Genomic DNA, 57,671 nt, shown 5'->3' with positions numbered 1-57,671 from the left:
AAACGCTATATGGATGCGATTGTCTATAGCGTAGCAGGCTGGTCGTTTATTCAGCTTAATGTGGCACTGGTATTGGTTGCGTTTGAATTTTTGGCAATGCCCTTTATCCCTGATGCTTACCAGATGGCGACACGCATAGGTATTGCCGCGATCATTTGGTTATTTTGGTCATTTATGGTGGCGCGTTGGACGGATGCGTATTATTACCGCATGGCGCGACGTGAGATTGCGGATGCTATCGATGATTATCCGCGTGATGAAGCAGCGCAAAAGGCGCATCTGCGCCGAGAAGGCGGGGTCAGTCTATTTGGGCTAGGATTGGGGTTTGGTATTTTTGCCTTTGCTTTAATGGTCATTAAGATACAGTTTCTGCCAATTATTGCCAAGCCAAAAGCCAATGAAGTACTGTTCGATGCGTATGATACAGCCAAAACGGCACAAAATCGTGTGGCACTGATTTATCAACAGACAGGGCAATGTCCAATGAATTTACCTATTGATACAGGCACTCAGCAGATACGAATTGATATCGATAAAGAGGCCGCTGGCGTAGTCGAAACGGATTGTGCAGTCATTGCGACCATACAAAATGTTCAGTTCCCTATCCGCTATCTAAATCAGCAGACACTGGTTTTTTACCATGTGCCAGACAGCGATAGTTGGAACTGTACAAGTTCACTAAATAAGAAACTGGCACCAGCAAGCTGTATGCCCGATTAGGGCATGTTTGATGATTTAACCATGACACTGACTATTTGTGAATCATCAAACACGCTTTAAAATATATAAATATTTAGGTGTTAGAGTCAGTTGCAACGTCGTCCTTTTTATCAACAGGTGTTGCTTTACTTTTTAGCGCGTCATAAAAATCCGTTAAGTCCATTTTTCGGGCTTTATCAATGTCTTCATCAAACAAGCTTTCTAGCTCTGCCATCGCTGATTGTGCGGATTCAATCATGCTGGCTTCATCATCATAGATCGCTTGCTGACGTTCAATTAAGTCATCGTCGTAATCGCGGAAAGTTTGCACCGTCTCGCGCGCTTTTTCTGGTGAGATGCCAAGCAGTTGTAGCGACTCACGCGACATATCCAAGGATGATAAGTAGGTCTCACGCCAAATATGACGCACACCGACCTCACGCAATCGATAATAATGCTGACGGTCACGTGCCCGTGCCAAGACAATCAAGTCTGGATAGTTTTTACGTAAGTATTGAGCCGTGGTGATAGAGCGCTCTAAATCATCGATGGCTAAAATAAACACACGGGCTTTTTTAATACCAGCCGCGCGCAATATCTCAGGGTTTTTTGGGTCGCCGTAATAGACTTGGTTACCAAATTTACGCACGAAATCGACGCGATTCGCTGAGCGTTCAATGGCGGTAAATTCGATGTTATGCATGCGTAGTACACGACCGATAATCTGACCGACGCGCCCAAAGCCAGCAATAATAACCTGATGTTCATGATCGGGGATGGCATCGTATTCGCGGCTGGGTTTGCTTTTGGCAAATAAAGGCTCACCGATTTTCTCAAGTAACAAAAATGCCAGTGGTGTGAGCGCCATGGAGATAGTGACGATAAGGTTCAGGGTGTTGGCAAGCTCAGGTCGCAACACATTTTGAGCAGTAGCGACACTGAATAAAACAAAAGCAAATTCACCACCTTGAGCGAGCGTCACACCCAGTCTGATACTGGTTGGCCAGCGATTGCCTGATATCTTTGCAATGGCGGTAATGACACCAAATTTGATAGCCATCAATGCCATTGCACAGCCAATGATAAACATAGGTTTTGCCAAGATAAGTTTGACATCAGTCAGCATACCGACCGACATAAAAAATAAGCCAAGTAGCAACCCTTTAAACGGCTCAATACTGGCTTCTAGCTCATGGCGATACTCAGAATCTGCGAGCAGTACCCCTGTCAAAAAAGCACCCAATGCCATCGATAAACCAATTTGACCCATCAAAATAGACACACCCATCACGATAAATAGCGCAACGGCGGTCAGCAGTTCTGATGCACCACTAGAGGCTACAAACTTAAAGAAGGGACGAACGACATAACGACTAGCAAAAATCAGTCCAGCAAAAACCGCAAAAACTTTGCCAAAATAAATCAAATCATAACTTTGTTCGCGCACCCCTGATAGGAAAGGAATGACGGCTAGCAAAGGGATAACCGCAATATCTTGGAATAATAAAATCGTGAACGCTTCACGACCGTGGGTGCTAGAAAGCTGCTGTTTTTCAGTCAGTATTTGTAGTACAAAAGCTGTGGACGACAAGGCAAGGCCAAAACCGACGATAAAAGCAGTATCGAGCTGTAAGCCAAAAATTTGATGTAACAGCCCCATTAATAATGTGCCAGTCAGACCAACTTGCAAACCACCGAGGACAAATATCGAACGCCGCAGTGCCCATAATCGTGAGGGTTGCAGCTCAAGTCCGATAATGAATAGCAGCATGACCACGCCAAACTCAGAGAAGTGCAACAAGCTCTCAGCATCGCCTGCGACGTCCAGACCACTGGGCCCCAATATCAATCCTGTAATGAGATAACCTAAGACCGTCGCAATGCCAAAACGTTTACCAAGGGGTACAAAGAGCAGGGCTGCTCCTAAGAAGATTGTAGCTTGTAACATTAAATTTGGTGAGCCGGTGGCGGCAGCGAACATCTGGAATCCTTAGCAATCATGATAAAATAAGCGTTACAATATGGGTATAGCAAAAATAAAAAATCTTAGCATACGTTATTTTTTACGATAAATCTTCCACACACCATTATCGGCAAGTGGATTGTTATAAGCATCGTTACGGCGCTTACGCGGGGTCTGGCGACTGTCTACGATTTTGAAATCGGGCAGCGCATGGACGATAAGCCCCGTTCGATAAAAACGCACGCGTTCAGGCTCCAGCATCTCGCCCTTACTATCTCGGCAAAATACATAAGCGCGCAAATCAATAAATTCACGATGCGCCACCAAACGCGCCTCATCATCATTATCAAATACTGCACTCATACGCGCAATTTCATCAGCACTATAGTCACCACACTTATCAGTAAGCGCACCGACCGAACCGAAGCTTTTGGATTCTTTTGCACGAGTCTTGGTCAAATGTAGCCTTTGAACATGATAGATAAATTGCGGTATCTCAAGGCTGGCTGGTAGCGGCAGATGATCGGGCGGTAAATTGGCAGCAGGATAAAACGCCATGGCGCGCTCAAGCAGATTATGCCAACGCTGCTGATATGCTTGGACTTCGGCAATATTGCCTTCATAAATTGGCATATCACGAACTTGACGCAAAATATCAGGCGGAAACTGCTCATCTCGAAAGCTAGCAATGTCTTCTTGCAATGTTGATAACAATGCTTTGGCATGCTTTTTACCCTCTGCTGAGATAGGGTCATCAATGTAGCTTGGAGCAACAAAAGGAGCTGAGCGTCTCGACATGGCAGAAAATAATCCATTAGTGGTAAATTGGGTGTTTCAGCTTTAAGTATACAGAATTTATATGAAAAATATGGCGGCGAGGCTAAATTTCCCATCATTTTTAACATGCCATTACAATGCTAAAAATCGGCGTGATATAAGCTTATGTAAAATAAAGCCTGTTTATGTCGGCGCATAAGAAGTTATGTTCATGTACGATGATTCGTCCGTTGATAGTAAGTTGCGCGGATTATTGAAGACTTTTAGCAAAATAATTTTAAGGGTTTTCGCGGCAGGACTGGCGCTGTTATTTGGATTTTGGTTGCTAGTTGCGTCATATATGGCAGCTGGTTATTTGACATCTGATTATGTAACGCACATCAGGACTGACGCATGAGATTTTTGGATTCGAATCATATTCTTATCATTGGGGTTAGGTATTTGGTTAATAACAACGCTTTGGCTAATGTGGTGCATATAACGTTATGATTGCCACCACTTGATAAAACGTCGCCAATCAATCATAGGCAACGTTTAAATTGATATTTGAATGAAGAATGGTCCTTCCAATGTTTAATGTCTGACTTTCAAAGTCTGATTTTCAATGTCTCATGCTTAATGATTGTGACCAATATGATTATTACCCTCTGTTTGTTGTTCTGAGATATCGCAGACCAGTGCATCGCTATGTGCCTCAGTCTGCGGATGTGATGCGCTTTCTACCTGAATGGTCGCATGATGGATGCCGAGTTCAAGCAAACTTTGTTCTAAATTGGCAATCAATATGCTTGATTCATGAATACTCATTTCACCATCGACAACGGCGTGACAAGACAAGGCATTTAGACCACTGGTAATACTCCAAACATGCAAATCATGGACTTCTTGTACTTGCGGATGGGTAAGCAGTTTTTTTTCTACATCCACTAAGGATATGCCTTCTGGCGTGCCTTCCATCAAAATATGTACGGAATCACGCACGACGCGATAACCACTAAATAATATCAGTATCGCGACAATCACCGAGGCCGCTGCATCCGCCCAAACCCAGCCGAAGCTCATCATCAAAAGCGCGGCAACAATAGCGGCAACCGAACCCATTAAGTCACTCAATACATGCAGGTAAGCACTTTGCATATTAAGGTTGACTGGTTTTTTACCCGCATTTTTTCCTTGAGTGTCTTCAAGACTGTCTTTATGACTACCAGCATGACTGTGACCATGTGCATCTTCGCCGCGACTGCCTCGATGCATCAGCCACGCAACCAAAATATTGACCAACATACCGATAGTAGCAACGATAAGCATGCCTTGGGTAGCAATTTCAGGCGGTGAATTAAAGCGCTTAATCGCCTCATAAAAAATCATTAGCGCAATAATGACCAGCGTCGCACCATTGACTGTTGCGACTAAAATCTCAAAGCGTTTATAACCAAACGTCTTTTGATGAGTGGCTGCTTTTTCTCCAATTTTAAATGCCATTAACGTCGCGCCAAGTGCGATTGCATCACTGAGCATGTGACCTGCATCAGATAATAGCGCCAAACTGCCAGTCAGCCAGCCACCGATGGCTTCAATAAACATATAGCCTGTGATAATGATAAAGCTGAACAGCAAAGTACGCTGATAGCCCTTGGTATCTCGCGGGGCTGTTGTTTGCTCTAAGTGTTCATCGTGATCGTGAATGGCTTGATTGTCATGAGTGTAGTTGCTCTCATCCTCTTTATGCAGATGGTTAGCCACATTAACAGTATCATTTTGATGAGAATGGTTGCCTTGTTCAGCGTTTGATTTATTTTGACTCATAACAACACTCAGAATGACAGAAGAGGAAATTTGATTGCTTATAAGGCTGGACTTGCTGTGCACAAACTAGCCAGATATAAAGAATTTAGCATATTTAATAAATGCTTGCTGTATCTAGGCAGTAAACCATTGGTTACTATTTAGAATAACGTTCTTGAGGGCGTATCCTCAGTTCAATCGATTATCCTCTAAATAGGGACACGGCCTAGTAGCGGACAGAATAATCTGAGTTAAAAAGTGATGGTTAGTAATTGGCGGCTACCAACCAACAGGGTCGATATCCAAAGTGAGTTTAAGGTACTTGGCACTTGGCAAGGTCAATACGGGCTGCCACCATTGGTTTAATACATGGTGTAATTGTTGTCGATTTTTGCCTAAAAGTAGCAGTTGTACGTGGTAGCGACTGTTCTTTTTACTCATTGGTGCATCGATAGGTCCTAGTACGGCGAGATTATGTCCATTTGGCAGAATGGCGATGGCATCTTTAAGGGCTTGCGTCGTGGCAGCAAGGGTTTTGCCTTCACAGCGTATCAGGGCAGCATGACTGTGTGGCGGTAAACCCATCATTTTACGCTCTTGCAATAGCTCGCGAGCAAAAGACAAATAACCGTCTTTGACCAGTTTTAATAGTAATTCATTATCTGGTTGCAGCGTTTGAATGAGTACACGACCAGATTTATCACCGCGACCGGCACGTCCTGCGACCTGAATCATCAATTGCGCAGTATGTTCTGGCGAGCGAAAGTCGGCGGACAAGAAACCACGATCGGCGTTTGGCAAGCAGACAAGCGTAACATTGGGGAAATGATGACCTTTGGCGACCATCTGCGTGCCAACCAAGATGGCAGGATTGCCTTGATTGATACGCTGATAGATATTCTCCCAGCTGTCTTTACGTCTGGTGGTATCGCGATCGATTTGGATAATGGGGTAAAGCTCTTTGCTGGTTTGCGGATTGGCAAAAATTGCATGCAGGTTTTCGCTGAGCCTTGTCGTGCCCATCCCTTTGGCATCCAAATTTTGACTGCCACAATCAGGGCAAACTTTTGGAATATAAGCTTGCCAGTCGCAGTGGTGGCATTTTAGATAGGAGCTACTATAAGCGTTGTGTTGGGACTGGCTGTTATAATGAACGGTTAGATGCGCGTCGCAGCGTGGACAATCTGCCTGCCAACCGCAAGCTTCGCATAGCAAAACTGGTGCATAGCCGCGACGGTTTAAAAATATTAATACTTGATCGCCCGCTTCTAGCGTTTGCCGTATTGCCCCAATAAGCGCATCGGTCAGCCCAGTATCATAGCGCGCGCCGTCGTCCGTCGTTTGTTGATGAGTGCTTTGCAGGCGCGCATCAATCAGCTGCATGGTTGCAAGCTTCGCATTACCGGGACGAGTTTGCAGTTGGCACTCCACCAGCTTACCGTCATCGACCAGTTTTAGATGCTCAAGAGATGGCGTCGCCGTACCCAGTACGACAGGAATATTGGCTTGTAGTCCGCGATAAAGTGCCACGTCAGCGGCATGATAGCGCAAGGTATCTTGCTGCTTATAAGAGCCATCATGCGCTTCATCAACGACAATTAAGCCCAAATCTGCAAAAGGATATAGCACCGCTGAGCGCGTGCCAATAATGATTTGAGCGTGACCGGTACGGCAGTCTTGCCAGCCTTGTAAGCGATGAGTATTGTTCATGCCAGAATGCAATAAGACAATGTGAGCGGCAAAGCGACTGGCGAAACGCGCGCGCGTTTGCGGTGTCAATCCAATCTCTGGTACCAAAATCAACACCTGCTTGCCAGCTTCCAATACGGCTTGCATTGCTTGCAGATAGACTTCTGTCTTGCCACTACCAGTGATGCCATTTAATAAAAATCCCGTGTAGCGATTGGCTTCATGAGCCGCAATAATGGCGGTAACGGCGAGTTGTTGCTCGTCATTGAGATCAAGGGGCATTTTTGCTAATTTAACAGGCGCAGGTGCTTGTTTGGGCTGAATATAGCGCTCGATTAACCCTTTGTCTTCGAGCGCTTTTAAAAAACTCCTCTCCATGCCTTCTAGTAATAAAACATCTTCACTCGCGCCGCGCTCGCCATGCAGCTTAAGCATATCAAATTGTTGTTTTTGTTTTTTGGCGTTGGCACGAAAGTCATCGTCGCTTACCTGTGGCAAAATTCGCCAATGGGTAATCAGTAAATCCAGCGGCTTACCTTGACGAACGAGCGTTGGCAGCATGACTGCTAAAACGTCACCAAGCGGGTAGTGATAATAACGCGCCAGCCAATGTGCCAGCTTTAGCATACTGGTCTCTAAAATAGGCTCAGCATCCAAGCATTTATTGATAGGTTTTAGCTTATTAAGTGGCACGCTGCTATTTGCTTCTGGAATATGAGCGACGACGATACCGATTAAAGTTTGACGACCAAAGGATACTTCGACACGGCAGCCAATATGAGGCAAAGAAGGGCTTGATAAGGCGTTGATATCTGCTGGTACGCTATAGTCAAATACCCGATAAAGGGGCACGGGTAGAGCAACTTGTACCAACATAAAATGCGTTCCCAGTTTCAGGTAAATGGACTTTAGATAACCAGCTTTTGGATAACTGGGTTGTAATATTGATAAGAATAATAGCAATAAGCCCAAATATTGATATTTGGGCTTACTTTGGCCTTACTTTTTAGCAGTGGCTTTTTTGGCGTAATGACTTGAGAATTAAGTGCGTCTATGTATTAAGCCTTACTATTTACATGATGATATGGCTTAAGTTACTCAATATATAAAATTGACTCAATCTCGACCACACCGCCTTTAGGTAACGCCGCTACTTGGACGGCTGCACGGGCAGGATATGGCTCGCTCAAATTGGCAACAAACACGTCGTTTAGTGCCGCAAAATCACTCAAATCAGTCAATGACACGTTAAATTTAACTACGTCATTTAAGCTGCCATCAGCCGCTTCACAGATGGCTTTGATGTTTTCAAACACTTGCTCAGCCTGTGCTTTAAAACCTTCTTTTAATTCCATGGTATCAGGGTCAAAACCCAATTGTCCTGAAATATAGACGGTGTTACCGACTTTGACGGCTTGTGAATAAGTACCAACGGCAGCAGGGGCTTTATCAGTTTGAATGGTTTGACGAGTCATATTATATCCTTTTTATCTTTTTCTGGTTTGGTAGGTAAGGGCGCATTATTCATCATTTACATCTCGTTTTTCACCATACAAATGATGACACGCTCTACGTTTATTTGCTAAAAATCAAAAAACACAGTTTATCATTATTTCAGGTCTTTCTAAAATTTTCTAAAACCATTATTCAATGTTCTATTGAGTGAGTTTTGGTGGCAATGTATCACGCGCACTACACCTTGTTACCAGCACTACAGCTGATACAGCCTGATGATGTTTGGGAAACCTAGCAAGGAGCGTAGCTCGCGAATGCCTTGTGCTAGATGATTGCGACTGCGAACGATGATATGGATGATGGTGTCACTACTGCGCACGTCTACTTTTTCTACCCCTATATTTAGTTGGCGTAAATGATAGATGACTTCAGTAATCTGTTCGTCGCTGAGGGCAATAGATAGTTTTAAATAGGCTGGAAAGCGAATTTTTCCGGTATTTTTTATGTCATGTTCGCCAGCGTCACCTTGTTTTACGGCCTTGTCATTACGCCAGCGCAGTTGTATAACCTGATAAGGATTGTCTTTACGAATATCGTCAAGTGAAAAGCACTTGTGTCGATGAACAACCAGACCGTGACGGGACAAGTGACCGACGATAGGATCACCATAAATAGGATGACAACAATTGGCAAAATCAAGCTCAACCCCAGACGCATTGACTATCAGCTGCTGTGGTTGGGTCATATTATCGCTGTGTTCTTGTGCTTGCAAATCATTGACTTCATCGCTAAACAAGCGAGTCACTACCAGCTGTGGTAATAACGTACCAGAGCTTATTTGCTCGAATAGTTCGGATTTTTCGGTCAAGCCACGCCATTCAGTGAGGTTTTTCCAATCACTATCGGTTAAATCATCGAGACTTTTTTGATAGGTTTTTAGCGCCCGATCTAAGGCTTGTTGACCATGGTGCTGCTTATCAGCAGGAGACAAGTCTTTAAACCAACGCAAAATCTCTTCACGCGCTTTATTGGTCACGACAAATCCTAGCCATTCTGCTTTTGGTTCTGAGTGGCTATTGACTTCTATTTCAACCAGCTGTCCATTCTTAACGACTGTGCCAAGTTTGGCTTTTTTACCATCGATATTGGCGCCAACGGCTACATTGCCGACCATCGGTCCGACAGCGTAAGCAAAGTCTAGCGCGGTTGCGCCTTGTGGCAGCTCATAAGCGCGACCCTTTGGACTATAACAGATGATTTTACTGGAGTGTAGGTAATCCATCAGCTCATTAATGGTAGAGACTGCCGCTGAAAAGTCTGGGCTATTTTCATCTAAGCTGTCTTCATCGACCAAGTCTTTCATATTGCGTAATGAGGCTTGGATAACCGATTGGCTAACGTCTGAGGCATGCTCTGCACCGATGACACCAAGCCGCGCTGCGCTTTGCATTTGCTTGGTTAAAATCGTCACTTTGACGACATCGTTATCGCGCTCATAGATAAGCGTGAGCGACTGATTGCCACCCGGTAGCGGACGACGAATATTATCAGCGATATGAGAGTCATCAATCTGGTATTTTTTAATTAAGTAATAGGCCAGCTTGTCACAGGCTTCGACATTATCGAGGACAATCTCAAAGGCATAATGACGGAGCAGAGCGTTGATTTCACCGCGATTGCGGAAAAACTGACGGTAGATGACCACGCGATTGTCTAAAACTTTGACCAGACCATTCAACCCCAAGTTATTGAGGACAATACTCAAATAGCGATGGATGGCCTCTCTTTGAAAGTTACGCCCAAGCCCGTGCTGTAGTAGCTTGTCAGACAGTTTGTTGTACATGTCAGAATCAAGATTACGGTAACAAAGCACCTCGATATAATCGGCAATATCATTAAGACCCATTAGCCGCGCAAACGGCACATAAAAGTCCAACGTTTCTTGTGCTGTAGTGCGTTGTTTTTCGGGGCGTACTGCATCCAGTGTCGACATATTATGTAAGCGGTCAGCAAGCTTAATAATCAATACACGTGGGTCGGCAAGGGTGGCTGTCAAAATTTTATGAAAGGTGGCTGCTTTGTTTTGCTGTTTATTGTGTGAGGATGATTTTAGCTTAGTCACACCGTCGACCAGTCTCGCCACTATTTTGCCATAGCGTTGCTCAATCTGCTCATCGCTCACCTCGGTGTCTTCGACCGTATCATGCAAAATCGCTGCAATAATCGTATCTCGATCCAAACGAAAACCTGCCAGTATCTCGGCCACCGCAATCGGGTGGGTGATATAAGGCTCTCCTGATTTACGCTTATCTTTGATGTGCGCAATATCACCGAACTCACAGGCATCAATAATATCACGGCGTTCAGCAGCAGTGAGGTAACCTACTGAGCGCAGTAAATTATATTGAGCCTCATCGACTAAATGATGGCTGAGTTTGGGTAAGGTTTGACTCATAAAGTAACGATCCTATTTTCCATTACCTGTTTGCCTGACTGTCTATCGGGTAAATGGTGACTGAATGAATGCTGGAATACTATAAATATAAAAAATTTCGAGAAAAAAGATAAAAATAGGTAGACCATCCTCTAATTAATCGTAAATCGCATTCAATGTCAACTGCTAAGCGAACAGGTGCTATAAAAATTTAGAAATTCTAACTCAATGGTAGGTTTTCAGGTATAAATGGTGACTAAAACAGTCAAAGCAATATCACAGCAATCAGCCATTACAACCAAAAAACCACAGCCTATGCTGTGGTCTCTCGTCAATATGTCATCACTGTATGGATTTGTCTTATAAGGCAGTGGTTAGCTTTATAGGCTTCATACGACAAATCTTCAATGCTGTATCTTAATAATACAGTGTCTTAAAAACCATGATCGCCTGACAGTGCCAAATCTAATGAACTGGTGGCAAAGTTGTGCTCTGGCTGATTTAGGATATCGCGAGTGATTTTACCAGCAGCGATTTCACGCAATGCCAATACCGTAGGCTTGTCATTATCCACATCAACCAATGGTTCTGCGATACCTTTGGCCAATTGACGTGCGCGTTTGCTTGCCACCAAAATCAGTTCAAAGCGATTATCAACATTATCCAAACAATCTTCAATCGTCACTCGTGCCATATGTAGCTACCTCGGTTGTTTTTATTAGTCACGGAGCTTGCCCGCCACTCAATAAAAATAATATCAAAATATAAAGGGGGATAGCGAGACATTATAGCATTTTTTGCCCAGCCGCGTAGTTGCTTTTTGCGTGTCTATTAACGTATCTATTAATAGGCGCTCATCGACTAAGTTGACAGTAGTATTTCGCTCTTGCTTTACTCTTCTACTTTATTACTAAGTAAATTGCTGATGGTGCGATGATACCGCTGCTGTTGACGCTTAAGCGTCTGCCTGTCCGCCACGATAATGGCTTTTAGCTCAGTCAAAGCGACCTCAAAATTGTCATTAATAATCACAAAATCAAAATGGACATATTGCGCCATCTCAGTCACTGCGCCAGCCAGACGTTGCTCTATTACCTCCATAGTATCTTGCCCACGCGTCGATAGACGCTGACGTAAAGTGGCAATACTTGGCGGTAAAATAAAAATCATAATGGCGTCAGTAAAGATTTTTTTGACTTGTAGTGCGCCCTGCCAATCAATCTCTAAAATAACATCGACGCCTGCTTCTAATTGCGTTCGCACGCTTTGCTCCGAGGTACCATAGTAATTACCAAAGACCTCAGCATGTTCTAAAAACTTGTTTTCACCGATGGCAGTCACAAACTTTTCGACATCGGTAAAATGATAATGATGACCATCAATCTCGCCGGGACGCGGCGTGCGCGTGGTGTGTGATACGCTGACGGTTAAGTCATTAGTCGTGGCAAGTAGCTGCTTTACCAGTGAGGTTTTGCCCGTACCTGAGGCAGCGGTAATAATAAATAATGAACCTGTCATACAATTTGTCCTAATGGAGTGTGTGCTAGTCAAATCTGTGCGAGTAAAAGAGCCAAAGCTGTTTTAGTAAACAATTCAAAACTGGTAAAAAGAAAAATCGCCATCATGTATGGCGATAGACATTGTCATCGATGCACTATTATAAACTGCTTTTGTGGCTTTTATTTTAATTAAAGCTGCCTTTGACCAGTCGTTATCATCGAAGCGATCTAAAGATGGCATAGGGCAACTTATTATAAATCACATTTTTAGTGCATTAAGTGCAGTTAACGCTGCCACTATGGATAAATACTTTGAACGTATGAATATGTTTGCTTCTAGTTAAAACAGCCTCTAGTACCGTGCTATTTTCAAAGGCAATAAAAGTAAATTATGCTAAAGTAGCGTAATGAATTCATCCCAATTTTTGAGTTAAAGCTTTTGACAGTAATGTCGTGTATTTAAGCTTTAATAATAAATTATCTAATGATAGGCCCTCTTATGCAAATTTATCTTGCCAATCCACGTGGATTTTGTGCTGGTGTGGATCGCGCGATTGCGATTGTGAACGAAGCATTGACACGTTTTGAACCGCCCATTTATGTTCGTCACGAGGTGGTACATAATAAATTTGTCGTCTCTGATTTGGCCAATCGCGGTGCGGTCTTTGTGGAAGAACTTCATGAAGTGCCAGATGGCTCTATCGTTATTTTTTCTGCTCATGGTGTATCAAAAGCTGTCGAAGATGAGGCTGAACGCCGCGATTTGACCGTATTTGATGCCACTTGTCCGCTGGTCACTAAGGTACATATCGAAGTCGCTAAATTTGCGCAAGAGGGTATGGATGCGGTATTGATTGGGCACGCTGGACATCCCGAAGTGGAAGGCACGATGGGGCGCTTTAACCGTCGCCACGGCGGTCACATTCATTTGGTTGAAAACGAAGCCGATGTGGCAGCATTGAGCGTACAGAATGCCGAGCGTTTGGCGTTTGTCACTCAAACAACCTTGTCGATGGATGACACAGCGCGCGTCATCGATGCACTGCGTGAAAAATTCCCTAGTATCCAAGGTCCGCGCAAAGACGATATCTGTTATGCCACGCAAAACCGCCAAGATGCGGTAAAAGACTTAGCCAGTCGCTGTGAGGTGGTCTTGGTGGTCGGCTCGCCCAATTCATCCAATTCCAATCGTCTGCGTGAGCTGGCTGAGCGGATGAATTGCCGTGCGTATTTAATCGACAATGCCAGTGAGATGGATAAAAGCTGGTTGGATGGTGTGCAAAGTATCGGCGTCACCGCTGGCGCATCAGCACCCGAAGTACTGATTCAAGAAGTGCTACAGCAGCTGCAAGATTGGGGTGGTGATTTACCGAGTGAGCTATCAGGCATCGAAGAAAATGTCACTTTCAGTCTGCCTAAAGCCTTGCGTATCCCAGTCACCCAAGTGGGTAAGTAGATAAGGCTTTGTACAAGACATCTAATAGGTAACGTATAGTAGGTAACGCAAAATGAAAAAGCAAAAAAAAGGATTTGTATTGGCAGAAGCCACTCTCGGTGAGGTTAACAAACAATTGAAAGTGAATTTGTTTGTCATCGTGGTAGTGGGATTCGTGTTAGGCAGTAATATTCTGCATTTTATGCGAGAAAAGAATGTTTTTTATGGCGTATTAATTGCCGCGATGGTCATTGCATTATTTTTTGTCATTAAGAGTCGACAGGTTCTTAAATTAAAACAACAAGAGCTTATCAAATAAATCATAGGACAGTCATGTCAGCTTATTATAACTTTATCAAACGCGAACAGCGAGAAGACGGCGTCAACGTCGCACATTATCAGCCAACCAAACATGCCCAAGGGGCTTGGAATGAGCATGAACAGCATATGGCGCCAGCGACAGGATTGCTCACAGCTGAGCTCAACGGTTATGCGCCGCAAGAAAACATGCGTATCGCTCGTATCAGCCTAGATATCTTAGGATTGATTCCACTGGATGACTTTACCGTTACCACGCGTTGTATTCGTCCGGGCAAGACCATTGAGCTTATTGAAGCAGTCATGAGCAGTCGCGGTCGTGATGCGATTATCGCGCGGGCATGGCGTCTAATGACCCAAGATACCAGCGATATTGCAGGCATTGAAGACCAAAAAGCGGTACATAAGCCCGAAGAGTTGCCCATTTGGGAAGACATGAAAGGCTGGCCGGGCGGGTTTATTGAGAGTGTGCGCTTGGTCGCTGATGATACGCAGCGTCGCCCAGGACGCGGTATGGTCTGGATTACTAATGATGTGGAGATGATCGAGGGCAAGCCAACTGATGACTTGGTGCATCTATTGGGCATGGTCGACACGGCCAATGGCGTTGTGCCGCGCCTTGGGCTTGGCTTGTCAGAATTAGAATGGATGTTTCCCAATACGGATTTGCAAATTCATATGCATCGCGCGCCGCAAGGTTGCTGGCTTGGCATCGAAGCGGTGCAGCAGTATGGCAATGATGGCATTGGCTTAACGAGCGCTGTGTTACATGACATCAATGGCCCTTTTGGTCGTAGTGAGCAAATATTGACGATTCGTCCGATGCCGCGTTAATTGCTCTGTGGTATTTAATTAAGCTCTATTTGATATGGTCAATTCGCTTTAAAAAAGTGATAGCAAGGCTAATAGAGAGTGCTTGCACTGTTAATATTTATCGATGTTAATAACAACCATCCTAAGGAGTAAAGTATTTGGATGAGTAAAAAACAAGTTAAGTGGTTCTGAAAAACAAAACGAAAGCATGTAATTAATTAATTATACAAATCAATGGTAATGGGTTGTAATAGTAACTAACCACAGAACATGACTGTCATTAGACATTACTATGAAAAAAACAAACCGTTTTTCGAACAAGCTGACAACTATTCTGGAACTATTAATAGAAGCGTATTCAGAATAGATTTTGTACTTTAATCCATTTGCTATTCACAGGAGTATGACTATGAACAATGATATAAATAACGATATGAGCGATAAAAAATGTCCTTATGCACCGACCCAATTGACCATGGGCAATGGCGCACCAGTGGCAGACAATCAAAACAGCATGACTGCAGGCAAACGCGGCCCATTATTGGCGCAAGATGTTTGGCTCAATGAAAAGTTAGGAAATTTCGTCCGTGAAGTGATTCCAGAGCGCCGTATGCATGCCAAAGGTTCTGGCGCATTTGGTACTTTTACCGTGACCAATGACATCACTAAATATACCCGTGCGGATATTTTTAGCGAAGTGGGTAAACAGACTGAGATGTTTGCGCGCTTTAGTACCGTCGCAGGTGAGCGCGGCGCGGCTGATGCCGAGCGCGACATTCGCGGATTTGCTTTGAAATTCTACACCGAAGAAGGTAACTGGGACATGGTGGGAAATAATACACCTGTGTTCTTCTTACGTGATCCGCGCAAATTCCCAGACTTGAATAAAGCCGTCAAACGTGATCCACGTACCAATATGCGTTCGGCGACCAACAACTGGGACTTTTGGACTTTATTACCAGAAGCTTTGCATCAAGTTACTATCGTGATGAGTGATCGCGGTCTGCCAGCATCGTATAGAAATATGCATGGTTTTGGCTCGCACACGTATAGTTTTTGGAACGAAGCCAAAGAACGTTTTTGGGTAAAATTCCATTTCCGCACGCAACAAGGCATCAAGAACTTGACCGATGCAGAAGCGGTAGAGGTGGTTGGTTCTGATCGTGAAAGTCATCAAAAAGACTTGTACGATGCCATCGAAAATGGCGATTTCCCAAAATGGAAAATGTATGTGCAAATCATGCCAGAAGCTGAGGCGGATACTGTTCCTTATCATCCGTTTGACTTGACCAAAGTATGGCCAAAAGGGGATTATCCGCTGATTGAAGTGGGTGAGTTTGAATTAAATAAAAACTCTGACAACTACTTTGTCGATGTGGAACAAGCCGCATTTGCGCCAAGTAATTTGGTACCGGGTATCAGCGTTTCACCAGATAAAATGCTACAGAATCGCTTGGTCAATTATGCTGATGCTCAGCGTTATCGTGTCGGTGTCAATCATCAGCAGATTCCTGTCAATAAGCCGCGTTGCCCTGTGATGAGCAATCATCGTGACGGTCAAGGCCGTGTCGATGACAACTATGGTGGTCGTCCGCATTATGAGCCAAACAGCTTTAGCCAGTGGCAAGAGCAGCCTGATTATGCTGAGCCACCATTAAAGGTTGACGGTTATGCGGCGCATTATGACTTCCGTGAAGATGATAGCGATTATTTTAGCCAACCTCGCGCATTGTTTAATTTGATGAGTGCTGAGCAACAACAAGTGCTATTTGAAAACACAGCAAATAATATGGCTGGTGTGCCGGACTTTATTCAGTATCGCCACATTCGCAACTGTAACTGGTGTGATGCTGCTTATGGCGCAGGCGTTGCCAAAGCACTAGGCTTAACGGTTGAAGATGCGATGAATGCTCGTGAGTCAGATCCAGCGCTGCATTTGCCAAGCTGCTTATAGTTGATAGGTTTATCTAAAAACGTATTACTAAATCTATTTGCTAAACCTATTATCGATATAACGACACCGCCTTAGGAAACTAGGGCGGTGTTTTTGTTGAATTGTACTTTTTAGCTTGAAATTTTCTGCTGCGCCCCTATTAGTATAAACAGCTTAGCGATATTCGAAATTGAACTGCTTAATTTATAGCTGAGTAGAGAAAGTTGAATGCTTGCTATTTTATGATACGTTTTTGACATAAATTAAAGGAGTTTTTTATGAGTGAACAGACCCCAGTTGATAACCAAAAAGTTGATAGTATCAATGTTAATAAAAGCAGCCCAGAATTAAAAAAACATACCTTTGAGGCGGAAGTGGCGCAACTGCTGCATCTAGTCACCCATTCGCTTTACTCTAATTCTGATATCTTTGTGCGTGAGCTGGTTTCAAACGCCTCTGATGCCTGTGATAAATTGCGCTTTGAAGCGACCAATGATGACGGTCTTTATGAAGACGATGGCGAGCTAAAAATTCGCATTGCGGTCGATGAAGACGCCAAAACCATCACCTTTACCGATAATGGTATTGGCATGAATGAAGCCGATGCCATCGAAAACTTGGGTACAATTGCTAAATCAGGTACTAAGGCTTTCCTAGACAAGCTATCTGAATCACAAAAGCAAGATGGTCAATTAATCGGACAGTTTGGGGTTGGCTTCTATTCAGGTTTTATCGTTGCCGATACGATTAGCGTTGAAACACGTAAAGCGGGCGAACCTGCGGATAAGGGCGTACGCTGGGTATCTGATGGTACGGGTAGCTTTACGGTTGAGCCTATCACGAAAGAAACTCGTGGCACCGCCATTACTTTGCATTTAAAAGAGCAATATAGTGAGGGTGAAGACAGCTATTTAGACCGTGGCAAAATTAAACAGTTGGTTAATAAATACTCAGACCATATCAGCTTGCCGATTCAGATGCGTAAAGAAGTTTGGCAAGAAGATGTCAAAGAAGATGAGAACGACGACGCACCTGCTGGTGGCGAGATGGTATTGACCGATGAATGGGAAACTATCAACAAAGCCAGCGCGCTATGGACACGTATGGCATCTGAGATTGAAGATGAAGAGTATATCGATTTTTATAAAAATATCACCTATGACATGGACGCGCCACTAGCATGGACGCATAACCGTGTCGAAGGTCGTGTTCAGTATACTCAGCTATTGTATATTCCGAAAAAAGCCCCTGTCGATTTATATACTCGTGACCAGCAGCATGGACTAAAGCTATACGTGAAGCGCGTCTTTATTATGGATGAAGCTGAGCAATTATTGCCAATGTACCTGCGTTTCGTCAAAGGGGTCATTGATTCAGCCGACTTGCCATTGAACGTCAGCCGCGAGCTATTACAAGAGTCGCGTGATGTGAAGTCTATCCGCGATGGTAACGCCCGTCGTATTTTGACGTTGCTGGCCAGTCTAGCCAACAGTGAAGACAGTGATAAGCAAGAAAAATTCGCGCAGTTCTACGCTGAATTTGGTGATGTTATCAAAGAAGGCGTTGGCGAAGACATGGGCAATCAAGAACGTATTGCCAAATTGCTACGTTATGCGACCAGTACTCAGGATAGTGTGACCACCAGCTTTGAAGACTATAAAGCGCGTATGAAGGAGGGTCAAAAAGCCATCTATTATCTAACGGCTGACAATCTAGCGGCTGCTAAAAATAGCCCACAGTTAGAGCTGTTTAAAAAGAAAGGCATCGAAGTTATCTTGATGACTAGCCGTGTTGATGAATGGGCAATGAACTTCTTGACCTCATTTGATGAGACACCGCTACAAAACATCGCTAAAGGTGCCGTTGATTTGGGCGACTTGCAAGACGAAGCCGAAAAAGCTGAAGCTGAAAAAGCGCAAGAAACCATGAAGCCTGTTGTCGATAAACTTAAAGCAGCGTTAGGCGAACGTGCCAAAGACGTTAAAGTATCGACGCGTTTGGTTGACAGTCCTGCCTGCTTGGTCGTTGGTGAAGGTGAGCTATCACCACAAATGATTCAGATGCTTAAACAAATGGGTCAAGATGTGCCAGAAAGCAAGCCAACGTTAGAGGTCAACCCTGATCATCCATTGATTAAAAAGTTAGAGACTAGCGAGCAATCTGACGTCGATTTTGATAAATTGGCGCAAGTAATTTTTGACCAAGCATTGCTAGCAGATGGCGGTCAGTTAGATGATCCAGCCGCTTATTTAAAACGTGTGAATGAGCTTTTGATGAGATAGTAGTGAGTCTTTGATACAGTCATTATTGAGAAAAAAGGAGGTCTTGGATTCAAGACCTCCTTTTTTATATGTTCTTAGCCAAATTTAAGCGAATTTTACAAATCAGCCTTATCCTCTTGACCGACAATCCGTTACAATCGCGTTATATTAGCGAGCTAAACTGTTTAGTCATATTTTTAGTCTTTGCTATTCGTCTCTTAAAATTATCTCATTGTGAATTGCATGTAATCTTGATGTCCATATGCTATATAAAAAATGTGAATTAATGACATTTCGTAGGTAGCTGCCACACCAAAAATCATCATCAACTCACTTTCTTTTCTCGACTGGCTAGAGGTTTAAGTCTTTGTCACTTGCGTCGTTAAAAACCGTATCGCTTCAGCATTTTTCGCTCAATTTCGCTGCCAATATTATTGCAACCTTGTGGATGCTAGTAGGGTCGACGCGCGCGTTTTCTTGGGTAAAACCGACCTTTATTCAATTTGCCGTATTTGCACTATTGGCACTCGGTAGTAATGTACTGTTTTCTTGGTTAGCCGCGGAAAATGGCAGTATCTTTAATGAGCAAGGGTTGGTCAGCTACTTGATTTGGCCGATGATAATTTTATTGGGCGGCATCATTTTGGCACGGCGTTCTGGCAATCAAACGTTGGTATTTGTGCCCGTGGTATTGTGGCTAGTGGCTGATACCTTATCTGCGCTATTACAAAGTTTGGTGCAGTTTTTGGGCAGTTATGGTTGGTTGCCAGATTGGAGCTATTCACTTTTACCCATACTGTTTTTGGTGCTGTTTTTATGGCAGACCTTGGCGTTATTATGGATTTTTTCTCGTCGTCTACGTATACCGTGGTGGGAGCGGGTCATTGTATTGGTAGGTGCAGTCGCACTGTTGACGATTTGGCAGCGTAATGTCGCGGACCAGCCTATATTTAAGCAGATTCCTGTAGAGCCTGTTTTAGCAGAAGCGGCATTATATGAGCAGCCTCGTCTGTTACAGCAAGCATTAAATAGTATCGATCCTAGCATTTTAGGCAAGACCGACTGGTATTTTATGGGAGTGGCAGGATTCTCTGGTCAAGACGTTTTTCGCTCTGAGATTAATAAAGTACGTGAGCTGTTCGATGTGCGTTTTGGCACTAGTGGACATTCACTCTCATTGATCAACAATACTTATAGTTGGCTTGATGAGCCAATCGCTACCAAAACCAGTATTCTGCGTGGATTAAAGAAAATTGGTCAGCAGATGAATGCCGATGAGGATGTGTTATTCCTAACCTTGTCCTCACACGGCAACGAAAATATCATTCAATTAGCAAATCCACCATTAGCAATGGAGAATCTAGACGCCGCATGGTTACGGGAGGCGCTAGACGCTTCAGGTATTCGCTGGCGGGTGGTTGTGGTATCTGCCTGCTATTCAGGCTCATTTATCGATGAATTGGCATCTCCAACCACAGTGGTCATTACCGCATCAGCGGCGGATAAGGCATCGTTTGGCTGTACCAATACTGCTGAGATGACCTATTTTGGGCAAGCGTTTTTTGCTGAAAGCCTGCGTGGCAATACCAGTTTTGAATCTGCCTTTAAAGATGCCCGTTTGCGTGTGAATGAGCGTGAAAGTGCGATGGGTTTTGAACCATCAGAGCCGCAGATGGTGATTGGTAGTCTGATGGAGACTGCTTTGCCAGCATTCGAACAAGTATTGTTTGATAAAACTCGACCACCAGTCGCCAGCATTATTAATGACAGTGATTCTATCGCCATTAATATCGCAGAGGATAGTGCTTCTGGTCAGCCAGTGGCTAATACTGCGATCACTGCCAATTAACAACTAACAGTAAATCCAAAACCCGCAACCCAAAAATCACGATGAGCCGTATTAAGCTCGTTCAGTCTAGAATCTGTAATACTGACACTCGCTTTCCTTACTACTTTAATTCTTGTGAATGGTATAATGATTGAGTACTAAGTGAGTTTGGAGAAGTGCTAGTATTACTTTACCAATGCTTTTTATAAGTCATCGTGTACTTTACTTTGGATAAAAAGGATGTCGCTTATGAACAACTCTTATAAACACAGTTTATCTACCAATTCAAAAATCACGCAGATCAGCGTCAACCGCTGTTTCGATGGTGAGCAGCATTACTATAGCCATCAATCATCATCGACCAAAACGCCGATGACCTTTAGCATTTATCTGCCAGATGAAGCGCTTGCTGGTCGCCGTTGTCCAGCGATTCTATATTTATCAGGTCTCACTTGCAATGCTGATAACGTCACCCACAAAGCGCACTTTCAGCAAAAATGCAGCGAGCTTGGTATGATACTTATCGCGCCTGATACATCACCTCGAAGTAGTGATGACAGCGATGTGCCAAACGACGACCGCTATTTTGTTGGTCAGGGTGCCAGCTATTATGTCGATGCGACGCAAGCACCTTGGTCAGAGCATTTTAATATGCAAAGCTATATTGTTGATGAGTTATATGACTTGTTACGCTCAGAATTTCCTATTGATAGTATCGGCGTGACAGGGCATTCGATGGGCGGTCACGGAGCATTACTATTGGGCTTTAAGTTTCCAGGCAAGTTTGTGAGTGTCTCAGCATTATCGCCTGTGTGCGCGGCCAGTGAGTCGGCATGGGGGCAAGCCGCTTATACAGAATACTTCGGCGATGATAAATCACCATGGGCGCAGGCAGATGCTGTGCAGATGATTGAAAAATCGGGGCAGCAGTATGCAAGTATCTTGGTAGATCAAGGCGCGGCTGATAATTTTTTAGCAGAGGGTCAATTACAAACCACCAAATTACAACGCGCTTGTGACAAAGCCAATCAGCCCTTAACCTTGCGTTATCAAGCGGGTCACGATCATAGCTACTATTTTATCCAAACGGTGATTAACGATCATATTGAGCATCACTGGCGTATGGCACAAATGAGCTAAGTCCAGTATTAGAATGATGATCTGATCGATAAATTGACAGACAGTTACGCTGATTATTTAGTCAAGCGTACTTATTGATATAAAATAGATTCATATAAAATAGAAGTTGGCTGAATATCTGTTAAGCCTCTTTAAAGGTAAGGTTTTATGGCAAGTAATCTGACAGCATTAGTAGCCGATGGTTTGGCTTGTAAGCAGCAAACCGTTCAGTCATCGCTTGCGACCATGCAAGCCGATATGACCGCGGCTCTAAAAAATAATCAGCATGCTGATATTAGTACTGAATCAAATGACAGACAGACACGTTCAGATGAGCTTATCGCAACCGTAGTCAATGAGTCGGGTGATAAAGTGCTAGATGACGCGCAAGTCTCACGAGTGATAGAAATGGCATGGGAGGACAGAACACCGTTTGCGGCGATAGAGCATAGCTATGGTCTCAATGAAGCAGGCGTGATTAAGCTGATGCGCCAAACGCTAAAGCCGTCATCTTTTCGCTTATGGCGTCAGCGTGTCAGTAATCGCGCGACCAAATATCAAGCTAAGCGAGGCTTCGAGGTCGGTCGTGCTTATTGCAAAACCCAGTATAAGCAGCGCTAGTGGTTTGAGTTCTTAATATTATTGCTTTAAAGGCTCAGTTTTTTAAGCCAGTCCTTAGTTTCTTTTTATTTTATTCGTATTTTATTTCAACAGAATCAGGTAGCTTAACTATGATTATTCCTTCTAAACCTTATCTTATCGCTCCATCAATACTCTCAGCTGATTTTGCACGTCTAGGTGAAGAAGTTGAAAGGGTGTTGGAATCAGGTGCTGATGTGATTCATTTTGATGTAATGGACAACCATTATGTACCCAATCTCACCTTTGGCAGTATGATTTGTAAGGCGCTGCGTGATTATGGGATTGATGCACCAATCGATGTGCATTTGATGGTCTCGCCAGTTGACGGCATGATTGAGCAGTTTTTGGAAGCAGGTGCGAGTGTTATCACTTTTCATCCAGAAGCCAGTGGGCATATTGATCGCTCTTTACAACTGATCAAAGATGGCGGTGCTGAATGTGGTTTAGTATTGAATCCCGCAACGCCATTACATTATTTAGACTATGTGATGGACAAGGTAGATCAAATTTTATTGATGAGCGTCAACCCAGGTTTTGGCGGTCAGTCATTTATTGAAGGCACGTTAGAAAAAGTGCGCCAAGTCCGTCAGCGCATCATCACCAGTGGTCGTGATATCAGATTAGAAGTAGATGGCGGTATCAAAGCCAGTAATATCCGAGCCATTGCCGAAGCGGGTGCTGATATGTTTGTGGCAGGGTCGGCGATCTTTAACCAAGATGACTATAAAGTGGCTATTGATGCTATGCGTGCTGAGCTAGCTTTGGCTAATGGTAATGAATAACCACGGTCTTATGTGACTGGTAAATACGTTCGTCAGTCATTTTCGTCATAAAAGAATAGTAGCAAAATGTGCTGTATAACGGATAACGATGCATAACGGCAAGTTACGTAAAGGTGAAATATGGACACAAAAAACTCAATCAATTCGTCAGAATCACCTGAGTCAGAGCAAAGCACTGAGCAGCCAATTCAGAATGAGATACAGCAACGCAGTCTGGTGCCAAAGGGTATTACTATTGGCTTAGCTGTATTTGCCTTGGTTCTAAGTTTGGCAGGTTACGGCTTTCGGCTAATGGTGGGTGATGATACTGGTGAAGTATTACGTCATGCTGCGATCATTGTGCCTGCATTTATGCTGGGCATTCCCGTGTTTTTTTGGCTAGGTTCGAAGATACTTAACAAAGTTAAAGGCATGCATATAGAGAGCTGGAATGCCATTAGCTTGGGTTATTTAACCTCTTGTATATCGATGCTTTGGTTAATGGGTACTTACAGTTAGAGTCTTATGAGCAGAGATAAAGCTGTTTGGTAATATAGTGCACTGCAATATTTATGATAGGCTGTTTTTATACAATTTTTAATTATTAAGTCACGCGCTGCAAGCGTGACTGGAATTTTACATGAGAATCATACCGACCAAGATTGCCAATATCATCTATCCAAAAGACCTACCCAATGGCTTATTCACCAGCTTAATTATCGCCTGTTTGCTGCTAGGGCTGGCATCATTACGTAACGGTACTGATTTACAAGGCTGGCTCAATGTCGTCGAAAACTGGCTGCTTATGCTGTTGATATTTCCGACCGCCACCGCCACTGTAGCCTTACCATTTAAATATCGAGATCCGACATTAGAGTTAAAGCTTATGTACTATCTCGGTATGTTTGTTGCCTTCTTATTTACTGTGGCAAAATTACGCTACTGGCGCTAATACTATCAGTGATAGCATACCCAAAGAGCCTTTATGTATAAGACTTATGTGACAAGCCTTGAATTTCAAGACCAAAGCGTCCATTGTATGACTAAGATAGTTTTACCCGTATTACTGTAAAACAATAATGTTGCGACGCGCGATTTTTCTTGCAAGTATTAGACGGGACAATGAGGAACCAATTCATGCCATACGATATCGATAATGATATAGAAGTAGATAACGAAAGTACGGATCAATTTGCAGGATTTGCCAAAGAGACTACCCTTGAGTTGGTAGAGGCAGAAGATGGTCGCTTATTGTTACGTGACGCGGAACAAGACGAAGCGCCGCTGATGACCATTGATTTTTCTGAAAAGCTTAAAGAGCTGCTCGGTAGTGACACCCAAGCGATAGGTCAGCATATGATTCATGCCGCGATTCAGGTCATTATGCAAAAGCAGATGAGCCAATGGCATGCGCATGTTTATGACAAAGAGCCGACGCACTATAGTTAGTGATGAGTTGCTGTTAAGCTGGCTAGTAGTAGTCAATTAAAATAGTTATCATGAAAAGTAGCAAGCATAAAAAAGGGTATATCAATTGATATACCCTTTTTTTTCAAATAACTTATATATAGAAAGTATTTATGAAAAATACATTCCATAAAATAGCAATTATTTGATTTTAGCTTCTTTAAACATCACGTGCTGGCGAATTTTTGGATCGAATTTCTTCATTTCCATTTTGCCAGGCATAGTGCGTTTGTTTTTAGTAGTGGTGTAGTAATACCCAGTACCAGCTGTTGATACTAATTTAATTTTATCTCTCATGATAGCTTTCCTGTAAATGAGGGGTCTTCAAACGATAGGTACGGATCTAAAATATTAAGTCGCTACATAAGATGTAGCAGAAAAGCAGCTTAAACGACGAAAATTATCGAGATATTAAGCTGCCAGTCGTTACTTATACTTTTTGACCTTGTGCGCGCATATCTGCTAACACTTTATCGATACCAAGTTTGTCAATAGTGCGCATACCTTTGGTAGACACACGTAGACGTACAAAACGATTTTCAGACTCTACCCAAAAACGATGGTTATGAAGGTTTGGTAGAAAGCGACGACGGGTTTTGTTGTTTGCGTGCGAAACATTATTACCCACCATAGGGCGCTTTCCAGTCACTTGGCAAACTCGAGACATGGCGAACTCCTAATCTATGAGGTATGAGTTTTTCTCATACCAGTCTGGGCAAGTTGCACGTTTTTGCGGCATGGACACAGCAAGCGGCAGCTTTGCACCAAACAAAACTATATGAATGTTGAGTTGATATTGCTGTTATCTAAAGGCAAATAACAAGCGTACCAATTCAGAAAATTTTAAAGCCGACATTTATACCATAAAAGTGATGAATACTCAAATATTTTTATGATTATTGTCGATCTAAAGGATGGCTATTATACCCTGAAATTCACTGGCTATGTTGTTGATTATTTAATAGTAAAAATTAATTTTTAGTTGTAAGTTATGACAAAAGTCAGTAAAGTTGCTGTTATATATTTAATACAATCTGTTAATACAACGGGTGTTAATGTAAATCTATGTATCATTACCAATCTACTATGATTCTGTGTAATGATTTTTGTTTATTTGCTCGAATAAATTACTGCTGACGCGGAGTCCAAAACATGTCATATAGCTCATTACCTTTTACCTCTAAACTGTTTCAGCTTACGGCGTTATCAATATCACTAACTCTAGCTGGATGCGGTGGTGGTGATGGTACAGATACAATTGCGCCAGCGCCTGATTTAGGGATTGAGCAGCCTGGTACTGGTAGCAGCGGTGAAGATGGAACAGGAATACCAGTAAGTGGTATCAATGTAACACCTATAACTTTGACAGATCCAAATGGGAACATGACTCGTACTATTACTTCAGTTGGCGCAAGCGCAACAGTGATAGTAACTGATGGTAATAAAAATCCAGTAAGCAATGCTTTGGTATCTTTTCAGGCTGACGGTGTTACGTTTGGTACTAGTAATAGCACTGTTTTGACGAATGAAAAAGGTGAGGCAACTATATCTGTTAAACCTTTAGATAGTGCAGATACAGGAAGCTATCAGCTCAGTGCAACTGTCAATTATAATGATTTGACCAAAACGACTCCGGGTTATAACTTTTCTTTACAATCTATACAAGTGTTACTAACTGAATTTGCATTGTCATCTAGCAATTTAGATTCAGGAGCTAATACAAATATTACTCTCAGAACAAAAGATGCAGTCAATGATGTATACCAAAACGATGTTACTGTAAACTTCACTACTAGTTGTGGTAGCTTTGATAGTAATAGTATCATTTCAAGCAATCAAGGCGATGTAAGTACAACTTATAAAGCTATTGATGGTAATGGCAACTTATGTGAAGGCACACAAACCATCACTGCTACTCCTGCGAATAATCCAGCAAACAAACAAACAAAGACTGTCAACATCGCTGGTGTTGAAGCGAGTTCAATATTTTACACGACAACTGAGAAAGTACAGTTAGGTGCGAGTGACAGTGGTTCATCAAATTCAGGTCAGATAGAGTTCACTGTATATGCTAACGGCAGACCTGCTGCAAACCAGCAAGTTGAAATCAGTAAAATACAGGCGCCTACAGACTTTAGTTTTGTAACATTAAATAACCAGACCTCTAGAACAATAACCAGTGATTCACAAGGTAAGGTCGTAGTCAACTTATATCCTGGTGCATTACCCGGACCTGTAGAAATTAAAGCCACTCTAAAATCGAATACTAGCATATTTGCATCATCAAAAGACGTCTCTGTAGCGACAGGACGTGCAACTCAAAATGGTGTCAGTATTTCGTTGAGCAAAAACGTATTAGCTAATAGTGTAGATGGCGATACTGCAACTATTACAGCACGATTAGTAGACAGGGTAGGTAACCCTGTACCTGATGGTACGGTAATGAGTTTCGTCAGTGAGGGTGGTAGAGTAACGCCAAGTTGCGCGACTAACAAAGGAGTATGTACGGTTGAGTTCAGTACCCAAAATCCACGCCCAGTGGATAATCGTGTCGCAGTAATTGCTTATGTAGAAGGTGATAAAGACTATATTGATAAAGATGGTGATAATCAATTTAGCGCTGGTGATATATTCACGCATAACATCGGCGACTTCTTCCGTGATGATAACGAAAATAACAATTATGATTCTGAAGCTGGCGAATTTGTATATAGAAGAGGGGCTACTGGCGCTGTTTGTGCACCTTCTTCTAACTCTCAACCAAATATTGCAGATACTTGTGATAATAAGCTGTCAGCTATCTTACGCCAACAGTTTATACTAGGTTTAGCTTCCGATAGTCCAGTATATGAGGGCTTACCTGGTTCTCTTAATCCTAATTTAGGAAAGACGGCAATCACCCGAGCTTTTAAAATGTATGGTAATAGTGCACGTACGGTCAGCATGCCGTCAGGAACTACCATTAGTGTTGTAGCTGAAGATAAGACTGACTACTCTCCTACGGTAGAACTGGCGAATGGTGTAATACAGGTATCAAATGCTGAGCCAAATACTACGGCTATTGTTAAATCAGGTTCAACCTCTATTAATGTTTCAATCAGTGGGAATGGTACGGGTTCAGTAAGTACCACGTTGCCAGAAGGTTCATCCGTGACTGTGGCAAATACGAATGTGACCTGTGAAGCAGAACTTACTTCTGGCAATTTGAAATTACCTAGTATTATTAATCTAGGAGTTGGTAAAGTAGTTGATAGCGCGGTAAGCTATAAGTTCGAATATAGCGGCTGTCGTCCTAATGATAAAATCAAAGTATCAGTAACGACACCAGCTCCAGCCGCTACTACGACAACGACCACAATACCTGTCATGTAGTAAGCCTATTACAGTATTGCAAATACAAAAACCCCCAACCACGCGTTGGGGGTTTTTGTATTTATAATCTCAATAACGAAATACAACCAACTCAATCAGCAAAGTTAGGTAAAAGCGATTAGAATAGTCGGTTTCCTATGCTAATGACCGTATTGAAAGTCAGTAGCAAGTTTAATTTTTTGATTGGGCGCACTATGTCAGACACTGCAACGATTACTTCAGTAAAACACTCATCTCATAAACTATCTAGTAACCTGTCTAACAAGACGGCAATCGATACTGCCACGCTATTGATTAAATGCCGTGATCAAGCCGGTATCGTGCAAGCGGTATCTGAGTTTATTCATCGCTATGGTGCTAATATTATTACTCTCGATCAGTATTCAACTGCTCATGAGGGTGGTCAATATTTTATGCGTTTAGAGTTTGCTTTAGCAGGATTAAGCGAGATTATTGAGAATTTTGAAGCCAGTTTTGCGCATACGGTAGCCAAGCGCCATAACATGGCTTGGCGTTTACATGATAATGCGATTAAGACGAAAGTTGGCATTTTAGTATCAAAGTTTGATCATGCATTGTTGGATTTGTTATGGCGGCATCAGCGAGGTTTACTTGACTGCGAGATTACCTCTGTTGTTAGTAATCACGAAGACTTGCGCCAATCGGTAGAGAACTTCGGTATTACTTTCCATCATGTGCCAGTGACCAAAGACAATAAATCAGAGGCAGAAGAGCAAATTCATGAGTTGATGGAAGGCAATGATTTGCTAGTGTTGGCGCGTTATATGCAGATATTATCGTCTGATTTTGTCAAGCGTTGGCCGATGCAAGTCATTAATATTCATCATTCATTTTTGCCTGCATTTGTGGGAGCTGATCCTTATCGTCAGGCTTATGATAAAGGTGTGAAACTCATCGGCGCGACCGCGCATTATGTCACCGCTGAGCTTGATCAAGGCCCTATCATTGAGCAAGATGTACACCGAGTCACTCACCGTCAAGGTGTGACGGAGCTGCGCGCTATTGGTCGTGATATCGAGCGTAATGTCTTGGCACGCGCTGTGAACTGGCATGTACAAAACCGCGTGATTGTAGCGGGTAATAAAACCGTGGTTTTTAATTAGCATTTAATTAGAGCGAGTTCAAATTGAGAAGTGCTGGTTAACAGAAGGTTAAAAAAAGCCGTGAGTATTATTCATTAATACTCACGGCTTTTTTCTGGACCTATTGCTATTGCAGCGCTGATTTTATATCAGCATCTCTAACACAAACTTGCTGCCCACAAAGCCGATGGCTAATAGGATAAAAGCATAGATAGTCATATTGGCGGCACGTTTGCCCCGCCATCCAGCATGCCAATTACCGACCAGTAGCGCCCCAAACAATAACCAAGACAGCAGGCTAAACACGGTCTTATGCACAATATGCTGCGCCATCAAATCCTCTACATAGATAAAGCCAATGCCCAATGCGATACTTAGTAGGACAAAACCGACCAATAGCATATCGAATAATAGACTCTCCATACTTTGTAGTGACGGTAGTTTATTCACCCAAAAACGATGAATAGAGTGGTGCTTGAGTTCGCGTATTTGTAGGCGTAAAAATAGCGCTTGCACCGCTGCCATCAGCAGCACACAATAGGCGGCAAGTGATAGTAATATATGAGCTTCAAGCCCAATACTGATATTTGTAATGGGTTGATAAGGCGCACGGCCAATATAGCCAATTGTCAACCCTACCAATGCTGTTGGCGCTGCCAGTATGCCCAGACTGACGATAGGGCGATACAAGCAAAATAAAAAATAGAAGAACAAAAAGAATAAGCTGATTAGGCTAATGATATTAAAAAGATTAAAGTTTAGCCCGTAAAGCGTAACAACATAAGGATAAAGTAGCGCCGCATGCGCGAGCATGCCGACCATCAATAATCCCAAACTGATGCCTTTATGGATAGGCTTATCCCGAGTCAGCGCCCAACTAAGGTAAGCGCTGACTAAGATATAGGCTAGGCTAGCAAGTAAGAATGCAAAGTGCACAGATATAATGCCTCATCTCATACTGAGCGTAAAATAGCCGCTCAATTTAATGCTAAAGTGGTATTATCGGAATGATTAGAATAATCGTCCAATTTATCATAAAATGGGTGCCAATTGAGCACCAACTTGCTTATTCCTTATAAATGCTTGGCCAAGTTTGCTTGAATAAGCGCTCATATGCCTAGCTTATAAAGTGATTGTCTATAAGTCATAAAGTGCCGCGCCAAGCTTTGGTAATGCTGTATTTGCAAAATCATTATAATTTTGGCGTCGTCTTGGTGCTATAGTATTGATAATAGACTATTTTTTATCATTGTTTTTATAAAGATACGATTAAATACTTTACAGTATTCCCTAATAATATTTATCCGCCATTTAAGCTGAAGCTAGTTTCACCTAAGTATTGTTTTAAGTAAATATTGTTTTCACCAAGAATTATTTTAACTGAGAGTTATTTATGTTTGATACCTTAACAGAACGCTTGTCGTCGAGCCTGCGCAATATCGTCGGTACTGGGCAGTTGACCGAAGACAACATCAAAGATACCCTGCGTGAAGTACGTATGGCGCTGCTAGAAGCCGACGTCGCGCTACCCGTCACCCGTGACTTTGTGAAGCGCGTCAAAGAGCAAGCGCTTGGTGCAGAAGTGCTCAAAGAGTTGGCGCCAGGGCAAGCCTTTGTCAAAATCGTCCATGACGAGCTGACCGAAATGATGGGCAGCGCCAATCAGCAGCTTGAGATGACGGGTAAGCCACCAGTTGTTTATTTACTGGCTGGTTTGCAAGGTGCAGGTAAAACCACCACGGCTGGTAAGTTGGCGAAGTTTTTACAAGAGCGTCATAAGAAAAAGGTGATGCTAGTATCCGCTGACGTCTATCGTCCAGCGGCGATTGCTCAGCTTGAGCAAGTGGCAGGTCAAGTGAATGCCAAGTTTGTTAATTCAAGTAGCGACGAAAACCCGATTGATATTGCCTTACGTGCTATCGAAGAAGCAAAGATTCAGTACCAAGATATTTTGATTATTGATACCGCTGGTCGTCTGGCTATCGATGAGACTATGATGGCTGAGATTAAGGCGTTAACTGCAGCGGTCAATCCGTCTGAAACGTTATTTGTCGTCGATGCGATGACGGGTCAGGATGCGGCAAATACTGCCAAAGCCTTTAATGATGCGCTGCCATTAACGGGTGTCATCTTAACCAAAACTGATGGTGATGCGCGCGGTGGTGCGGCACTTTCTGTACGTGCCATTACTGGCAAACCGATTAAGTTTTTAGGTCGCGGTGAAAAATTAGACGCGTTAGAGCTGTTCCATCCTGAACGTATCGCTCAACGTATTCTTGGTATGGGTGACGTTTTAAGCCTAGTCGAAGAAGTGGAACAAAAAATCGACCGTGATAAAGCCGAAAAAATGGCAAAAAAGATGCAAAAGGGCGGTGATTTCGACCTTGAGGATCTATTGACCCAGTTCCAACAAATGAAAAGCATGGGCGGCATGGCAGGCTTCTTAGATAAGATGCCAGGTATGGGTGGCTCGGATATGCAAAAAGCGGTCGAAGATGCTAAGCCAGAAGAAAAAGTACGTGAGATGGAAGCGTTGATTAATTCGATGACGCCATTTGAGCGCAAAAATCCCGATAAAATTAATCCAAGCCGTAAGCGCCGTATTGCCGCAGGTTCTGGACGTGAGATTCAAGACGTCAATCGTTTGCTTAAACAACACAAGCAAATGGCAAAAATGATGAAAATGATCTCTAAGCCTGAAGGCATCAGTAAAATGATGAAGTCGATGCAAGGGCTAATGGGTGGCGGTGCTGCAGGTGGCGGCGGTGGCGGTCCTTTATTTGGTGGCGGCGGTCAGCAAGGCGGCGTCAAGGATGTGAATCCACAACAAATGGCTAAGCAGATGGGTCTGGATCCAAACAACATGCCAAGCACCGAAGAGATGCAAAAACAAATGCAGGAAATGCAGAATCAAGCGCCAAAAAAGTTTAAAACCCGTTTTTAATTGATAGATGCTTAGATTGCTATAGTATTGAATTCTTAATGAAAACCCCAAGGTGCAAGTCGCTTTGGGGTTTTTTATGTCTGTCATGTTCCCATAAATATTGATGGATTAAGTATGAAAATTTAGAAATTAATAAAATTTGCCTATCCTAAATGCTATGATAGGCGCTGTTTTATAATGCTAAGTCAATAGGTCGAGGTTATGATGTTTTTAGCAATGGATACCGTGTTTGATCAGTGTTCGATCGCGATTTTAGATGTCAGTGGTCAAGTGCTATCGAGTCATACGGAGACGGGTAAACGCCAGCAAACCCAGCAAATTCTGCCAATGATTGACGCCGCTTTGTCCGAGGCTAAGCTCAACCTTGCTGATTTACAAGCCTTGATATTTAACCGTGGTCCTGGTGCCTTTAGTGGCATACGGATTAATACGGCAGTAGTACAAGCATTGTCTGTCGCCCATGATATTCCTTGTGTAGGAGTCTCAAGCCTACAAGCGATTGCGCAAGCGGCGTATCAAAAATATGGTGTGACCGAAGTGTATAGCGCCCTTGATGCGCGTATGCAGCAAGTGTATTTTGGGCAATATGTGCTAATAGACAACCTTATGCAGGCGGTTAATCAGGAAAATGGCGAAGATACCGAGCAGTTGCTCGATTATGACAGCCAGACCGTGCTTAATATTCCCATTGCTGGCAATGGTGCGCCGTTATTAACATTACATGACGGTCAGATCATTCAGGCAGATATTCACCCTGATGCTACTGTGATAGGGCAGCTTGGTATTGCTCAATTTATGACGACAGGAGGCACAGAAGCCTCGCAAGCTTTACCAAAGTATCTGCGTAATCAAGCGTGGAAAACACTTAAAGAACAAGGTAAGGCGTAACCATCATATTAATGCCAGCCATTATCAGCGCTATATAAAATATAAAAATACTCTAAAACACTATTAGCCAATAGATCCATATTTAGGAAAGCCATCGTGGATATCATTTTATTAATTCAAGCTGTTATCATGGGTATCGTTGAAGGTATCACTGAATTTTTACCCATCTCTAGCACTGGCTACTTGATTTTATCAGCGGATTTGATGGGCTTTTGGACCAAAGAAAAAGTCGATTTATTTGTGGTAGTGGTGCAGCTTGGCGCTATCTTAGCGGTCATTTATGATTACTGGGACAGACTATGGCAAGCGCTGATGGGTCTGCTGACAGGCAAAGCTGAAGGCATGAGTAATCCACGCCAGCTAGGACTTAGCTTGATTGTGGCGACTATTCCGGTGATGATCGTTGGCTTCACCTTCGCTGATGAGATTAAATCATATTTATTTAATCCCATCGTCGTGGCAATTATGCTGATTATCGGTGGCTTCTTGATATTCTATGTAGAAAATCGCCCTAAAACGATTATTGCGCAAGAAGCAGAAGACGTCAGTCTAAAAACAGCGTTGATGATTGGTCTGCTGCAATGTCTGGCATTGATACCGGGAACATCACGCTCAGGCGCGACAATTATCGGCGCGCTATGGCTCGGCGTTTCACGTAAAGCTTCCGCTGAATTTTCTTTCTTTTTGGGTATTCCAGTCATCGTGGGCGCGGCATTATTGGATTTGCTAAAGCATCATGACGTATTAACCAATAGCGAGGATTGGCTGGTATTAGGTATAGGGACGGTGGTGTCATTTATCGTCGCCTTACTCTGTATCCGTTTGCTAGTAGAATGGGTCAGTCGTCGTGATTTTAAAATATTTGCGTGGTTACGCATTATTACTGGCATCATTGTATTAATAGCGGCTTGGGGTTTTGGTTATCAAATGGCAGGCTAGAGCCGATTGTAGGATGAGTCTATAAGCCGCGAATAGGAAAGTAGAGATGACTGCTTCACGCCAAGGGTGCAAAGAGAGTAGTAACATTATGCACTGCCAACTATACTATGTCAGCGAGTCGCAGCATAGTCAGGTTGCAGATATACAAGCGCTGATAGTCGCACATCAGCTGCCCATTATTTTACACCTTGAGCTGTTTACCGATAAGCTTAGTCAAAAACGTCGCCAGCAGTTAAGCCAGACAGCTACCCAACCTATCTTGTTGTTGGATGAAAAAAATAAGCTATCATGGCTGAGCGATGGGTTAAGCGTTGCACCAGAATGGGATAAGCTGCAACGCCGTGTGGTGAGTGCGGGGCGTAAGTCTGAGTTATTATTACAAGCAGTCAAAATTACATCTGACAGTCATGTTATTGATGCCACAGCAGGCTTTGGTCATGACAGCTTGATATTAGCCAGTACGGGCGCACAGGTCGTTATGCTCGAGCAGCAGCCCTTGATGGCATTGTTATTGTTAGTAGAGCAGCAGCGTATGAGTGGGCTAGCAAATTGGCAAAAGCTGATGCACCGTCTGCATATTATCAATACCGATGCGCTTGGCTATTTTGCAACTCTAGCAGCTGATACGATAAATGACACTAAAGAAATTGATAAGAAATTAATCGATGTGGTGTATCTGGATCCGATGTTTCCGGAAGACAGTTATCAAGATAGCAAGACGGGTAAAGGCGCTAAAGTAGGCAAGCATATGCAAGCCTTACACCAATTGGCTAGCCCACCAACGCTAGAACAAGAAGAACAGTTGCTACAAAGTGCGCAAGCAGTCGTCCGTCAAAAGGGACAAAACATAAACACACAGGGGCGCGTGGTCGTTAAGCGTCCGCAATTTGCGCCGTTACTTGCGCATCAACAACCAAGTGAGAGCTGGCATAACGAAGCCGTACGCTTTGATGGTTATTTTTTTTAATAGCCGTTTCTCATCATAATAAATGCGCCTAGCGATTGAACTTAGCTGTTGAACTAAGTTATTTGACTCAGTTATTGAGCTTAGAGTGCGCAGTTAGCAACTCCATATTTGTAAAATTTAAAGTGATTGGATTTAGGAGCAGGGAATGTCGACGCTAATTATTTGGATCATGGGTGCAGGATTATTATTAATAAATATCATGTTGCGCACCCGAATATTAAGGCTAGAAGCCCGTTTAAAAGAGTTCAGTCGTCCTGAAGATTATGTGGCATTTTTGCGTCAACAAGCCGCACAAAAAGACAAAATCCCTGCCATTAAAGCTTTACGTAAACAATATCCTGAGCTGTCGCTCATCGAAGCAAATAAACTGTGGCAACAAATTCAGTAGCTCGCCAATGTATTAATAATTCAATGTAATAGCACTTAATATAAGAGCTGCCGAAAAAGTAGGCAAACACGCACAAAAAAACCTTCTATTAATGATAATAAAAAGCCATGACATTTAACGACAAACTACAAGCCTACCTGCAATTAACGCGCTTTGATAAACCCGTAGGTATAGAACTATTATTATGGCCAACGCTATGGGGCGTAATGCTGGCGGCGATGGGTCAAGCGCAACAGCAAGGGGCAATGGCAGGTCTGCCAAGCCTAAAGATATTTTTGATATTTGCACTGGGCGCGATTTTTATGCGGGCGGCAGGTTGCGCGATTAATGATTTTGCCGATCGTAAGGTCGATGGTCATGTGACGCGCACCAAAGGACGTCCATTAGCTGATGGGCGTCTGTCTGCTAAAGAAGCAATCGCTGCTTTTTTAGTATTGGTATTACTCAGTGCCAGTTTGCTGTTCTTTTTGCCGATAGCCGTATTTTACTGGTCGCTTGGCGCAGTGTTATTGGCATTCATTTATCCATTTATGAAGCGTTTTACCCATTTGCCGCAGGTGTTTTTAGCAGCGGCTTTTGGTTGGGCGATACCGATGGCGTATGTGGCGATACAAGGCGCGCCTGATATCTGGTGTTGGTTGTTGTTTATTGCTTATATGTGTTGGACCGTGGCTTATGATACCCAATATGCTATGGCTGACCGTGAAGATGATTTAAAAATTGGGGTCAAATCAACGGCGATATTATTTGGTCGCTATGATGTGATTATTATCTCGCTGCTACAAACATTGTTTTTGCTTATTATGGGTGCGACCATTTGGCATTACTTTGCACCGACAAGCTTAGGCCTGACGCCAGTATTTGGCTTGGCGTTAGTGGCGATGATGTTTGCTAAGCAAAATAGTGCTTGTGCTACTCGTAATGCAAGAGCCTGTTTTCAGGCGTTTTTAGCCAATATATGGGTAGGGCGTTACGTCTTTGCTCTCATCGCAATCGCTTGCCTATGGACGACTTTTAATGGATAACTTCAAAAAGCTCTCAAAGTCAAAAGCGAAAAAATCTTCTGATGCCAATGCACCTGTTATCGATTATCAAGCAAAGTTAGCTGAGCACGGATTAACACGCGAACAAGTGATCGCCACCGAGCGTAAATTGGCTAAGTTTGCTAATACGATGGATTCGCTGGTACGTGTGCCTTTTACCAAACAAGGCATGGGTGCAGATGCGGCGCTTTCGACGATTCCGCTGGCAGGAGATTTAGCAGGACTGGCTTTAACCAGCTATGCTTTTGTATTAGGGCGTCAGCTAGGTGTGCCAGCGCATAAAATGACGCCTGCGGTCAGACTGGCACTCATTGATATGGTCGTTGGTATCGTACCGGGTATTGGCACGCTGCTCGATATTTTTATTCGCCCCAGTCGTAAGACTTTAGGCATCGTGCATGAGCATCTGCACGATGAATATGGCATTACTGAAACGATGCATATGGATCGACCATTTTTACATCAATCGCTAGAAGACAAACAGCGTAGCCGTTTTGGCGCTTTTTGGCACAATCCTATCATTGCATGGCTGTATTTGCACATTCCTGATCTGTTGGGATTGATCGTTATTGTAGTGATTGGTTGGGGACTGTGGGCAGTAATCAGTTGGCTGGTTAGTCTGTTTGGCAAAGTAACTGGATTTGGCTAGAGAAAAGTTAATAGCATTAAAAAGGCGGCAAATATCATAAATATTTGCCGCCTTTTTAATGCTTAAGAGATTTCTTTTATGTAAATTTTCAAAGGTTCTAAGCTGTATTTTTTAATCAGTTACTCAGTGATGACTTCTGCTTCGGCACTGACTGCATCAAAGCTAGTAATTTTGTTATTTTGGACAAGGTCGATAGTACCACCACCAGCATGACTGACCAGTTCGATGCTGCCATCGCTTGATCGATAAGTTGGGTTATTGCCTTGACCTTCAGGTGCACTTAGTGTCATTTTTGGTTTATTAGGTAGGTTAATGATAGCGTTGAGTACGCCTGCTGCTGAGGTTTCAAAAACGACCGAGAGTGATTCACCAGCCGCATTTTTATAACGGACATCAGTAATTTGCGCGCCTTTAATGGCTTGTTCTGGATTTGGTGCTGGGGCAGTATTGTTTGCTACCGAGTCTGTTGCACCAAGGTCATTTTCTAGCTCAGTTAAGCTTACATCTTGTTCTGAGCTTACTTCAGAATTTGCGATATCATCACCATTATCAGCGGTCGTATCAACATTAATATTGGTAGTCACGGGTGTGGTTTGTACTGCCGCTTCAGAGATTGTTTCGTTATCTGTCTCAGGCTCTGGTGTTTTTTGGCAAGCACTCAATAGTGAGAGACTTAAAAAAATAGCAGAAATTGCCTGAAAAAAGAGTTTTGATTTTGCAATTGTAAGAGCATCGATTTTCATGATAATACGGCTATCCATTGGCAGAGTTTTTGTTTAAAGTATAGTGAATGACGTAGACTTATTTATCCCTCACAGTCAAATATGACCGTCATGTGCTATTACTATCAATTTCTTGCTTACTATCTACAGGCATTACTTATTTCAGTTTTAGGTTGTCGGCTGCCATACCGCTTTCTTTATACACGTCATCTAAGTATCGACGGCTGGCAAGTAGCTTGTCTACAACACCACTTTGGCTTTGGATATTGAGCTTTTGAGAAAAGTCTAAAATCGAGTTTAATTGATCTAATACCATGTCATAGCTGGTATTTTGTTTGTCGGTATCAATAATGACTGTTTTGGCATAATGTTGATCGAGGCTAAGGTAGTCGCCAATCAATTCTGGAACACGTGTGGTGATGAGTTTATTGAGAGTAAATAGCTGTGATTCAGTGATTTCTTCATGATGGGTGGACTCATATTGTTGTCCAATATTGTCCATAGTCACTCGAAACGCCTTAGGTACTTGCTCGTCATAAAGTAGCTTGATAAAAGGATGTCGAGCTGAAAAATTAATCATGCTGAGCCCGTTAGCTCGCTCATGATTTACCTCGTTGTTTGCAGTCATATCTGCTTTAGACTGGGTAGCGACAAGATTCGCAGAAGCTAAGTATTCTTGATGCCGCTGTATAGAAGCAATCTGTGTGTGCTTAGACTTTTCTTTCATCACAAAAAATATGGGCACAATAACAATTAGGCTAAGCAAAATGAGTAAGGTAAAAAAAGACATGTCGGGACTCTGTCATAAAAAATGCTATTTATTAAAAAAAAGTTTTTAGATTACAATATAACATGCTTGTGTTATGTTAAGGCAAAATAGCGGTCGATAAAAGTTGTATCTCGCTACTGTTTATCTCGCTATTATGTATCTTACCACTATATATCTTTTACGACTAAGTGCTTGCCTATTTCTAATTAAGGAAGATGATGAATAATGACACGATTACTAAGAGTCAGCTAGCCGCTTATAAACCAACTACTGCTTATGTCGGGACTTCTTGGGCGGTGATGTTGGTGGGTGTCCTAGCGTATTTACTTGGCTTATGGAATGCACAGAGTATGTTATTAAATGAAAAAGGCTATTATATAGCGGTGCTGGCGCTAGGTCTTTATTCAGCAATTAGCTTGCAAAAAACCCTGCGTGATCGTAGTGAAGGTATTCCAACAACCAATATGTATTATCTAATCAGCTGGGCGGCTCTTGGATTATCCATTGCGCTAATCGCTATTGGGTTGATGAATGCGGGAAGTTTAAGCTTAAGTGAAAAGGGCTTTTATATGATGGCATTTACCATGAGTTTATTTGCTGCAGTGACCATTCAAAAAAACACCCGTGACGAAGCACAGATTCGCACTTTAACTGCACCAATGATTACGACTGATACTCAAAGTAGTACTAAAATTGGTCATCAAGAGTCCCGAGACTCTGACACTGGAAAATCACTTTTTGGTGCGGTTAAATCTAGAATGGAAGGCAGTGATTAAACCTTTGACTAAAAATCTCAAGTAAGCGGTGTTTGTAAACGCGTACGATTTGGCGACAGGCGCGCAAGCATCGCTGTTGATAAGGGGGCAAATGCTCCTAACATCATATCTGTTAGCGCTTCAGCACATATTGGTGCAATGGCATACCCCTTAGCTCCCATGGCACTCATGACCCAAGTTCGTTTACTGTCTGCTAACGCTCCAACGATAGGATGATAATCAGGCGTTTGCGTACGAATCCCCGCCCGTCCTTGCCACAAACTAATATCTGTTGGAATAATCGAGTCCATCTCGGGAATGGCAGTCACTAGTTTGTCTCGGCTAATCTGATGCTCTTCTGTGCGAATATCTATGTCGGTATCATTGCGTATAAAGCTTGCGCCTAATAAAAACTGAGAGTGCTGTTCTACAACATCGTTCAATTGTGCATCGCCTGTTTGCGCGGTAAATAACGCACAGTAACCGCTGTATTTAAGCGGTATTTTGGGCAATATGGTGAGCTGCTCGTTTGTGGGCGTAAACCAAGAAAGCTGACCACGAATTTTACGACAATCAAAAATACGCTTGTCCAGTTGATGACTCTCAAAAGCTGCGCAAATGACCACATTATCAGCGCTAATGGATATCGTCTGCTTATCCTGATTATTGCCTGCAATACAAACACTTTCTTCTGTTTCGCTAACACTCTTAACGTCTACTTGCTGAAAGTGGATGAGCGGATGCATTAGGATAGTATCTTTTAATGCTTGTGGATTGACCAAGCCAGACTGCGGTAAATATAAATTCTCTGATAAATCTTGTGTTTTTAACCCGCTGATAGTTTGCGCCTGCTCATGGGATAGTGTGGTGGCCATTTCATCGTGATAATCAGCGATTTGCTCTGTGCCAATATTGGCTTTCATAAGCAGATCAAGAGCACCCGTTGGTTCAAGTATTGGCACTAATGCTGTTTTTTTAGCGTCTACACTTAAGCATCGATATAGCCTGCTGCTATAGAGATAGCCTATGGTATGCAAATGTTCGTCGACATGATGAATGGGCGTCATCTTGGGGGCAAGTAGGGCGCGAGGGTTGCCTGATGCGCCCGCCAAAGGTGCTAATTTATCTAGCAAAGTCACTTGAATACCATGATTGGCCAGTGACCAAGCCGTTAATAGCCCCGAAACGCCAGCGCCAATGACAACGCTATGGGCGGGCAGGTTGTCAGTGGGTTTGGAAGATTGGCTATCGTTGTCGGGCGCGGCGGTGCTAGCATTATTGTAAGAGGTGATGTCTTTACTATTGGTGTCTTTACTATTGTTGCCATTATTATTGTCAGTTAAATTTATGGTATCCAGCATGATCGCCGTTAGCATTTCGTTCTTACGACCAAAGCCTTTCACTTTTTTAATCTGAAAGCCACAATCTTGCAGCGCACGTTTGACGATGCCGGCACAGCTATAGGTGGCGGCAGTTGTATTGGGTCGTGATAAACGCTGCATTTGTGCAAAAATACTATCCGCCCACAAGGTACTATTGCAAGAGGGCGCAAAACCATCCAAAAACCAAGCGTCAACATAAGGTGCATGCGAGCTAGAAGAGTTATTTGCCAATTTGGCTAAGCTCTCAGCTGCGTCACCCAACCATATATCAACGGTCAAATTATCATCAAAGAAACTCAAACGATGACAGCCCGCGATAAGAGGCGGATAGGCCGCTAATAATAGCTCAATCAGTGTTGTCAATTCAGGCGCGCGCTGTCCCCATAAGTCAAGTATTTGGGTAAGGTCGGTACGAGGTATCGGGAACTTTTCAGTGGTAATAAAATGCAGTTTTGCAGTTGCTAATTGAGGGTGTATATCCCGCAGCTGTCGCCATAGCTGCCATGTAGCGAGAAAATTCAGTCCAGTACCAAAGCCCAATTCAGCAATCGTAAAGCATTGATTTGGTGCAAGATTGGTCAGTCGTTCAGGCAATTGATTGTGCGCCAAAAACACATGACGCGATTCCGCTAAACCATCAGCATTTGAGAAGTAAACATCACCAAACTCACCCGATACCGGCACTTTATTACCCGTATCATCCATCTGCCAATCAATCTTGGCAGGGGTGATATTTGATGAGTGAATGCTTAGTGACTGAGTGTTTTTGGAGGGTGTCGACGATGTATCAGTATCTTTTGATTCGAACGTGGATTTAGACATAGACAGTCACATAAGATAAATCAATAAAAAGCGCGTGGTACTAGTTACCAGCGTTCACGGCGGACAAACACCAACCAAGAAATAAAAATACCGACCAACAAGCTAATTAAGACAGTAAATGCACCGTATAAAAAAAGCTGACCTTTGCTCTCGTAGACCAAAACATTTACTTGAGTTTGCAAGTCATTCAACTCGCGCTGCAACTGTGCATTACGGCTTAATAGCTGCTGATTGGCATCGGATAACGCCTTATCAGATGGTTGTAATTGCGCCGCCAATGTATCGCTGATATTCATCACTGAGTTTTTCGTTGGTTGAGCGGTCGATATTGGTTGAGCTGGCACGGGTGTCGTGAGTGTTGGATCAGCCACATCGATAGCTGTCACCGTCGGCGCAGCCTGTGCTGAAACAGTAGCCATAAAAATCATACTAACAATGCTACGCTGATAAGAGCGACTTTTTAACAAAGATAGGCACTGAATCACGATTTTGCTACTTTAACTGATGCGCTGTCATCCGCTTTTGGCAATGTATGGATAAAGGGTTTGATATCTACGTGACTGTACACGCCATCACGTAAGTAAGGCTCATCGTTTGCCCATGATTGCGCTGCTTCTGCAGAGTCAAAGTCAGCAATAATTAAGCTGCCTGACATCTCGCCTTTGCCATGCTCGATGGGTGTTGGACCAGCGATAATCAGTCGATTGTCATGATCTAAAGCTTGCAAGCGTTCGACATGTTCAGCGCGGGTAATCTGACGTTGTGCGCTGCTATTGGCCACGTCATGACCAATAATGGCAAATAAGGACATGAGACTTCCTCGATTAATAAAAATTATGATTAATTTAAAGTGTTTTGCTTAATGCGCCCGAGCTAATTGCGATTAATGATTGTCGCTATTGGCATTTAGAAATAGCATTGGCTTTATTATAAAATGATGAATTGAGTATTATTTGACGGTTTTATCCGTGAGCGCAGGGTTGAGGTGCTTTTTTAATACGGCAAACTGGGCGATGACGAATACCAACATAATCGGAATCCAGCCATAAGTTTTAAAGTTAATCCATGCCTCATCTGACATCGTAAACGCTGTGATATAATGCAGTATGCCCATAAAGGCGAAGAATAGTGCCCAAGCGAGAGTGAGTTTTTTCCAACCACTCATCGTCAGCAAAAAAACATCTTTCATTGCCAGTTGCATCAGTGGCTTATTAATCGCAGCACTGACTAAAAGTGTTAGTGCAAAGATACCGTTGATAATGGGTGACTTCCAACGCAGATAGATATCATCACGCAATAATAAAGTACCACCACAAAACAAAATGGTTAATAGTAAGACAACCCATTGCTGTTTATCAAAAGTGCCTTTTTGGCGAATAAAATGAATGGCATAAACAATGATAGTGGCGATGAGCAACGCACCTGCCCCCGCTAAGATACCGCTGTAGCGAGCAGCAATGAAAAAGGCAATTAAGGGAATAAAGTCTAATAAAGCTTTCATAGCAAAGGGTATGTCCGACAAAAACGTATGGGGTAGTTTACACGTCTACTGCGCCAAAAAAAAGCAATCAACACGATAATCATGCTATATCACAGGCCTGCGTAGCAATATCTCATGATTATGACTCATAATCATGACAACTGCCAAATATAACGGCTTATTGGCAATGTGCTCATTTTTTTATTTTCTACACTTTTAATTTTTAATGCTAAGGCTTCTCTTATGAAATTCGATTTACATTGTCACAGCACTTGCTCTGATGGTACTTATGCACCAACGGAAGTAGTGCAGCGCGCCCATGCGGCCGGCGTCAATGTATTGGCATTGACCGATCATGATACGCTGGCAGGAATTGATGAGGCGCGTGAGGCTGCCATTGCCTGCGATATGCAACTGATTAATGGGGTCGAGATAAGCTGTGAGCACACACTTATTGGTGGATATGGCAAAAATAAATCAACCAATAAAATCATCCATGTGCTGGGGCTAGATTTTACCGATCGCGAAAGAATGCATGCAACACTGCAGCAATTACAGGATAGCCGTGCCACGCGTGGTCAACGAATCACTGAAAAGCTCAGCGCGCTATTAGATATTAACTATGACGAGCTGTGGCAAGCCGTACTTGATAAAGCAGGCGGCAATCCACAAGCGGTCGGGCGCGCGCATATTGGTCAAGTATTGTTTGAGCGCGGTGAAGTCAAGACGGTACAAAAAGCCTTTGATAAGTATTTAGCAGACAATAAGCCTGCTTATGTGGCGATTGATGCACTGAGCATGGCTGATGGCATTGAGCTGATCCATGCTTGTGGTGGCAAGGCGGTGTTGGCGCATCCCACGCGTTATCAGCTTTCAGCAACACGAGTCCGTAAACTGATTGAAGAGTTTGCTGGTCTTGGTGGCGATGCTTGTGAGCTGCCGTCGAATAGCGAACCGGTTAGTACTCGCAGAATGGTCGATCGCAGTATCGCTCAGCATAATCTTGTCGCCTCGATCGGCAGTGACTTTCATGGTAGCAATATGCCGTGGCGTCGTTTGGGTGATGTACCGACAATGAACCCTGATCAGCAGGGAGTTTGGCAGTCTTTTGCAATGTTTTCTTAGCCGAAAATTTATTGCTGAATACAGTTTTGAATGTTAACTCAGCTGAAATATCAATTGACAGGTTATCCAAAAACCATGCGTCATATATTGACGCATGAAGGCACTAAATAGATTGATAACTGCGACAGAAATTGCCACACTAGGTAAGTGGGATTTATTTTTAAAAATGAAATTGTCGGGGTTAACTCCCATTTAGTTTACAAAATGTAGTACCGACACTCGCATTCTTATCTACTTAAGTTTTTGGGAATGGTATAAGGTAAAAAGTCATATCATTTATTATTATTGATTCAGGCTTTTGATTTTTATTTAATGGTTTTAATGTCGACTTAATAACTTTCAATATTTGCGGTAGCCCTACTATGGCTGTATCGATATCTCATCTAGGCTACACCAAGCTATCTCAAGCAATTTTTGAGTGGCAAGCTGCTGATAAAACGTCATTACTGGCTTTATTTATGGTGATGGAGGTATCTTTACACTGGCTATGGTGTTTGTTTGTTTGGTGGCGCCGCGATGTTTATGACACCTATGTCGATATAGCCCTGTTGTATCCACTATGGTTCGGCGTGACACTGGTAGCTTTGTTTTTATTATGGATGACCAGTCGTTTTTCACCTGTCAAAAAAGCCAATAGCAATTTGTATAAATGGCAAGGCATACTAATTACGGTTTATAGTGCCTATATTGCAATGGTTATTTTAGTTTTAGGACATAGTAGCTTGGTCGCGGGCGTCTCTTTAGTCGGCGGTGCGATACTGGGGATGATGCTTATACGTCGGCGCTATGTATGGAGAGCGTTTTTAGGGCACGCAGCCGTCATTCTGGCAGTCACATTTATTCCTTATCTTGGCGTTACTTTACCCAATCTGCGTCAAATGACGCTCACGGTCATTCCTCTTGATACCTATTATAGTTATATCAATTATAGTGAAATTACGACAATCGAAAACGCCATCTCTGCCTCTATTTTTCAAAATGGCACGCTAAATTGGGACAGTGTTGATCAATTGCGCCGATCTTCCGCTTTTTTTTGGCGTTCTACACATATTTATATGGCGCTACCAAAAGCTATTTTTATTATCTATATGTTTCGTACTTTGTTACTAATATTAGATGACAGTAAAAAGGAAATTCTGCAGCATGCCAATCAAGATGAGCTAACCCAACTCAAAAGTCGCCGTTACGGGATGATGCAAATGAAGCAGGTGCTGAAGTCAGTAGAAGACCATCAAGATATCAGCGTTATTTTATTGGATTTGGATTGGTTTAAAGAGGTCAATGACAGTTACGGTCATGAGATCGGGGATCGAGTATTGGTGGAGGTCGCGCAGACGCTCTTGCAGTCTTTAACTGATGAAACAATCGTGAGTCGCTATGGCGGTGAGGAGTTTTTGATTGTATTGCCAGATACGAAGCACGACACAGCTATGATAATAGCTGAACAATTACGGCGCGTTATCGCCAAACACGTCATCATTCTCGATGACGATACAGCCTTTAGTGTGACTGCCAGCTTGGGGCTATATACACTGACCCATGGTGAGCGTAATTGTATAAAACAAGCCTGCGAAACTCTGAATAAAAAGGATGCCTCGCAGTCGCTTGCTAAACCGCAGAGAATCCCCTCGTATAGTAGCAAACGCGTGAATCGTAAAATTCCCGCAGTGCAGCTACCTCATGATATTTGCCAGCGCTTAATTTGTATGGCAGATAAGGCTTTGTATGAAGCCAAAGGCCGTGGCCGTGATCAAGTGGTGAGTGCCAACGAGATGTTGGCAGCAAAAAATAATAATATTGAAGCGCTTTATGGCACATAGCTGGCTGCCATAGTCGAAGGGTCAACTACGTTTTAGTGTATTAATTGTTTTACTAAGCTTGCCAAGACACTGGTGGCAAAGCTACCTGTCGTTAACGTAAAGCTCAGCACCAATGTCTGTTCATTATCTTTATCCTGCCATTCCCAAGACAGCGCTTCAATAGGTAGGCGCAGCGCGCGTCGCTGTGCTTTTACATCGCGCTGCTCTAAGCCATTGGCTAAGCGAGCCAGTAGCGGATTTTGCTGAATCACATTTTTCTCAGTACTTGCCGCCATGCCGCTGACTTTATCATTATCCTTGCCCCATAATGCAGCAGTGGGATGGATATCACCCGTCTCAAGGCGTTCACGCAACGTGTCGTCTATGGCTTCGCTAGTAAATATTGACCCTGAACCCTCTAAGTTAAACACTTCGCCTGCCAGCCCAGTATTCCAGCTGCCATCACGTACACGTAACGCCAATATCTCATTGAAAATTAAGCTACGTGCGGCAGACAGCTCCATTGTATTCTGCTCACGTGGCGCGTGCTTGCGTTTGCTCTTTTTGGGTTGTGGTCGACTTTGCTGTAGTGGGCGGGCAAACAGCGATAATGCTTCTCTAATATTATTGCCATTACGTCCAAAACGCTGAGGGCCGAAATAATTGGGCACGCCATTTATAGCGATGCTTGCTAAATGCTGCTCGACATCTTGCTTCGCCGACAATAATTGCTCAGGTGCTGGCAATGCTGTATCAAAATCAGCAAATTGGATATCACGCAAGGTGATGATAAATTGATTGGCGCGATGCGTGCCGCGATTGAGCTTTTTGTTGTGCCATTTCTGGTCGATGATCGTGACCGATTCATCGGCTCCGATATCGACTGGTGCAAACTCAGCAGCAGGCAGTTGTTTTTTTGGGATTCGCAAGCTAAACCACTGGGTTGTCAATGCATGGCGATCCTTAAGACCTGAATAACCAACATCGCGCAGAGGAATCTCTGCCCACTCTGACAGCAGTTTGGCAAGATAAGCGGTATTCATCCCTGATTTTTGGATATGCAGCCATAAATGCTCACCTTCACCGGTGAATTCGAGCGGCAATAGCTCATTAACGATAAAGTCTGTTGCGTGGGCTTTATAGGTTGCTTGCTGCACAGGTGGTTGAAGAGGCTGCGGTAACTGCGCAGTATCCGTCGCGGCGGTAATATCGATACTTGCCATATCAAACTGCTCATTATCAACTTGATTGTTTTCAAGAGCGGATTGAGGGCTAGCATTAATATCGGTCATGTCATCACGAGAAGTCATAAAGTCGTCTTTTATGTTGAGGATAAAATTTAAAAAGAATAGGTAAGCATAGGGATTAACAGTTAACGATTACGTTTTGCAACGCAGGAAACATACAAAAAAACAGCGTGTGCGAAAGTGTCTTGTTACTATCAATGGATATCGTTTTAAAAAAGCATTTAAATAAACGTATCGAGAATGGTGTTTTTCGTTGAAATTGGCTGATGCGATAGAGTTATTTTCAACACGTTTGATTCAGGGAACCATTATAACTGTTAAGGAAGACTTATGACCAATGCAACGATTGACACAGTGACTGTTAATAAGGCCGATATTGCTAGTGGCGGCATGAAATCTTACAAGCAAGATGATGATAGTATCATTTTGATTACCCGCGACGACGATGAGTTTCAGGCGTTCGATGGCAAATGCCCGCACGCAGGCGCAGATTTAGGCACAGGCTTACGTTGTGGCAATCGCGTGGTCTGTCCTTGGCATCATGCGACTTTTGATAGCCGCGATGGTACTCTGTTAGAGCCAGTCGCGACAGCAGGCTTGACTCAATATGAAGTGACCGATAACGGCGACAGCTTAACGGTGAATACCTCAGCGAAGATAGACAAAAAGATTGCAAATGATAAGCTTATTGATACGCATACGCTCATCGTGGGTGGTGGCGCAGCAGGTTTTATGACAGCGCATCAGCTGCGTAACACTGGCTATGGTGGCAAAATTACCTTAATTAGTGCTGATGATAAAGCCCCTTATAACCGTCCATTATTGTCCAAAGCATTTTTAGCGGGCAATATGCCTGAAGAAAAGCTTCTACTAGGCGGTGCAGATTGGGCGAGCAAGCACGATATTAATTTGCGCTTGAATCAAACTGTCAGCGAAGTATCGCCCAATGAACGTACCATTATCATTAAAGATAAAAATGGTCATAGTGACAGACAAACCGCTGATTTTTTAGTGGTTGCAACAGGCGCTGAGCCAAAGATACCGCCTTTTAAAGGCGCTGAGCTTGATGGCGTTTATACGCTGCGCAGTATGGATGATGCCAAATTGATAAAAGCGGCCAGTCATGACCAGCGTGTGGTTATTATCGGTACTGGCTTTATCGGTATGGAGGTTGCTTCCGCATTGGCACAAGCAGGCACGACGGCTTCTATTACCGTCATCGGACAAGACCATCGCGTCATGGGAAATATTGTCTCCGAAACCGTCAGTAATGCGCTGATCAAGCTGCATGAAGAAAATGGCATTCAGTTTGTCTTTGATGCCACGGTCAATGAAATCACTGAGGTCAAAAGGGTTGTTAATCAGTCTGAGAATGAAGAAGAAAACCAAACCTTGTCACAAGTGGGCGGTGTCACGCTGGTGAACGGTGAGCAAGTTGATGCAGACATCGTGATTTTAGGGACTGGCGTAGCACCACGTATAGATCTATTCGAAGAAGTAAACGCGCCAGATGGCTTGCAAGTGGATGAGCATTTACAGCTGCGTGATGGGGTTTATGCATTGGGTGATATTGCAAAAGCTTCTGGACAAATGGGGCGCATGCGCATCGAACATTGGCGCGTGGCCTTGCAACATGGCTTAGTGACTGCGGCTGCGATATTAAATGATGATAGTGTCAGCTCGCTCGCCGCGCGTATCCCTTTCTTTTGGACGATGCAATATGGCAAAAGCCTACGCTATAGTGGACATGCCGCGACACCCGATCATAACATCTTGTTTGGTTCACCAGATACGTTAGATTATATCGAATACTACTTTAATGATGATGGGGAAGACACACGTGCTAGTGCGGCTAGCACTTTAGGGCATGATAAAGAATTGGTTGCCTTTTCTGAACTGCTCCGACGTGGTTATGCGCCAACGCGTGCACAGCTTAAGGCAGGATTTAATATTATCGACCAAGCACTGGCGTTATCGCCCTAGTACTCAAGATGGATACATATTACTATTAAGGCTGACCTATCGATTTGGGTCAGTTTTTTTAATACAAACAAGGAAAGGAAAAATTATAATATGAATAAAAACACTATAGATAAAAATTACTTGGATAGAGAGTCCGTGTTTTTGCGACAAGCGCAAGCCGATGATATTAATGCACTTGAGCAATTGTTAAATCGCTGTTATCGCGAGACCGCAGGTTGGACCAATGAGGCGGATTTGATTGGTGGTATTCGAACCACGTCAGCCGAGCTCGCTGCTGTGATTAATGACCCTAATCACTATTACTTTGTCTATCCAAAAACGACAACGGGCGACCGTGATGGAGAGGAAACGGGTGAGATACTCGGTTGTATCGCTGTCGATATCAAAACCGATGCTGACTCAAACAACAAAGCCTACATCGGTATGTTTGCGGTAGATCCAGAGTTGCAGGGGTATGGCATTGGCAACGTGATATTGCAAGCAGCAGAAACCTTTGCTACTCATCATCTACAATCAGATGAGCAAGCAGCAGATAGAAAAACTGCACGTTTGACCATGTCTATTTTGAGTCATCGTCCTGAGCTGTTGGCTTACTATCAGCGCCGAGGTTATGAGCTAAATGGTAATAAAATGCCATTTCCAAATGACGGCAATAATGGTGAGCCAAAGCGTGAAGATTTAGAATTATTGGAGTTAGAAAAAATGGTTCATTAAAGAATATTGAATGTTTAAAGGCTGATTTTATTAACCCCAAAAATGACCAAAGGTCATAAATAGCCCAACACTTAGTAATATAAATGCCACGATGATTAAGCGCTTGAACCAGTTAAAAGCTGGCAAGCGCGTGGCATTGTCATCAGACATCAGATAGGCAAACAAAAATAACAAACTTGCTGCCAAGGTCATAATTCCCAGACCAATCGGTAATATAAAAAAGTACACCTGCCACACAGTTATCTCGCAACGGTTTTGAATACCACATCATAGCAGTATCGTGAATGCACTGTCAGTATACACCGCACGTTAATTCCTTCATCTCATTAGATTATTAAAGGTATTTATCATAAATCCAAACTTGTATTCTAAAATTAAGTTGGGTATCTAGAAGTAATTCTGTATAGTGAAGTAACATTATAGATACATTGAGATTGAGATGACTAATCTGAAAAAATTGGCAGTCATAGCATTACTAACACCGCTATTTGTCGCATGCTCTAATGCACCTTCTGAAAGCACAGTTGAAGCGTTAATCGAGGCACAATACGAGCAAGCCAATAGTATGATGGACGATGCGATGGCGAACGCAGGCAATGATGAGATGGCAAAGGCGATGAGCGGCATGATGGAGGGTATGATGCCAAAGCTTGAACGCGTCGAAAATATCAACTGTGATACTGTCGAGGGTGACAATACTTATATGTGTACCGCTGATATCACTCAGACAATCGCGGGGGAGAGCCGCACTAACAAGACCAATTTCAAGGTTTATCAAGTGAACGATGAATGGGTATTAGGTAATTAGAACCAAAACTTAATATTTAAATAATTTTATAAAGGAATATATCCAGATATGCCTAATAGTACCCAACAATCCCACGTAAATATCAATAAAGACGCTAGCAATAACGATATTAATAATGTTCAAGCAAGTAGCCATAGAACAGATATGCAAGCTGCTAGTACCAAGCAGGACTCTACAAACATAGCTCTCCTAAACTGGTTAGGCTGTTTGTTCTTTGGATTTATTCCACCACTCATTATTATGCTAGTCAAAAAAGATGATGCTTATGTGCAAACACAAGCTAAAGAGGCGCTGAACTGGTCGATCACTTTCGTTATCGGCTATATTGGCTTATGGATTGTGGCAATGATACTTGGCTTTATTCTAGCCTTTATATTTGCGCCTTTAGCGATGATTCCAATGCTAGCACTGGTATTATTTGGCTTCTCGCACTTAGTGTTTTGCGTAATGGGGGCAATCAAGTGCTCTTCTGGCAAAGATTTTAGAGTGCCTTTTAATATTCGTCTGATTAAGTAACATCAATTTAGTGGTTAACGTTAAAAAAATATACTGATATAAAACAACCCCATAAGTTGTTTACCACTTATGGAGTTGTTTTATAGAGTAGGCTTTCTATTAATACTACCTACTCAAATTAACGCATTGTCACAAACTCTTCTGAGCCAGTTGGATGAATGGCAACCGTATTGTCAAAGTCCGCTTTAGTCGCGCCCATTTTGATGGCGACGGCAAAGCCCTGAATCATCTCATCGACACCAAAGCCAAGACCGTGTAGACCAATGACTTTTTCCTCATCGCCCAAGCACACCAGTTTCATCATACACTTCTGACGATGCTGGGTCACCGCGCTATACATCGAGGTAAATGTTGAGGTATAGCATTTGATATTATCCTTGCCATAGCGTTCAACCGCGTCGATTTCAGACAAACCAATCGTACCAATAGCAGGATGGGTAAAGATCACCGTTGGTATCAACGTATAGTCCAAATGCTCATTAGGTTTGTTGTTAAACAAGCGCTCTGAAAGACGACGACCTGCTGCAATAGCTACTGGCGTCAAATCCACACTGTTTTCGATAATATCGCCGACCGCATAGATGTTCTTAACATTGGTATTTTGAAACTTATCGACTTTAATTTTGCCAAACTTGGTCGTCTCTACACCCGTCACTTGCAGGTTGATATTGTCTGTCGATGGCGCACGACCAATCGCCCAAATCAAGCAATCTGTCGTGTCTAGGCTGCCATTTTCGGTACACAAAGTCAGGCTGCCATCTTCGTTTTTATTGACTTCCGTGAGCGTGGTATTGGTATGCAACTGAATACCGTCTTGCTCCATCTCTATGAGCAATGCCTCTACTACACTGTGGTCAAATGAGCGCAGCGGCGAGTGCTGGCGTACGTATAAATGCACCTCAGCGCCCAAACTGTTCAATACGCCTGCGATTTCAACAGCGATATATCCAGCTCCTACAATTGCCACGCGTTTTGGCAAATGATTCAACGCAAAAAAGCCGTCAGAATCGATACCGTATTCTGCGCCCTTGATATCTGGCTGAATCGGGTGACCGCCGGTGGCAATCAAAATATGGTCAGCGGTAATCAGCTCACCATTTACTTCTACCGTATTGGTATCGACAAATTTGGCAAAGCCTTTGATCACTTCTACGCCATTTTTGGCCAAGTTATTGTCATAAGAGCGATGAATATTTTCGATATATTGTTGACGGCTCTGCACCAGTTTTTGAAAGTCAAAACCTTTAACATCCACATCAAAGCCATAGTCTGGTGCATATTTATGAATAGCCTCGGCAATTTGCGCGCCGTACCACATCACTTTCTTAGGTACACAGCCCAAATTCACACAAGTGCCGCCCAACTGGTTGGCTTCGATAATGGCACATTTTTTGCCATAGCTCGCCGCACGGTTGATGGAAGCAATGCCACCGCTACCGCCGCCAATGGCGATATAGTCATAATGTTTTGTCATGGTTAAGTCTCTTTATTCAGGAAGTATTGATGCGTATTGGTGCAATTTTGCCGTCTATTATTTTTTAATTCTGTTGTTTTGAACTCTATTGTGATGGGTATCATTATTAATCTTACAAGGTTTTGCTTATAAGGATATGCCAGCTAGCATCAGAATATAAAAGCATTTAGGCAAAAATAGCCTGACATCTAATCATCCTATCTAAACCCAACTGGACTCATCTAAACTTACTTAAACAATGGCACGTCGTCTATAAAATAACAGTCCCGGAATGGATAAGCCAAGCACCAATCCTGAGGTGACAAATAATGCTTCAAACAAGTACACCATCATTTGGCTAAATAACTCGTCTGAAAAACCAAAATAACCAATCTGCACCATACTGACCATCGCTTTATAAGCGGCGATACCGGGCATCATACAAATGACACTAGGCGAGATAAGTGCTTTGGGTGGTAGCGTATACTTTTTAGAAAAGTATACACCCAAAAAGCTGGCAAGCATTGCCCCAAAAAAGCTGGCAACCACGAGATGCACATGCTGATAAACGAGAGCAGTCTTTAATCCGAAGCCAAAAGCAGTCATCAGTAAACAAGGCAGAATATAGCGTTTGGGTACGCTGAACATCAGCGTCCAACCAAGGGTAATAATACATGAAAGCACAACAGTTTCAATGAACCACATCTCAAAACCCCCAATGCTGTATGCGTAGTAAAACCAACGCCATCACGATACCAACGCACGCGGATAGGGTGAGCATATAGGTAAATACCGCACGCCCAACGCCAATATTGACATAGCCTTTTAAGATATCTGAGAAAGAATTGATCAAAGGAAAGCTAGGCACCAGTAGCAAGACGCTAGAGGCAACCGCAATATCGGCATTATTACCAATATCAAAATAGTAGGTCGTCGCTCCAATTAAAGAAGCAATAAAAGCGGTCACAATGACGGTGATAAAAGGATTAAAGTGGTGTTTGGACAGATAAATACGGGTGAACATCGCTACCATACCCGCAATAAATGTCACGGCGGTAATCGACCAACTGCCCCCATTCAAATACGCAAACGCTGCGCAAGACGCACCAACAAATATGCCCACCAGCCACGTTGGGTATACTGTCTTATCTAACTCATCAAAGGCAAGGGTCGTGCGGTCAATCAAATCGGTACTATCGACGGTAGCTTCAGTTTTATTGATAATTTGCTGGATTTGTACCAATAAATTGACATTGATGCTCTGATTGATCGTGTCTCTGGTGGTGGTGATACAGCGCTCGTCACAGATGGTCGTCAGGGTGATGGCGTTAAAATTCAGTGAACATTCGACGCTGTTCATCCCCAAAGCAAGCCCTAAACGTTTAGACAAGTCCACGACTACGGCAGACTCAGCGCCATACTGCATGAGGAGTAAGCCGCAGCGCACGCATAGTCGAGTAATGCGTTGCTGCTTTACATAACTGATAGAGGTCATGGGTGAGATACGCAGGTTGGTATTGATACGCTATTATAAAGGGTCTGGGAGCTGACGCGCAGACATTATTGGACATTATGTTTGATGCTACGATAAATTATAAACTTTTTGGCAAAGAGAAAATAGAACGTACGGTAGCTGCGCGAGTGATAAATGTGATACGAGCATTTATTTAGGTGGGATCTATTGCAGGATGCTCTCTGAGCAGCGATTCTAATTAAAGGAATAAAGTTGTAGGCGTCAAATGGAGGTTGGCTGGGGCTTGTGATATCAAACAAATAATAGATTATAAAATTAATAGACTTTTGTTTTCTATAATGATAATCTCTTCCTCGATAATTTAGACACATTACTTACATGATAATTACATATTAATTGAATTTTAGTTACGTTATCAATTATATGTCGCTCTCAATTAATGTGTGGCAAGATATGAATTTCGATAGTGGAATGTTAAGCCTATCAATTCATTGCCTTTAGCTTAGTTATTTAACTCAATTGCATCTCTCAACTAGGACGTCTAATGACCACTTTTCATAAAATAAAAAATGCTCTATTGCTGACTACTATTACTACTTTAGCAGGGTGTACTACGGTAGCCGATATGGCAGGGTACGATACGGCTTCATTAAATACCGATGCGGCTAAAAGTTACTCTCAAGTGGTCTCTAAAGCCAGTAGTCAAGGCGCGGTAGATAATACTTCTGCTACCGCCATTCGAGTTAAAAACGTCTTTAATCGTATGAAGCCCTACGCCGTTCGCGCTAATACAACAGGCGTCCCTTTTGATTGGCAGGTCACGGTTATACGTTCACCTGAATTAAACGCTTGGGCAATGCCGGGTGGTAAGATGGCTTTTTATACCGGTATTGTAGAAAAGCTACAGTTAACAGATGCAGAGATCGCTGCGATCATGGGACACGAAATGACCCATGCGTTATCTGAGCACAGTAAAAAAGATGCTGGGCAAAAAATTCTGACCGGCTTAGCGCTGCAGTTAGGTGGTGCCGAACTACAGTCAAGAACAGGGTTAAGTGATGATGCGTTGGGTTTGATTAGTGACTACGGACTTGATAAGCCATTTTCTCGTAGTCAGGAGTCACAAGCCGATGCGGGTGGTTTACGCTTAATGGCGCAGGCAGGCTACAATCCAGAATCTGCCATTTCAGTATGGCAAAAAATGGAGGCTGCCAATGGTCGTAGCAACACCATAGCTACTTTAATGTCTACCCATCCAAACTCTGGGCAGCGTATCGCTAAAATTCAGGCACTTTTACCTGAGGTTACGCCAGTTTATCAAGCGGCTGCGAAAGCACCTGCTAACGCAACTAGTGGGGCAACGACTGGAGTAACTACTAGAACCATTAAACGTAAATAACTCAGTAAATGCTATCAAATCAGTGAATGTTATCAAAAAAGGTAAGTCTTTTGACTTGCCTTTTTTTTGCGAAGAAATATTGAAAAGTGGCTGGTTTGGACTTTATCTGACGTCTGGATATTGGGTATTGTACATCCAGCTAGCCTACGCTGGCTAACCAAAACGTCTATTGAACTCAGACTCATTCATAAATAATAGTATGATTACTTCGAAAAGAGAAATTACTGCTGGTATAAATGTCCAACAGAACAATAGATATAAGATACCCCAAAAGACCTGATTTAAATAAAATTTATGTATCCCAAAACCTCCTAAGAATAAAGCTAACAATATTGCAACACCTTTACTTTTTCTACTACTGTTTAGTCGTACGATAGTAGTAGAATTTTGAGCCGGCAAAGGAGGTGGGACAGTTTTAAACGGTGCAGGTTTAGCAATAGGAAAGCCACAATTAGTACAAGAAGCGCTTTGATTACTAATAGACTCAGAGCATTCAGGGCATTTAATTAAAAACTTCATTTTAGAAGTTGGGAGCCCACAGTTAGTACAAGAGACGCTTTGGTCGCTAATTTTGTGTGTGCATTCAGGACAATCAATAATGGCCATATATTTTCCGTTTCTTACAATTTTTTAGTTATAGTTTTAATATCAATTGTTACTTATGCTGTGTTTCTTCAATTTGAGAATAGACCTAAAAACTTTGTAAAATATAGTGAATCTCTTCTTTAGCTAGAAAGTAAATGATGATGCAGCTAATGATAAAAATATTTGTATGATTGAAAAATCCGTAATCGTCAGGTTCCCCAACTTCTTCGAGCTCTTTAAGAAGTTTAAGCTCTTTAAGTTCCTCAGATGAATGTTGAATATTTTTGAACGGTGCAGGTTTAGCAATAGGAAAGCCGCAATGATTACAAGAGGCGCTTTGATTAATAATCGACTCAGAGCATTCAGGACATTTAATTAAAAAATTCATTTTAGAAGTTGGGAGTCCACAATTAGTACAAGATACGCTTTGGTCGCTAATTTTATGTGTGCATTCAGGACAATTAATAATTGCCATATTTATTCCTGTATTTAGCTAATAGATGGCTTATTCCCACAGCCAAAATTGACTATATTCGTTCTGTCTAATTCGCTTCTGGACTTATTTTGATACATCACTTACAAATAACACCGATTTGTATCCACTAATTTTACTCATATAGTTTATCTTGCATACAATTGGCACGCTCAATTGCCTTCCACTGACTATATTCCGGTTCGTCCTTCCCTAGGTAAGCGCTGTTTACTTTTATAGCTTGTTCACATATTGCTCGATCATCACTTTTTCTGCGTTCTATATCACTCTCTTTTTTATAGTCCGCTGCTTTATTAACTACTTTTTCGTTGTAAGATTCTTTTGTTTTTATTGGTGTTTCGCGTACTTCATATTCTTTCTCACTACCCGAAGGGGCATTTGATAATAAAACTTCCCTCGATCTTGCTTCTACTGACATGACCGGCTCTGGCTTGAATTGCTCCAATGTTACCTTTTCAACTACTTCGTTCTTTGGAGCTTCTAGCGTTACTACTTTCTCAACTACTTCATGATGTTCTATTTTTTTTGACACTACTCTTTTGGTTTGACATATGAAGTTAACAATATCTTGATCTGTCCAATCCGGTGTTGGCGTATACCAATCCCCTAGGTCTGCTGATATTAAGGCCTCAAGATTATCTGATGAGGTTTTTCTTATCTTATCGTTTGCGCAGTCAATTTGCATTTCTCCATAAGCATCACTCTCGTTCCCTCTACGTGCATACTTAACATTTTCAATGCCATAAGATGCAAAGTGAACCGCCCCGAGTATATCGGAGGCTGATCTACTTGAGTCAGGCAGCAATGCCTGACAGGATTAAATTATCATAATACCGCTTTTCAAACTCAAAGGGTGACACATAACCAATCGTGCTATGCAGTCGTGTTTTATTGAACCAGTCCACCCATTCAAGCGTTGCCAGTTCAACATCATTTACACCGTTCCAGCTCTGCTTTAAATAATGAATCACCTC

General features: G+C 42.8%; 56 protein-coding genes (1 of these 56 running past the window's edge). 30 read left to right on the top strand and 26 right to left on the bottom strand.

The window, feature by feature from the left end; all coding sequences use genetic code 11:
- On the top strand, positions 1-720 hold the 3' portion of the coding sequence (locus ACP69U_RS09865) for a pilin (protein ID WP_193008573.1). 210 nt of this gene lie to the left of the window's left edge; 720 of the gene's 930 nt are visible here — the last part of the coding sequence; the start codon falls outside the window, past its left edge; its stop codon occupies positions 718-720.
- Between the two features lie 73 nt (positions 721-793).
- On the opposite strand, the gene ACP69U_RS09860 is transcribed toward ACP69U_RS09865, so the two are convergent.
- The 8 genes from ACP69U_RS09860 to gmk all read right to left on the bottom strand — a co-directional run bounded on the left by ACP69U_RS09860 (position 794) and on the right by gmk (position 12,320).
- The gene (locus ACP69U_RS09860; protein WP_193008574.1) at positions 794-2,680 is read right to left on the bottom strand and encodes a monovalent cation:proton antiporter-2 (CPA2) family protein; all 1,887 of its coding nucleotides are present in this window, start codon (positions 2,678-2,680) and stop codon (positions 794-796) included.
- A 75-nt stretch (positions 2,681-2,755) separates the two neighbouring features.
- A complete protein-coding gene (locus tag ACP69U_RS09855) occupies positions 2,756-3,460 on the bottom strand; it encodes a hypothetical protein (RefSeq protein ID WP_193008575.1) in 705 nt (234 codons plus the stop codon).
- A 594-nt stretch (positions 3,461-4,054) separates the two neighbouring features.
- Complete coding sequence (locus ACP69U_RS09850; RefSeq protein ID WP_193008576.1) at positions 4,055-5,245, bottom strand: cation diffusion facilitator family transporter; 1,191 nt, start codon at positions 5,243-5,245, stop codon at positions 4,055-4,057.
- A 258-nt stretch (positions 5,246-5,503) separates the two neighbouring features.
- On the bottom strand, positions 5,504-7,789 hold the full coding sequence (locus tag ACP69U_RS09845; protein WP_426138438.1) for a primosomal protein N': 2,286 nt from the start codon (positions 7,787-7,789) through the stop codon (positions 5,504-5,506).
- A 218-nt stretch (positions 7,790-8,007) separates the two neighbouring features.
- Positions 8,008-8,388 carry a RidA family protein gene (locus ACP69U_RS09840; RefSeq protein WP_426138437.1) on the bottom strand — a complete coding sequence of 127 codons (381 nt, stop codon included), beginning with the start codon at positions 8,386-8,388 and terminating at the stop codon, positions 8,008-8,010.
- A gap of 236 nt (positions 8,389-8,624) precedes the next feature.
- On the bottom strand, positions 8,625-10,823 hold the full coding sequence (locus tag ACP69U_RS09835; protein ID WP_426138436.1) for a RelA/SpoT family protein: 2,199 nt from the start codon (positions 10,821-10,823) through the stop codon (positions 8,625-8,627).
- 412 nt (positions 10,824-11,235) lie between these two features.
- Positions 11,236-11,496 (bottom strand): DNA-directed RNA polymerase subunit omega, encoded by a 261-nt coding sequence (gene rpoZ, locus ACP69U_RS09830; protein ID WP_045444217.1) that lies wholly within the window; start codon positions 11,494-11,496, stop codon positions 11,236-11,238.
- A 197-nt stretch (positions 11,497-11,693) separates the two neighbouring features.
- Positions 11,694-12,320 (bottom strand): guanylate kinase, encoded by a 627-nt coding sequence (gmk, locus tag ACP69U_RS09825; protein WP_055124697.1) that lies wholly within the window; start codon positions 12,318-12,320, stop codon positions 11,694-11,696.
- A 480-nt stretch (positions 12,321-12,800) separates the two neighbouring features.
- Here gmk and ispH point away from each other — a divergent pair, with 480 nt between their 5' ends.
- The 12 genes from ispH (at position 12,801) to ACP69U_RS09765 (ending at position 24,860) form a co-directional block, all read left to right on the top strand.
- A complete protein-coding gene (gene ispH / locus ACP69U_RS09820) occupies positions 12,801-13,757 on the top strand; it encodes a 4-hydroxy-3-methylbut-2-enyl diphosphate reductase (RefSeq protein WP_045444223.1) in 957 nt (318 codons plus the stop codon).
- A 52-nt stretch (positions 13,758-13,809) separates the two neighbouring features.
- A complete protein-coding gene (locus ACP69U_RS09815) occupies positions 13,810-14,055 on the top strand; it encodes a hypothetical protein (protein WP_426138435.1) in 246 nt (81 codons plus the stop codon).
- Positions 14,056-14,069: 14 nt separating this feature from the next.
- Positions 14,070-14,888, top strand: a complete 819-nt coding sequence (locus ACP69U_RS09810) for a thioesterase family protein (RefSeq protein WP_426138434.1) — start codon at positions 14,070-14,072, stop codon at positions 14,886-14,888.
- A gap of 412 nt (positions 14,889-15,300) precedes the next feature.
- A complete protein-coding gene (locus tag ACP69U_RS09805; protein ID WP_426138477.1) occupies positions 15,301-16,821 on the top strand; it encodes a catalase in 1,521 nt (506 codons plus the stop codon).
- A gap of 257 nt (positions 16,822-17,078) precedes the next feature.
- Complete coding sequence (gene htpG / locus ACP69U_RS09800) at positions 17,079-19,082, top strand: molecular chaperone HtpG (protein WP_426138433.1); 2,004 nt, start codon at positions 17,079-17,081, stop codon at positions 19,080-19,082.
- A 346-nt stretch (positions 19,083-19,428) separates the two neighbouring features.
- Complete coding sequence (locus ACP69U_RS09795; RefSeq protein ID WP_426138432.1) at positions 19,429-20,910, top strand: C13 family peptidase; 1,482 nt, start codon at positions 19,429-19,431, stop codon at positions 20,908-20,910.
- Between the two features lie 228 nt (positions 20,911-21,138).
- Positions 21,139-22,029 (top strand): S-formylglutathione hydrolase, encoded by an 891-nt coding sequence (gene fghA / locus ACP69U_RS09790; RefSeq protein WP_198329457.1) that lies wholly within the window; start codon positions 21,139-21,141, stop codon positions 22,027-22,029.
- A gap of 318 nt (positions 22,030-22,347) precedes the next feature.
- Positions 22,348-22,629 carry a TIGR03643 family protein gene (locus ACP69U_RS09785; RefSeq protein ID WP_420825202.1) on the top strand — a complete coding sequence of 94 codons (282 nt, stop codon included), beginning with the start codon at positions 22,348-22,350 and terminating at the stop codon, positions 22,627-22,629.
- A gap of 110 nt (positions 22,630-22,739) precedes the next feature.
- Complete coding sequence (gene rpe, locus ACP69U_RS09780) at positions 22,740-23,432, top strand: ribulose-phosphate 3-epimerase (protein ID WP_055124691.1); 693 nt, start codon at positions 22,740-22,742, stop codon at positions 23,430-23,432.
- Positions 23,433-23,552: 120 nt separating this feature from the next.
- Positions 23,553-23,930, top strand: coding sequence for a hypothetical protein (locus ACP69U_RS09775; RefSeq protein WP_404643208.1), 378 nt, complete (start codon positions 23,553-23,555; stop codon positions 23,928-23,930).
- A 121-nt stretch (positions 23,931-24,051) separates the two neighbouring features.
- Positions 24,052-24,363, top strand: a complete 312-nt coding sequence (locus ACP69U_RS09770) for a hypothetical protein (protein ID WP_372815736.1) — start codon at positions 24,052-24,054, stop codon at positions 24,361-24,363.
- A gap of 185 nt (positions 24,364-24,548) precedes the next feature.
- Positions 24,549-24,860, top strand: coding sequence for a hypothetical protein (locus ACP69U_RS09765; RefSeq protein WP_045444246.1), 312 nt, complete (start codon positions 24,549-24,551; stop codon positions 24,858-24,860).
- Positions 24,861-25,019: 159 nt separating this feature from the next.
- Here the strand turns inward: ACP69U_RS09765 and rpmG are convergent, their stop codons facing one another.
- Together rpmG and rpmB are read right to left on the bottom strand one after the other, a co-directional pair.
- Positions 25,020-25,175 (bottom strand): 50S ribosomal protein L33, encoded by a 156-nt coding sequence (gene rpmG / locus ACP69U_RS09760; RefSeq protein ID WP_045444249.1) that lies wholly within the window; start codon positions 25,173-25,175, stop codon positions 25,020-25,022.
- A gap of 133 nt (positions 25,176-25,308) precedes the next feature.
- Positions 25,309-25,545 carry a 50S ribosomal protein L28 gene (gene rpmB, locus ACP69U_RS09755; protein WP_010201401.1) on the bottom strand — a complete coding sequence of 79 codons (237 nt, stop codon included), beginning with the start codon at positions 25,543-25,545 and terminating at the stop codon, positions 25,309-25,311.
- A 485-nt stretch (positions 25,546-26,030) separates the two neighbouring features.
- On the opposite strand from rpmB, the gene ACP69U_RS09750 reads away from it, so the two are divergent.
- Together ACP69U_RS09750 and purU are read left to right on the top strand one after the other, a co-directional pair.
- Positions 26,031-28,250, top strand: coding sequence for an Ig-like domain-containing protein (locus ACP69U_RS09750; RefSeq protein ID WP_426138431.1), 2,220 nt, complete (start codon positions 26,031-26,033; stop codon positions 28,248-28,250).
- Between the two features lie 194 nt (positions 28,251-28,444).
- Positions 28,445-29,374: a formyltetrahydrofolate deformylase gene (gene purU, locus ACP69U_RS09745; protein ID WP_227678896.1), complete on the top strand. Its 930-nt coding sequence runs from the start codon at positions 28,445-28,447 to the stop codon at positions 29,372-29,374.
- A gap of 123 nt (positions 29,375-29,497) precedes the next feature.
- Here purU and ACP69U_RS09740 read toward each other — a convergent pair whose 3' ends face one another.
- Complete coding sequence (locus ACP69U_RS09740; protein WP_426138430.1) at positions 29,498-30,289, bottom strand: cytochrome C assembly family protein; 792 nt, start codon at positions 30,287-30,289, stop codon at positions 29,498-29,500.
- A gap of 457 nt (positions 30,290-30,746) precedes the next feature.
- On the opposite strand from ACP69U_RS09740, the gene ffh reads away from it, so the two are divergent.
- The 7 genes from ffh to ACP69U_RS09705 all read left to right on the top strand — a co-directional run bounded on the left by ffh (position 30,747) and on the right by ACP69U_RS09705 (position 37,171).
- Positions 30,747-32,297: a signal recognition particle protein gene (gene ffh, locus ACP69U_RS09735; RefSeq protein ID WP_055124688.1), complete on the top strand. Its 1,551-nt coding sequence runs from the start codon at positions 30,747-30,749 to the stop codon at positions 32,295-32,297.
- 204 nt (positions 32,298-32,501) lie between these two features.
- A complete protein-coding gene (gene tsaB / locus ACP69U_RS09730) occupies positions 32,502-33,185 on the top strand; it encodes a tRNA (adenosine(37)-N6)-threonylcarbamoyltransferase complex dimerization subunit type 1 TsaB (protein WP_296241887.1) in 684 nt (227 codons plus the stop codon).
- Positions 33,186-33,281: 96 nt separating this feature from the next.
- Positions 33,282-34,124 carry an undecaprenyl-diphosphate phosphatase gene (locus tag ACP69U_RS09725; protein WP_296241838.1) on the top strand — a complete coding sequence of 281 codons (843 nt, stop codon included), beginning with the start codon at positions 33,282-33,284 and terminating at the stop codon, positions 34,122-34,124.
- 46 nt (positions 34,125-34,170) lie between these two features.
- On the top strand, positions 34,171-35,091 hold the full coding sequence (locus ACP69U_RS09720) for a class I SAM-dependent methyltransferase (protein ID WP_426138429.1): 921 nt from the start codon (positions 34,171-34,173) through the stop codon (positions 35,089-35,091).
- Between the two features lie 145 nt (positions 35,092-35,236).
- Positions 35,237-35,479, top strand: coding sequence for a hypothetical protein (locus ACP69U_RS09715; protein ID WP_087815087.1), 243 nt, complete (start codon positions 35,237-35,239; stop codon positions 35,477-35,479).
- Between the two features lie 107 nt (positions 35,480-35,586).
- Positions 35,587-36,504, top strand: coding sequence for a 4-hydroxybenzoate octaprenyltransferase (gene ubiA, locus ACP69U_RS09710; RefSeq protein ID WP_109589584.1), 918 nt, complete (start codon positions 35,587-35,589; stop codon positions 36,502-36,504).
- The gene (locus tag ACP69U_RS09705) at positions 36,497-37,171 is read left to right on the top strand and encodes a DUF4112 domain-containing protein (protein WP_227676601.1); all 675 of its coding nucleotides are present in this window, start codon (positions 36,497-36,499) and stop codon (positions 37,169-37,171) included. The genes ubiA and ACP69U_RS09705 overlap by 8 nt, the downstream gene beginning before the upstream one ends.
- 119 nt (positions 37,172-37,290) lie before the next feature.
- On the opposite strand, the gene ACP69U_RS09700 is transcribed toward ACP69U_RS09705, so the two are convergent.
- Together ACP69U_RS09700 and ACP69U_RS09695 are read right to left on the bottom strand one after the other, a co-directional pair.
- Positions 37,291-37,914, bottom strand: coding sequence for a hypothetical protein (locus ACP69U_RS09700; protein WP_426138428.1), 624 nt, complete (start codon positions 37,912-37,914; stop codon positions 37,291-37,293).
- Positions 37,915-38,050: 136 nt separating this feature from the next.
- A complete protein-coding gene (locus tag ACP69U_RS09695; RefSeq protein WP_426138427.1) occupies positions 38,051-38,683 on the bottom strand; it encodes a hypothetical protein in 633 nt (210 codons plus the stop codon).
- 197 nt (positions 38,684-38,880) lie between these two features.
- Here ACP69U_RS09695 and yiaA point away from each other — a divergent pair, with 197 nt between their 5' ends.
- Entirely contained in the window at positions 38,881-39,438 is a 558-nt protein-coding gene (yiaA, locus tag ACP69U_RS09690) for an inner membrane protein YiaA (RefSeq protein ID WP_055124683.1), read from the top strand.
- 17 nt (positions 39,439-39,455) lie between these two features.
- On the opposite strand, the gene mnmD is transcribed toward yiaA, so the two are convergent.
- The 4 genes from mnmD to ispZ form a co-directional block, all read right to left on the bottom strand.
- A complete protein-coding gene (gene mnmD, locus ACP69U_RS09685) occupies positions 39,456-41,621 on the bottom strand; it encodes a tRNA (5-methylaminomethyl-2-thiouridine)(34)-methyltransferase MnmD (RefSeq protein ID WP_426138426.1) in 2,166 nt (721 codons plus the stop codon).
- 44 nt (positions 41,622-41,665) lie between these two features.
- Complete coding sequence (locus ACP69U_RS09680; RefSeq protein WP_227676030.1) at positions 41,666-42,040, bottom strand: hypothetical protein; 375 nt, start codon at positions 42,038-42,040, stop codon at positions 41,666-41,668.
- A 62-nt stretch (positions 42,041-42,102) separates the two neighbouring features.
- The gene (locus tag ACP69U_RS09675) at positions 42,103-42,432 is read right to left on the bottom strand and encodes a YciI family protein (RefSeq protein ID WP_109589571.1); all 330 of its coding nucleotides are present in this window, start codon (positions 42,430-42,432) and stop codon (positions 42,103-42,105) included.
- A gap of 138 nt (positions 42,433-42,570) precedes the next feature.
- The gene (ispZ, locus tag ACP69U_RS09670; RefSeq protein WP_045444273.1) at positions 42,571-43,122 is read right to left on the bottom strand and encodes a septation protein IspZ; all 552 of its coding nucleotides are present in this window, start codon (positions 43,120-43,122) and stop codon (positions 42,571-42,573) included.
- 222 nt (positions 43,123-43,344) lie between these two features.
- On the opposite strand from ispZ, the gene ACP69U_RS09665 reads away from it, so the two are divergent.
- Together ACP69U_RS09665 and ACP69U_RS09660 are read left to right on the top strand one after the other, a co-directional pair.
- Complete coding sequence (locus ACP69U_RS09665) at positions 43,345-44,226, top strand: PHP domain-containing protein (protein ID WP_426138425.1); 882 nt, start codon at positions 43,345-43,347, stop codon at positions 44,224-44,226.
- A gap of 362 nt (positions 44,227-44,588) precedes the next feature.
- Entirely contained in the window at positions 44,589-46,046 is a 1,458-nt protein-coding gene (locus ACP69U_RS09660) for a GGDEF domain-containing protein (protein ID WP_193008597.1), read from the top strand.
- Between the two features lie 32 nt (positions 46,047-46,078).
- On the opposite strand, the gene truD is transcribed toward ACP69U_RS09660, so the two are convergent.
- Positions 46,079-47,248, bottom strand: coding sequence for a tRNA pseudouridine(13) synthase TruD (gene truD / locus ACP69U_RS09655; RefSeq protein WP_227676034.1), 1,170 nt, complete (start codon positions 47,246-47,248; stop codon positions 46,079-46,081).
- A 354-nt stretch (positions 47,249-47,602) separates the two neighbouring features.
- Between truD and ACP69U_RS09650 the strand changes: the two genes are divergently transcribed.
- Entirely contained in the window at positions 47,603-49,255 is a 1,653-nt protein-coding gene (locus tag ACP69U_RS09650) for an FAD-dependent oxidoreductase (protein WP_201560675.1), read from the top strand.
- A gap of 90 nt (positions 49,256-49,345) precedes the next feature.
- Positions 49,346-49,969 carry a GNAT family N-acetyltransferase gene (locus tag ACP69U_RS09645; RefSeq protein WP_201560676.1) on the top strand — a complete coding sequence of 208 codons (624 nt, stop codon included), beginning with the start codon at positions 49,346-49,348 and terminating at the stop codon, positions 49,967-49,969.
- 30 nt (positions 49,970-49,999) lie between these two features.
- Here ACP69U_RS09645 and ACP69U_RS09640 read toward each other — a convergent pair whose 3' ends face one another.
- Entirely contained in the window at positions 50,000-50,161 is a 162-nt protein-coding gene (locus ACP69U_RS09640; RefSeq protein ID WP_227676031.1) for a hypothetical protein, read from the bottom strand.
- A 247-nt stretch (positions 50,162-50,408) separates the two neighbouring features.
- Here ACP69U_RS09640 and ACP69U_RS09635 point away from each other — a divergent pair, with 247 nt between their 5' ends.
- Positions 50,409-50,777 carry a hypothetical protein gene (locus tag ACP69U_RS09635; RefSeq protein WP_045454206.1) on the top strand — a complete coding sequence of 123 codons (369 nt, stop codon included), beginning with the start codon at positions 50,409-50,411 and terminating at the stop codon, positions 50,775-50,777.
- Between the two features lie 48 nt (positions 50,778-50,825).
- Positions 50,826-51,293, top strand: coding sequence for a DUF4870 domain-containing protein (locus tag ACP69U_RS09630; protein WP_426138424.1), 468 nt, complete (start codon positions 50,826-50,828; stop codon positions 51,291-51,293).
- Between the two features lie 118 nt (positions 51,294-51,411).
- Here ACP69U_RS09630 and gorA read toward each other — a convergent pair whose 3' ends face one another.
- From gorA to ACP69U_RS09615, 3 genes are all read right to left on the bottom strand, one after another.
- Positions 51,412-52,767 (bottom strand): glutathione-disulfide reductase, encoded by a 1,356-nt coding sequence (gene gorA / locus ACP69U_RS09625; RefSeq protein WP_426138423.1) that lies wholly within the window; start codon positions 52,765-52,767, stop codon positions 51,412-51,414.
- 231 nt (positions 52,768-52,998) lie between these two features.
- Complete coding sequence (locus ACP69U_RS09620) at positions 52,999-53,451, bottom strand: threonine/serine exporter family protein (RefSeq protein WP_010201359.1); 453 nt, start codon at positions 53,449-53,451, stop codon at positions 52,999-53,001.
- Between the two features lies 1 nt (position 53,452).
- Positions 53,453-54,241 carry a threonine/serine ThrE exporter family protein gene (locus tag ACP69U_RS09615; RefSeq protein WP_045444295.1) on the bottom strand — a complete coding sequence of 263 codons (789 nt, stop codon included), beginning with the start codon at positions 54,239-54,241 and terminating at the stop codon, positions 53,453-53,455.
- 523 nt (positions 54,242-54,764) lie between these two features.
- Here ACP69U_RS09615 and ACP69U_RS09610 point away from each other — a divergent pair.
- Positions 54,765-55,619, top strand: a complete 855-nt coding sequence (locus tag ACP69U_RS09610; protein WP_426138422.1) for a M48 family metallopeptidase — start codon at positions 54,765-54,767, stop codon at positions 55,617-55,619.
- A gap of 153 nt (positions 55,620-55,772) precedes the next feature.
- On the opposite strand, the gene ACP69U_RS09605 is transcribed toward ACP69U_RS09610, so the two are convergent.
- The 4 genes from ACP69U_RS09605 to ACP69U_RS09590 form a co-directional block, all read right to left on the bottom strand.
- A complete protein-coding gene (locus tag ACP69U_RS09605; RefSeq protein WP_227676076.1) occupies positions 55,773-56,225 on the bottom strand; it encodes a TM2 domain-containing protein in 453 nt (150 codons plus the stop codon).
- An 85-nt stretch (positions 56,226-56,310) separates the two neighbouring features.
- The gene (locus ACP69U_RS09600) at positions 56,311-56,679 is read right to left on the bottom strand and encodes a double zinc ribbon domain-containing protein (protein WP_201581948.1); all 369 of its coding nucleotides are present in this window, start codon (positions 56,677-56,679) and stop codon (positions 56,311-56,313) included.
- Between the two features lie 133 nt (positions 56,680-56,812).
- On the bottom strand, positions 56,813-57,382 hold the full coding sequence (locus ACP69U_RS09595; protein WP_426138421.1) for a hypothetical protein: 570 nt from the start codon (positions 57,380-57,382) through the stop codon (positions 56,813-56,815).
- A gap of 109 nt (positions 57,383-57,491) precedes the next feature.
- A partial coding sequence (locus ACP69U_RS09590) for an integrase core domain-containing protein (RefSeq protein WP_426138420.1) occupies positions 57,492-57,671 on the bottom strand: 180 nt, incomplete at its 5' end.

Source organism: Psychrobacter sp. TWR1-1-1 (assembly GCF_049895865.1).
GTDB lineage: Bacteria > Pseudomonadota > Gammaproteobacteria > Pseudomonadales > Moraxellaceae > Psychrobacter > Psychrobacter immobilis_A.
The sequence above is the reverse complement of the archived record's forward strand: the minus strand, read 5'-3'. Positions and strand labels throughout refer to the sequence as shown.

Bases quoted from the DNA above. Each gene is read 5' to 3' on its own strand.
- ACP69U_RS09680 (WP_227676030.1), bottom strand. From the start codon at position 42,040: ATGGCTACTGTTTCAGCACAGGCTGCGCCGACGGTGACAGCTATCGAT.
- ispZ (WP_045444273.1), bottom strand. From the start codon at position 43,122: ATGAAAGCTTTATTAGACTTTATTCCCTTAATTGCCTTTTTCATTGCT.
- ACP69U_RS09640 (WP_227676031.1), bottom strand. From the start codon at position 50,161: ATGACCTTGGCAGCAAGTTTGTTATTTTTGTTTGCCTATCTGATGTCT.
- ACP69U_RS09765 (WP_045444246.1), top strand. From the start codon at position 24,549: ATGCCATACGATATCGATAATGATATAGAAGTAGATAACGAAAGTACG.
- ACP69U_RS09805 (WP_426138477.1), top strand. From the start codon at position 15,301: ATGAGCGATAAAAAATGTCCTTATGCACCGACCCAATTGACCATGGGC.
- ACP69U_RS09615 (WP_045444295.1), bottom strand. From the start codon at position 54,241: ATGACCTCTATCAGTTATGTAAAGCAGCAACGCATTACTCGACTATGC.
- ACP69U_RS09715 (WP_087815087.1), top strand. From the start codon at position 35,237: ATGTCGACGCTAATTATTTGGATCATGGGTGCAGGATTATTATTAATA.
- ubiA (WP_109589584.1), top strand. From the start codon at position 35,587: ATGACATTTAACGACAAACTACAAGCCTACCTGCAATTAACGCGCTTT.
- ACP69U_RS09855 (WP_193008575.1), bottom strand. From the start codon at position 3,460: ATGTCGAGACGCTCAGCTCCTTTTGTTGCTCCAAGCTACATTGATGAC.
- rpe (WP_055124691.1), top strand. From the start codon at position 22,740: ATGATTATTCCTTCTAAACCTTATCTTATCGCTCCATCAATACTCTCA.
- purU (WP_227678896.1), top strand. From the start codon at position 28,445: ATGTCAGACACTGCAACGATTACTTCAGTAAAACACTCATCTCATAAA.
- gmk (WP_055124697.1), bottom strand. From the start codon at position 12,320: ATGACAGGTTCATTATTTATTATTACCGCTGCCTCAGGTACGGGCAAA.
- ACP69U_RS09605 (WP_227676076.1), bottom strand. From the start codon at position 56,225: ATGGCCATTATTGATTGTCCTGAATGCACACACAAAATTAGCGACCAA.
- ispH (WP_045444223.1), top strand. From the start codon at position 12,801: ATGCAAATTTATCTTGCCAATCCACGTGGATTTTGTGCTGGTGTGGAT.
- htpG (WP_426138433.1), top strand. From the start codon at position 17,079: ATGAGTGAACAGACCCCAGTTGATAACCAAAAAGTTGATAGTATCAAT.
- rpoZ (WP_045444217.1), bottom strand. From the start codon at position 11,496: ATGGCACGAGTGACGATTGAAGATTGTTTGGATAATGTTGATAATCGC.
- ACP69U_RS09610 (WP_426138422.1), top strand. From the start codon at position 54,765: ATGACCACTTTTCATAAAATAAAAAATGCTCTATTGCTGACTACTATT.
- tsaB (WP_296241887.1), top strand. From the start codon at position 32,502: ATGTTTTTAGCAATGGATACCGTGTTTGATCAGTGTTCGATCGCGATT.
- ACP69U_RS09675 (WP_109589571.1), bottom strand. From the start codon at position 42,432: ATGTCCTTATTTGCCATTATTGGTCATGACGTGGCCAATAGCAGCGCA.
- ACP69U_RS09600 (WP_201581948.1), bottom strand. From the start codon at position 56,679: ATGGCAATTATTAATTGTCCTGAATGCACACATAAAATTAGCGACCAA.
- ACP69U_RS09700 (WP_426138428.1), bottom strand. From the start codon at position 37,914: ATGAAAATCGATGCTCTTACAATTGCAAAATCAAAACTCTTTTTTCAG.
- truD (WP_227676034.1), bottom strand. From the start codon at position 47,248: ATGGCAAGTATCGATATTACCGCCGCGACGGATACTGCGCAGTTACCG.
- ACP69U_RS09695 (WP_426138427.1), bottom strand. From the start codon at position 38,683: ATGTCTTTTTTTACCTTACTCATTTTGCTTAGCCTAATTGTTATTGTG.
- ffh (WP_055124688.1), top strand. From the start codon at position 30,747: ATGTTTGATACCTTAACAGAACGCTTGTCGTCGAGCCTGCGCAATATC.
- ACP69U_RS09860 (WP_193008574.1), bottom strand. From the start codon at position 2,680: ATGTTCGCTGCCGCCACCGGCTCACCAAATTTAATGTTACAAGCTACA.
- ACP69U_RS09665 (WP_426138425.1), top strand. From the start codon at position 43,345: ATGAAATTCGATTTACATTGTCACAGCACTTGCTCTGATGGTACTTAT.
- ACP69U_RS09850 (WP_193008576.1), bottom strand. From the start codon at position 5,245: ATGAGTCAAAATAAATCAAACGCTGAACAAGGCAACCATTCTCATCAA.
- ACP69U_RS09770 (WP_372815736.1), top strand. From the start codon at position 24,052: ATGAGAATCATACCGACCAAGATTGCCAATATCATCTATCCAAAAGAC.
- ACP69U_RS09635 (WP_045454206.1), top strand. From the start codon at position 50,409: ATGACTAATCTGAAAAAATTGGCAGTCATAGCATTACTAACACCGCTA.
- rpmB (WP_010201401.1), bottom strand. From the start codon at position 25,545: ATGTCTCGAGTTTGCCAAGTGACTGGAAAGCGCCCTATGGTGGGTAAT.
- ACP69U_RS09720 (WP_426138429.1), top strand. From the start codon at position 34,171: ATGACTGCTTCACGCCAAGGGTGCAAAGAGAGTAGTAACATTATGCAC.
- rpmG (WP_045444249.1), bottom strand. From the start codon at position 25,175: ATGAGAGATAAAATTAAATTAGTATCAACAGCTGGTACTGGGTATTAC.
- ACP69U_RS09835 (WP_426138436.1), bottom strand. From the start codon at position 10,823: ATGAGTCAAACCTTACCCAAACTCAGCCATCATTTAGTCGATGAGGCT.
- ACP69U_RS09705 (WP_227676601.1), top strand. From the start codon at position 36,497: ATGGATAACTTCAAAAAGCTCTCAAAGTCAAAAGCGAAAAAATCTTCT.
- ACP69U_RS09840 (WP_426138437.1), bottom strand. From the start codon at position 8,388: ATGACTCGTCAAACCATTCAAACTGATAAAGCCCCTGCTGCCGTTGGT.
- mnmD (WP_426138426.1), bottom strand. From the start codon at position 41,621: ATGTCTAAATCCACGTTCGAATCAAAAGATACTGATACATCGTCGACA.
- ACP69U_RS09645 (WP_201560676.1), top strand. From the start codon at position 49,346: ATGAATAAAAACACTATAGATAAAAATTACTTGGATAGAGAGTCCGTG.
- ACP69U_RS09620 (WP_010201359.1), bottom strand. From the start codon at position 53,451: ATGTGGTTCATTGAAACTGTTGTGCTTTCATGTATTATTACCCTTGGT.
- ACP69U_RS09845 (WP_426138438.1), bottom strand. From the start codon at position 7,789: ATGTTGGTACAAGTTGCTCTACCCGTGCCCCTTTATCGGGTATTTGAC.
- ACP69U_RS09775 (WP_404643208.1), top strand. From the start codon at position 23,553: ATGGACACAAAAAACTCAATCAATTCGTCAGAATCACCTGAGTCAGAG.
- ACP69U_RS09810 (WP_426138434.1), top strand. From the start codon at position 14,070: ATGTCAGCTTATTATAACTTTATCAAACGCGAACAGCGAGAAGACGGC.
- ACP69U_RS09595 (WP_426138421.1), bottom strand. From the start codon at position 57,382: ATGCAAATTGACTGCGCAAACGATAAGATAAGAAAAACCTCATCAGAT.
- gorA (WP_426138423.1), bottom strand. From the start codon at position 52,767: ATGACAAAACATTATGACTATATCGCCATTGGCGGCGGTAGCGGTGGC.
- ACP69U_RS09630 (WP_426138424.1), top strand. From the start codon at position 50,826: ATGCCTAATAGTACCCAACAATCCCACGTAAATATCAATAAAGACGCT.
- fghA (WP_198329457.1), top strand. From the start codon at position 21,139: ATGAACAACTCTTATAAACACAGTTTATCTACCAATTCAAAAATCACG.
- ACP69U_RS09650 (WP_201560675.1), top strand. From the start codon at position 47,603: ATGACCAATGCAACGATTGACACAGTGACTGTTAATAAGGCCGATATT.
- ACP69U_RS09750 (WP_426138431.1), top strand. From the start codon at position 26,031: ATGTCATATAGCTCATTACCTTTTACCTCTAAACTGTTTCAGCTTACG.
- ACP69U_RS09815 (WP_426138435.1), top strand. From the start codon at position 13,810: ATGAAAAAGCAAAAAAAAGGATTTGTATTGGCAGAAGCCACTCTCGGT.
- yiaA (WP_055124683.1), top strand. From the start codon at position 38,881: ATGAATAATGACACGATTACTAAGAGTCAGCTAGCCGCTTATAAACCA.
- ACP69U_RS09660 (WP_193008597.1), top strand. From the start codon at position 44,589: ATGGCTGTATCGATATCTCATCTAGGCTACACCAAGCTATCTCAAGCA.